Below are 57671 nucleotides of genomic sequence, written 5' to 3' on the forward strand. Positions count from 1 at the left end.
TCCGCAGCGTGATCGCGCGGTCGACCACGCGCGAGCCGGGCGCCGCGGTGGCGAGCGCCGACTCGTAGGCCGTGCAGCCGGCCGGTTCGCGCAGCCAGGCCGACACGACCAGGTTGCCCTCCCCCACGACCGCCGCCGAGAGACGGGTTTCCGGGAGGTGCGCGATCGCCGTGCCGGCCCGGTCGAGGTCCGCCGCGGGGATGTCGAGGCGGTAGCCCGCGATCACCGGCCAGCCCGCCGGGACGTGCGCGAGGTCGCAGCGGAAGTCGAGTTCGTGGTTGCGCACCATCCGCGCCAGCGCGCGCCGGACCGCCGACTCGCTCATCCGGCAGTCGCGGGCCAGCTCGGCGTAGCTGCGCCGCCCGTCCTCGCCGAGGGACTCCACGAGCGCGCGCAGGTCGCGATCGTTCCACTGCTGCGGGACGACCAGCCGGGCCTGCTCCGCGGTGTCGTCCAGCACCGCCCGCTGCTCCGGGGCCAGCGCGTTGACCAGCCACCCGCTGCCTTCGCGGTAGACGCGGGTGGCGACGGCGAACCGCACCTCCACGACGCCGGGCAGCGCGCCGATGCGGCCGGTGACCAGCGCGTCCAGCGCGTCGAGGTCACGCGCGGCCAAGGACAGGAACAGCCCGAAGCGGCTGGTCGTGCGCTCGACGCTGAACACCGCCGGCCAGCCGCAGAGCTCCTGGGTGAGCGCGCTCAGCGCGTCCGGGCGGCAGGCGACGTCGACGTAGCCGACCGTCGTGGTCGGGGCGGTGACGTACGCGGTCAGCCAGGCGAGGCCGGCCGCCTGCAGCCGGTCCCAGCGGCGGGCCGCCGTCGTGGCGTCGGTGCCCACGGCGGCGGCGATCCGGGTCCACGGCGCCCGCGGGTCGCGCTGCAGCGCCTCCACCAGCGCGAGGTCCGAACCACTCGGCCGCGCCGGTTCCGGCGGGGCCGAAGGAACGGGCATGGCGCATTGTGCCCCGATCATGATCACCTGCCAAGGGCCGCCGGTCCGGACGTCATGAACGAGTCGTTCACCGCGTCCGGCGTGGTGAACGACTCGTTCATGACGGTTGCGGGCCGTCCTACCGGCGTCGCAGCCGCGGGGCCACGACCGCGCCGGCCGCCAGCAGGAGGACACCGCCGAGCGCGAACGGGAGCACCGGCACGTCGTCGGAGTCCGTGGCCGGGACCGCTCGTTCGCGGCCGCCGTAGCCGCCGCCCGCGCCGTCGCGGTCGTAGGCCGAACCCGGCAGCTTGTCCGCGTACCGCCGGTGCAGCGCCGCCCGGTAGTCCGTCAGCGCGAGCTTCGTGCCCGCGGCCAGGCCGGTGACCGAGCCGTCGAGGACCGTCACGGCGTCGCCGTGCACCGCGTACCAGGCGTTGACCTGCGGCTCGTGCAGAAGGTAGCCGCCGGCTGCGGCCTGGGCGTACCGCTGCTCGTAGTCGCCGGACGCGACGTTCACGACGGTCCAGGCCGGGCCCTGCCGCTCGGCCCAGACCGTCGCTTCCGCACCGTCGCCGGTCCGCGCCGGGACCGCGACGTAGGCGAGCTCGGCGGGGACGTCCGACTTGCCTTCGACGAACGCCGCCGTCGGCTCGTACACCGCGACCTGGGTGCGCGGGTCGGCTTTCGCGGCGTTCACCGCGGCCGCCGCGCGGGCCCCGGGGAACTTCGTCGAGGCCAGCCGGCCGAGCGTGGCCTGGCTCCCGGTCAGCTGCCCGATCGCGGCGGTGTCCGCGGCGGTCGGGGTGCCGGTGGGGCCGTCCGCCGCACTCGCGGCCCCGGTCGTGGCGAGCATCGCGGCGCCGGCCAGCACGGCCGCGCCCATCGCTTTCCGCAGCACGCTCATCCCTCGATTCCGTACACGGTGTGGGTCCACTGGAACTGGGTGTTCGAACGGTAGGTGTCGTAGTTCATCGAGTTGTAGCGGCTGTTGTTCGGCCACGGGTCGCCGTATTCGACGCGGGTGGCGCCGCCGGAATTGTCGTAGCCGTAGAGCACGTGCATGTGGCCGCCGCCGGAACGCCAGCCGATGCGGGTGCCGATCGGCTGCCCGGCGTCGATCTGGTTCTTGATGCCGGTGAACGACAGGACCTGCCCGTTCGAGTTGTACGTGCCGGCGCTGGAGAAGCCGAGGTAGCGGAACACCCGCTGCTGGTCGGACAGGTAACCTTGGTTGTTGGCGCAGTCGCTGCCGGATTCGTTGTGCGCGATCTGGCAGAACCGGGTCTGGGTCAGGGAACTGCCCCAGTAGGCGGCGATGGTGTTGCCGCTGGCGTCCCAGCACCACTGGTCCTTCTGCTGGGCCTGCATGGAGATGCCGAGGTCGGTGCGCGCGGCGGCCGCGGTGGCCGGCGCCTGCAGCGCGACGGCCGCGGCCGTCGCGGCCGAAAGGACCGCGAGTCCACGTAGGACTCCTGGAATGGTTTTCACGGAGGGGACCTCCAGCCGGGGAGAGCGATCTGGTGGCACGGAATACTCCGCGCCCGGCCCGTGCACCCGATACCTACTAAGGGAGGAACCCGTTGGGAAGGAACGGTTTCGGGTGGATCCCGGCATTTCCCGGGTGCCGGATTCCGGCATCGGCTCACCCCCGCCGGACGGATTCCGGCGGGGGTGGCCGGGCGCCCGCGTCAGCTGACGGTCGTGGTGCCCAGGGTGGCGTCCTGGTCCGGCGGGTCGAGCGTCAGGTCGACGTCGAACTCGCCGAGGCTGCTGTCGGTGACGACGTGGGTGGCCGCCGCCGCGTCGACGCTGCTGGTGGCTTCGCCGGCCGGGGTACCGGCCGGGACGGTGAAGTCGACCTGACCCTGCGCGGTGAACTTCAGGGAGCCTTCGGCGGGCACGGGCGTTTCGGGGATCGGGAGCTCGATCGGGATCGCCACCGACTGGCCGGCGATGGCGACGTTCACCTTCGACTTGATGGCGCCGGAGACCTTCGTGGCGCCGACGAGCCGCAGGCCGTCACCGGCGGCCTGGCCGGCGTCGACGTCGAGGCTGAACGGCACCGAAACGGGCGTGCCCGCGGTGGCGGTCGCCGGGATGTCGGCCTTGACCACCACCGAGACCTGCTGGTCCCCGATCAGCGGGAACCCGCCCTTGTAGGTGAGCGTTTTCTCGGCCGCCGCGGCCGGCCCGGCGGCCACCACGGCGACCGCGCCCGCCAGCAACGCGGCCATCCCCATTCCGAGGAATCGGCGGCCGGTTTTCCGAACGAGGGTTTCCGTCATATCGGATCCTTTCATCGTCGAACGGACTTTCGGATCGTAGGTGGAAACTACCCAACCGGCCATTCTCCTTTTCCGTTGCCGGGGAATTTGTCACGCCTGTTTGGGCGCGTGGACTCGTTTTTTGTCACCACCCCGATGGCACGTGACAATTACCGGCCGGCGGGCACTCATTCGCGTCAGCACCGGCGAGAGCGGCGGTGTAGTGGCGGTGTAGCGGCCGCGCGCAGGGTTCTCCCCGACACCGGGGCACGCCGTCCCGGTCCACCGAGGGAGACACCCATGCGAACCATCTGCCAGGCGGCCGCGCTGTCGGCCGCCCTGCTCTTCGGCGGCGCCACCGTCGCTTCGGCCGCCACCGCCCCGCCGTCGGAGGTGTACTCGGAGGTCACCGCGGCCGACATCGCGGACCCGGGCGCCGTCCTCACCGACTCGGCCGCCGACCTCGCCGCGGCGCGCACCGCGAACCAGGCGATCGCGTGGTACTCGAGCCGCAACGGCAGCACGGCCTACCAGGGCTACTGTGAGAAGGCGGCCCGCCTGTCCTGGAACCGCACGACCCACCACGCGAGCGCGATCGAGCACTGGCGCTCCTCGGACGGCGCCCGCCACACGACGGGCACCCCGCCCCGCGGCGCGTTCGTGTTCTGGAACATCTCGGCGTACGGCCACGTGGGCATCGCGGACGGCAGCGGCGGCGTGTGGGCGACGAGCGTCAACGGCGCGATCGGCCACGCCCGGCAGGGGTACTTCGCGAACTACCTGGGCTGGAAGCCGGGCAACAGCAACTGATCGCGGGTCGCCGGGCGTGCCTGGGGGTTGCGCCCGGCGCCGGGTTCCGGCGGGGACGGCGAGGACCGGTGGTGCGGCTGTGGTGCCGGTCCACCACCGCCTGCCGCACGCCCTGCCACGCGAGACTCCGGCTGGGCGCGCCGGCGACCAGGCGAGCGAAGTCCGACGCCTGCCCGCCACGCCCGGGACCGGCGCGCGGCAGCACCGGTGGTCCCGGGCGCGGTGCGGGCTTACACCGGCCCTGGCGCACACGGCCACCGCACCCGATCGCGTACGGCTTCAACCCGCCGCTCCTGCCCGCCTCCAGGCGGCCGGCCGGAGGCCGCAGCCGAAGATGCCGGCTGGCTGCCGGGCGAACTGCCGGCCGCCCGGCGGGCGAACTGCCGCTCGCGGGCGGACAAGGATTGCGGCGCGCCCGCCGCACCGCGCGGGATCGCGGCCGGGCGCCGGGCGACCGTGCTGCCGTGCCACCCAACCGCCGGGCGAACGAACTGCGCTGCCCTACTCGCCGCACCGCGCGGGATCGCGGCCGGGCGCACACGGACGCCGGGCGACCGTGCTGCCGTGCCACCCGACCGCCGGGCGAGCGAACTGCGCTGCCGTGCCCGCCGCACCGCCCACCCCTGCGCGATTCCGGCCGCCGGGCGAGTGAACCGCGTTGCTGCGCCCGCCGCACACCCCACCCTGCGCGACTCCCGGCCGCCAGGCGAACGAACCGCGCTGCCCTACCCGCCGCACACCCCACCCTGCGCGACTCCCGGCCGCCAGGCGAACGAACGCGCTGCCCTACCCGCCGCCCGCCTTACCCTGCGCGACCCCAGCCACCGGGCGCGAACCGCGTTGCCCTACCCGCCGCACACCCCACCCCTGCGCGACCCCGACCACCAGGCGAACGGCTGCGGCACCGGCGCCCACCGCGCGCCGGCTCTCAAGCGCGCGTCGCGGTCGACGGGGTGCGTCGGCGCTGTGCCTGCTCCAGCAACGCCAGCCCCGTCGTCTCCCCCTGCCGGTTCCCCGTCTCCCGGAACACCCGCAGCGCCCGGTCGCACACCCCGCGGGCCTGGACCGGCTCCCCCGCCGCCAGCAGCGTCTGGCCGATGCCCAGCAACGCGTACGCGCTGCAGCGCTCGTCGTCCAGCTCCTCCAGGATGCTCAGCGCCAGCCGCAGGCACGCCAGGGAATCCGGCAACCGGCCGGCGTCCCGGTGCAGGGTGCCCAGTTCCGTCAGGACCTTCGCCTCCCGGTGCGGGTCCTCGATCTCGCGCGCCAGATCCCGTGCTCGCCGCAGCCACGTCTCGGCCTCGGTGAACTCCCCCAGCAGCGCGTACGTCGAGCCGATCGCGTTGCGCATCTGGGCGACGCCGGTGCGGTCGCCCGCCCGGTCCAACCCGGACAGTGCGCGCCGGTAACACCCGAGGGCCTCGCGGGGGCGGTCGCGGACCCGGGCGACCGTGCCGAGGCCCGCCACCGCCAGTGCTTCGCCGCGGATGTCGCCCAGCGACCGGAACAGCTCCGCCGAGCGGTCCATGTCCGCGACCGCCGCCTCGTACTCGTCGTGGTAGAGCCGGACCTGGCCGAGGCCGCGGTGCAGCACCGCCGCGCCCGCCGTGTTTCCCGCCGCTTCGACGGCCGCGAGGGCGGCCAAATGGCTTCGGCGCCATTCGTCGTACGCCCCGCGCAGGTCGTAGAACGGGACCGCCGCGGCCGTCAGCTGCCAGGCCAGTTCGTCGAGGCCCGCGTCCGCCGCGAGCTGGACCGCGCCGGCCAGGAGCTTGCGTTCGGCCGTGAACCACTCGAGCGGCGCGGCGGGCAGCTTCGGGGTCGCGGCGGGCAGTGCGGGTCCCGTCATCGCGCCGAACGCCGGGGGCAGGCCCGCGGCCGCCGTCTTCACCAGGGCCAGCAGCACCGACAGCACGCGCGACAGCGTTTCCCGCCGCGTCGACGCCGCTTCCGCCGCCAGCAGTTCCGCCGCGTAGCACCGCAGCAGGTCGTGCAGCCGGTAGCGCGGCTGGCCGCCGGCGTCGCGGCCCGCGAGCGAAACCAGGTTGGCGTCGACGAGCACGTCGAGCACCTCGTGCGTGTCCTCGCGGCCCAGCACCGCGTCGACCACCCAGCTCGGGAAGTCCTGCGCGCCCAGCACCGCCGAGCGGCAGAACGCGGTCCGCGCGCGGGCGGGCAGCTGCCGCAGGCTCAGCTCGAAGCTCGGCCGGACGCCGAGGTCGCCGACGCGCAGCTCGCTCAGCCGGCTCGACTCGTCGGCGAGCCGGTCGTGCAGCGTCCGCAGGCTCCACGCCTGCCGCCCGGCCAGCCGCGCCCCGGCGATCCGGATCGCCAGCGGCAGGTACCCGCAGCAGCGCACGATCGCCGCGGCCTCGGCCGGTTCGCCGACCACCCGGTCCGCGCCCGCGACCCCGGCCAGCAACGCGGAAGCCTCGCGCTCGGCGAACACGCCGAGCTCGACGTGCTTCGCGCCCGCCAGCTCCGGCAGCCGCCCGCGTGTCGTCACGAGCACGGCGCACCCGGCGTCGGCGGGCAGCAGCGGCCGGACCTGCGCGGCGGTGGCGGCGTCGTCGAGCACGAGCAGGAGCCGCCGTCCGGCCAGCCGCGAGCGGAACAGCGCGGCCCGCTGGCCGAGCCCGGCCGGCACGGTGTTCCCGGTGACGCCGAGTGCGTGCAGGAAGTCGGCGAGCACTTCGGCCGGGTCGCGCGGGGTGCCGGTGCCGGCCAGGTCGACGTAGAGCTGGCCGTCCGGGTACCGCTCGGCGAGGCGGTGGGCGACGTGCATGGCCAGCGCCGTCTTGCCGGTGCCGGGCGCACCGGTCAGCACCACCGGCGCCGGGCCGACGGCGGCCTCCAGGTCCCGCACGTAGTCGTCGCGGCCGGTGAAGTCCGGCAGGTCCGCCGGAAGCTGCCGCAACGGCCGCGGATCCGCCGAAGGCACCTGGAGCGGCTCACCGGAAAGGATCGCGGTTTGCAGCGCCCGCAGTTCCGGCCCCGGTTCGACGCCGAGCTCGGTGACCAGCCGCTCCCGCGCGGTCGAGTACGCCTGCAGGGCTTCCGCGCGACGTCCCGCGCCGTTGAGCGCGAGCAGGTACTGCTGCCACAGGCGTTCCCGGTACGGGTGTTCGGCCAGCAGCCCGGTCAGCTCGGCGATCGCGGGGTCGTGCCGGCCGAGCGACACCTGCAGCGCGAGCCGCTCTTCGACGGCGGCCAGCCGGTTCTCGACGAGCCGGCCGAGTTCGGCGTCCCACGCCGGCGCGGTGGGCAGGTCCGCCAGCGGATCGCCGCGCCAGAGGGCTTCCGCCTCGGCCAGCAGCGTCAACGCGACTTCGGGGCGGTCCGCCCGTTTCGCGTCGGCGACGAGCCGGGTGAACCGGTGCGCGTCGACGGCCCCGGGGTCGGCCACCAGCGAGTACCCCGGGCCGTGCGTGCGCAGGAGCGTGTCCGGCAGCAGGCGGCGCAGGCGCCAGACGTAGGTCTGCAGGTTGGCGGTGGCCGACGTCGGTGGTTCCCGCGGCCAGATGGTCTCGACGAGCTGCCCGGGCGTGACCGTCCGGTTCGCGTTGAGCAGCAGGTGGGCCAGCAGCACCCGCTGCTTCGCCCCGCCGAGCGGCACCGGGCACCCGCCGACCGTCACGGTCAGCGGTCCGAGCAGCTGAAACCGCACTTCAGGCCCCATCGTGCACCCCGTTTCCGAGGCCGCCCCCAGGCGGCCGGCACCCAGCAGCCGGACTCTAACCAGGGGGCGTGGCGCCCGTGGGCGATTCGCCGACATCCAGGACATCGCGGGCACCGCTGTCACTCGCTTGGCAGCAGCTGGACCGGACGGCCCACGACGAAAGTCGGGTCCTTGATCAACCGACTAACGGCGGGTTTCGGAGATTCACCCACAGCCGTGACGGTAGGTGTGTCCTTGACCACCCCGTCACCGCGAGGCCCCGGTCCGCGGCTGGAGGTTGATCGTAAAGTGCGTATCGCGCGAAGCGGCGTAGTCGTCTCCGGTGTTTTCCTGTCGGCGTTCGTGGCCGCGGCGCCCGCCATGGCCGCCCAGCCGGCCATCATCGACGGCAGCAACGCCGACTCGCTCCACTCCGCGGCCCGGATGTTCGCCGGCGGCCAGGAGATCTGCTCGGCGACGATCATCGCGCCGGACTGGATCCTCACCGCCCGCCACTGCACGCAGGGCGCGGACGGCCAGCCGATCAGCTTCCACGTCGGCGACCTGGACCAGACGAAGGGCACCACGGTCAACGCGACCTCGGTGCACGAGGCACCGGACGCGGACATCGCGCTGGTGCAGATCGACCAGCAGGTGCAGACGGACTACGCGCCGCTGGGCAGCGAGGGCGACGTCAAGGTGGGCGACCAGGCCGAGGTCTACGGCTGGGGCGCGACCTGCACCGACAAGCCGGAGATCGAGTGCCAGTCGCAGCTGCTGAAGGTGGCGAAGGTCAGCGTCAGCTCGATCGACTGCCCGGACGGCGCGGCGGGCGTCTCCGTCTGCGCGAACCGCGGCGACGGCATCACGGCGGGCGGCGACTCCGGCGGCCCGATGTACGCGAACGGCAAGCAGGTCGGCGTCGCTTCGACCAGTGACCGGCAGTCCTACACCGCCTACATCAACATCACGAAGTACCGCGACTGGATCTCCACCACCGCGGGCGTCTGAGCCCTCCGGACAAGCCCCCGGACCACCGGGGGCTTGCTTCGCCAACGCGAGTGAGTGTACAGTCACTCACATGACGAAACGCGGTGCGACCCTCTCCACCTCCGACGCCCGGCGGGACGTCGTCGTCGACGCCGCCATCGCCGAGTTCGCGCGGGGCGGGTTCCACGCGACGCCGATCAGCGCGGTGGCCGAGCGGGCCGACATCTCCCCCGCGTACGTCTTCAAGTTGTTCCCCGGCAAGGTTTCCCTCTTCGTCGCCGCGCTGGACCGCTGCTACGAACTCGTCACGCACGCGCTGTCGAACGGCGCCGCCCGCGCCGAGGACGACGACCCCGAAAAGCTCCTCTACGCGATGGGGGGCGCCTACGCCGAGCTGATCGCCGACCGGAACCTGCTCATGCTGCAGGTGCACGCCCAGTCAGCGGCCGACACGCCCGAGATCGCCGACGCCGTGCGGCGCGGGCTGGCCAAGGTGACCGAGTTCGCCCGGTCCCGCTCCGGCGCCGCGGACGAGCAGGTCCAGCGGTTCATCGCCTACGGCCAGCTCTGCCACCTGATCGCCACCCTCGACCTCGACGAGCACACCGGCGAGTGGGCCGCGGTCCTCTCCACCGGCATCCGCCACCCCGGCAAAAACTGACCCCTGACCAGCCGGTCCTTTTTCACGCCCATCGAGTGATTGACCAGTCACTCACATCCGGAAGGAAGCACCATGAACGTCACCGAAATCGTCCTCCCCGGCCTCGTCGAGCCGGACGGCCTGCGCGTCGAGCACCGCGAGCTGCCGCCCCTGGCCGCCGGCGAAGCCCTGGTCCGCGTCGAGGCGAGCGGGATCTCCTTCGCCGAACAGCAGATGCGGCGCGGCAAGTACTACGACCAGCCGCCGTTCCCGTTCGTGCCCGGCTACGACGTCGTCGGCACGGTGGCCGAAGCCGACGACCCCGCGCTGGTCGGCCGGCGCGTGGCCGCCATGACCAAGATCGGCGGCTGGAGCAGCCACCTCGCCGTCGCCGCCGCTGACCTCGTGCCGGTGCCCGACGGCCTGGACGCCGCCGACGCGGAGACGTTCGTGGTCAACGGCATCACGGCGTGGCAGATGCTGCACCGGCACGCGAAGGTGAAGCCGGGCGGCACGATCCTGGTCCACGGCGCGAGCGGCGGCGTCGGCACCACGCTCGTGCAGCTGGCCCGCGCGGCCGGGATCACGGTCATCGGCACGGCTTCGGCCCGCAACCTCGACGTCGTGACCGCGCTCGGCGCCACCGCGCTCGACTACCGCGGGGACGTCCCGGCCCGGGTGCGCGAGCTGGCACCAGGCGGGGTCGACGCCGTCTTCGACCACGTCGGCGGGCCCGGCATCGTCGACTCGTTCCGCCTGCTCGCGCCCGGCGGCGCGCTGATCGCGTACGGCAGCGCGTCCACGAAGGACACCGGCGGCAACCCGAAGCCCGCGGTGCTGAAGCTGGTCGCCCGGCTGGTGTGGTGGAACGTCGCCCCGAACCGGCGCCGCGCGCACTTCTACAACGTCTGGGGCGGCAAGCGGAACCTCACCCGGTTCCGCGCGCGGCTCGCCGAAGACCTCACCGCCGTCTTCGCCCTGGCGGCCAAGGGACAGCTCAAGGCGCAGGTGGCCGCGCGGATCCCGCTGGCCGACGCCGGGAAGGCGCTGGCACTGGCCGAATCCGGCACCGTCACCGGCAAGGTCGTGCTCGTCCCCTGAACGCACCGAAGGCCACCACGGTGACCGTGGTGGCCTTCGGGAACGCGGGAATCAGTCGGTGCCGAACTCCATCGCGGCGCTGTCGAGCAGCTCCACGTCGTCGGTCTTGCCGCGCGAGGCGATCACCTGGGCGCCGCCCTCCGGCATCGCGCCGATGAGGCCGGTCGACGCGGCCTGCGCGGCGCCGATCAGCTTCGGGTTCGAGCCGCCGACCATGCCGAGACTCGCGTACTGCTCCAGCTTCGCCCGCGAGTCGGCGATGTCGAGGTTGCGCATGGTCAGCTGGCCGATCCGGTCCACCGGGCCGAACGCCGAGTCCTCGGTGCGCTCCATCGACAGCTTGTCCGGGTGGTAGCTGAACGCCGGGCCGGTCGTGTCGAGGATCGAGTAGTCCTCGCCGCGGCGCAGCCGGAGCGTCACCTCGCCGGTGATCGCGGTGCCGACCCAGCGCTGCAGCGACTCGCGCAGCATCATCGCCTGCGGGTCCAGCCAGCGGCCTTCGTACATCAGGCGGCCGAGGCGGCGGCCCTCGTTGTGGTAGCTGGCGAGGGTGTCCTCGTTGTGGATGGCGTTGACGAGCCGCTCGTACGCGGCGTGCAGCAGCGCCATGCCCGGCGCTTCGTAGATGCCGCGGCTCTTGGCCTCGATGATCCGGTTCTCGATCTGGTCGGACATGCCGAGACCGTGCCGGCCGCCGATGGCGTTGGCTTCCAGCACCAGGTCGACGGCGCTGGCGAACTCCTTGCCGTTGATCGTCATCGGCCGGCCGTGCTCGAAGCCGATCGTGACGTCCTCGGCCGGGATCTCGACGGCGGGGTCCCAGAACGCCACGCCCATGATCGGCTTGACGATCTCGATGCCGGTGTCGAGGTGCTCCAGCGACTTCGCCTCGTGCGTCGCGCCCCAGATGTTGGCGTCGGTCGAGTACGCCTTCTCGGTGCTGTCGCGGTAGGGCAGGTCGTGCGCGACCAGCCACTCCGACATCTCCTTGCGGCCGCCGAGCTCGGTGACGAAGTCGGCGTCGAGCCACGGCTTGTAGATCCGCAGGGAGGGGTTGGCCAGCAGGCCGTAGCGGTAGAACCGCTCGATGTCGTTGCCCTTGTAGGTGGAGCCGTCGCCCCAGATCTGGACGTCGTCCTCGAGCATCGCGCGCACCAGCAGCGTGCCGGTGACCGCGCGGCCGAGCGGCGTGGTGTTGAAGTAGCCGCGGCCGCCGGAGCGGATGTGGAACGCGCCGCAGGTCAGCGCGGCGAGCCCCTCTTCGACGAGTGCTTCCCGGCAGTCGACCAGCCGGGCGATCTCGGCGCCGTACTGGCTCGCGCGCCCGGGCACCGAGTCGATGTCGGGCTCGTCGTACTGCCCGATGTCGGCGGTGTAGGTGCAGGGCACCGCGCCCTTGTCGCGCATCCACGCGACCGCTACGGAAGTGTCGAGGCCACCGGAGAAGGCGATACCGACACGCTCGCCGACGGGCAGGGAAGTGAGCACCTTGGACATGCGAATGATTATGCACGGCTATGCATCACCGTGCAATCCGGGGTGCCTGGTGTCACGGAACCCGCGTTGACCGGGGTGGTTCGCTGGGCCCACGGCCCGGATGCACGCCGACGAGCACCCGATCGGCACCGCCCTCGCCCGGCGGCTGGTCGGCGGCCGGTTCCCGCGGTGGGCCCGGCTGCCCCTCACTCCCTCGCGGCGCTCGGCCCGCTCCCCGTCCCCGCGCCGGCCGTCGTCGCGCGGGGCGAACCGGCCCGTGACCTGGTGGAGTTCGTCCTCGCACCGGCGGCCGGTCCGCCGGCCCACCGCGGCGGGCCACTTCCACAGTCGACAACGCGATCCTGCGGGCGATCGCGGAACTGGACGGGACCGCCGTACTGGCTGCACTCGGATCTGACGCCGAGCGACCTCCTGCTGCGCGGTGGCCGGCCTGTCCGGCGTCGGCGACCCGGCGTGCGACCTGATCCGGCGTGGAACCTGCTGCCGTACTACCGCCACCAACCGATCATCTCGGCCAACGCGCGTTACGTCCTCACCCGGCTCGGCTGCCGAACGCCGTGAAGGCCACCACGGGGAAGGACGAGTTCCTCATGGTGGCCTCGACGAACAACGGGACTCAGCTGGGCAGCAGGGCCGGCGCAGCGAGGCGGGTGGCGTTCGCCGCCTCGTCGTCCGGGGCCTCCTGGGCCGAGCGCTCGGCCGCCACCCGCGCGAGGTAGTTGGCCACCTCGCGCTCGGTGCGGTGCGCGTCCCAGCCCAGCACCGGGGCCATCAGCGCCGCGACCTCGGGGGCCGCCGTGACACCGCGGTCGCGCTCCTCGATCGAGATGCGCGTCCGGCGGGTCAGGACGTCCTCCAGGTGCAGCGCGCCTTCGTGCGAAGCCGCGTACACCGCTTCGGCACGCAGGTACTCCGAAGCGCCCGGGATCGGCGAGCCCAGCTCGGGCTCGTCGCGGATCAGGTCCAGGAGGTTCCAGATCCGCGTGCCGTAGCGCTGCAGGAGGTGCTCGACCTGCGGCACCGTGAGGCCCGCCCGCGAAGCGACACCGAAGCGGCCGTCCCACAGCTCGTGGTAGCCGTCCGCGCCGACGATCGGGAGGCGGTCGGTCCACGACGGCGGGGCCGGGCGGCCGACGTCCTCGACCACCGCGTCGACCGTGTCCGCGGCCATCACCCGGTACGTCGTGTACTTGCCGCCGGCCACGATCACCAGGCCCGGCACCGGGTGCGCCACCGCGTGTTCCCGCGACAGCTTCGTCGTCGCGGCCGCCTTCGCCGCGAGCAGCGGTCGCAGGCCCGCGTAGACGCCCTCGATGTCGTCGTGCGTCACCGGGGTCCGGAGCACCTTGTTGAGGTGCTCCAGCACGTAGTCGACGTCCGCGCGGCTCGCCGCCGGGTGCTCGCGGTCGAGGTCCCACTCGGTGTCGGTGGTGCCGACGATCCAGTGACGGCCCCACGGGATCACGAAGAGGACGCTCTTCTCGGTGCGCAGGATCAGCCCGGTGTCGAGGTCGATCTTCTCCCGCGGCACCACCAGGTGGATGCCCTTCGACGCGCGGACGGTGAACGGCGCGGGGATCCCGGCCGCCTCCGCCATGTCGTCGCTCCACACGCCCGTCGCGGCGACGACCGTGCGAGCCCGGACCTCGAACTCGACACCGCTTTCGCGGTCGACCACCTTCGCACCGACCACGCGAGGACCCTCGCGAAGCAGCGAAGTCACGCGAGCCCGCGTCAGCACCGAAGCGCCCTGCTCGGCGGCCGTCCGCGCGATCGTCATCGTGTGGCGGGCGTCGTCGACCTGGGCGTCGTAGTACTGGATGGCGCCGATCAGCGCGTCGTCGGCCAGTGCCGGCGCCGCCTTGAACGCGCCGCGCTTGGACAGGTGCCGGTGCCGCGGGAGGGCGCGAGCGCCACCGAGCGTGTCGTACAGCGTGACGCCGGCGCCGATGTACCCGCGCTCCCACACCCGGTGCTGCAGCGGCACCAGGAACTTCACCGGCCGCACCAGGTGCGGCGCGAGCTTCTGCAGCAGCAGCCCGCGTTCCTTGAGGGCCTCGCGCACCAGCTTGAAGTCGAGCTGCTCCAGGTAGCGCAGGCCACCATGGATCAGCTTCGACGACCGGCTGGACGTGCCGGCGGCGAAGTCACGGGCCTCGACCAGCGCGGTCGACAGGCCCCGCGACGCGGCGTCGAGCGCAACGCCGGCCCCGGTCACTCCCCCGCCGACGACCAGCACGTCGACCTCTTCGCGCGCCAGCTTCTTCAGCGTCTCCGCCCGGTACAGCGGGGACAGCGGCACGGCTTCCACCGAACTCCTCTTCATCGGATCCTCACTCCACATCGACCCAGTCGAGCGTGCGGCCGACGGCTTTCTGCCAGCCCGCGTAGCCCTCGGCGCGCTGCTCGTCGTTCCACGACGGCGTCCAGCGCTTGTCTTCGTTCCAGTTCTGTTCCAGCTCGTCGGTCGACCGCCAGAAGCCGACGGCCAGCCCGGCCGCGTACGCGGCACCGAGCGCGGTGGTCTCGGCGACGACCGGCTTCGACACCGGCACGCCGAGGATGTCCGCCTGCAGCTGCATGCACAGCTCGTTGGCGGTGACACCGCCGTCGACCCGCAGCACGTCGAGGGTGACGCCGGAGTCGTTCTGCATGGCCTCGACGACGTCGCGGGTCTGGTAGCAGATCGCTTCCAAGGTGGCCCGCGCCAGGTGGGCATTGGTCGTGGCCCGGGTCAGGCCGACGATCGCGCCGCGCGCGTCGGACCGCCAGTACGGCGCGAACAGCCCGGAGAACGCCGGGACGAAGTAGACGCCGCCGTTGTCCTCGACCTGGCGGGCCAGGCTCTCGCTCTGCGACGCGCCGCTGATGATGCCGAGCTGGTCGCGCAGCCACTGCACCGCGGACCCCGTGACGGCGATCGAGCCTTCCAGCGCGTAGACCGGCTTCTCGTCGCCGAACTGGTAGCACAGCGTCGTCAGCAGGCCGTGCTTCGAGCGCACCAGCTCCTGGCCGGTGTTGAGCAGCAGGAAGTTGCCGGTGCCGTAGGTGTTCTTGGCCTCGCCGGGCCGGAAGCAGACCTGGCCGACGGTCGCCGCCTGCTGGTCGCCGAGGACGCCGGTGATGGCGACCTCGCTGCCGAGCGGGCCGTCCGCCCGGGTGACCCCGAAGAAGCCCGGGTTCGACGATGGCCGGATCGCCGGCAGCATCGCGCGGGGGACGGTGAAGAACGACAGGAGCTCGTCGTCCCAGTCGAGGGTCTCCAGGTCCATCAGCATGGTGCGCGAGGCGTTGGTCGGGTCGGTGACGTGCACGCCGCCGTCCGGGCCGCCGGTCAGGTTCCAGATGAGCCACGAGTCGGTGGTGCCGAAGAGGGCGTCGCCCTTCTCCGCGTCCTCGCGCACGCCGTCGACGTTTTCGAGGATCCACTGCAGCTTGCCGCCGGAGAAGTACGTGGCGGGCGGGAGGCCGGCCTTGCGGCGGATGACCTCGCCCTTGCCTTCGCGCTCCAGTGCGGAGGCGATCCGGTCGGTGCGCGTGTCCTGCCAGACGATCGCGTTGTAGTACGGGCGGCCGGTGCGGCGGTTCCACACGACCGTGGTCTCGCGCTGGTTGGTGATGCCGAGCGCGGCCAGGTCCCCCGCCGTCAGGTTGGCCTTGTTGAGCGCGGTCGCGATGACCGAGCGGGTGCGTTCCCAGATCTCGGTGGCGTCGTGCTCGACCCAGCCCGGCTTGGGCAGGATTTGCTCGTGTTCGAGCTGGTGGCGGGCGATTTCGTTGCCGCCGTGGTCGAAGATCATGAAGCGCGTGCTCGTGGTGCCCTGGTCAACGGCGCCGACGTAGTCAGGCATGGGGGTGCTCCTCACTCAGTTGGCGGGCTCGAGGTCCTTGGCGGGCATGGCGTCCAGCGGGTCCCCGGCGGGCAGGAAACGCTCGATCAGGTACTTGTAGATCGCGCCGCCGACGAGGGCGCCGATGATCGGGCCCACGATCGGGATCCACCAGTAGGGGAAGCCGTACTGGTCGGACCACGCCGTGTCGTAGCCGGTCAGCCAGGACGCCAGGCGCGGGCCGAAGTCGCGGGCGGGGTTGATCGCGTAGCCGGCGTTGGTGCCCCAGGCCATGCCGATCGCGACGACCAGGAAGCCGACGACGACCGGGGCCAGGTTCGCGCCCGGCGAGGTGTTGCGCAGGTCGGTGATGGCGAAGAGGACGATCAGGAGGATCGCGGTGCCGATGATCTGGTCGCGGAAGGCGCCCCAGTCGCCCACCGGGAGCGTGCCGTTGCCCGGCAGGGTGGAGAAGACGCCCTGGGTCTTGATCGTGAGGCCGGGGTCCTTGGCGTTGAGCACCTCGGTGTAGTTCCAGCGCACCAGCAGGGCGGCGAGGAACGCGCCGGCGGTCTGCGCCACGGCGTACGGGGCGACCTTGCGCCACTCGAAGCCCTTGAACACCGCGAGCGCGATGGTCACGGCCGGGTTCAGGTGCGCGCCGCTGATCCGCGAAGCGACGTAGACACCGAGCGTGACGCCGAGCCCCCAGGCCCAGGCGATGCTGTCGTGGTCCCCGATGCCCGCGGCGGCGACCTGCGCCACCACCCCGCACCCGAACAGGATGAGGATCATCGTTCCCACGAACTCGGCGGCCATCTCGCCGCCGAGCCCGCGGGCCTTGAGGTTTCGCACCATTGCTTTCCTCCACAAAGGACCGTTGTTCCCCCTGGTGGGTTCCAGCCAAGCTCGCCGGTCACAGCCGGTCAACGGACGGCGGTCGGCATTGTCGAACGGCCGATGTGGATGTTCGACATTGTCGAATCAGGGCCGGTCGGGTTAGGTTGGCGGCGTGCCCGGTCCGATCCAGTCCATCGAGCGCGCCGCCGCGATCCTGCGGTTGCTGGCGCGCGGTTCGGGCCGTCTGGGCGTCGGCGAGATCGCCGAGTCGCTCGAGCTGGCCAAGGGCACGGCGCACGGGATCCTGCGCACGCTGCAGGGCGTCGGGTTCGTCGAGCAGGACCGCGACACGGGCAAGTACCAGCTCGGCGCGGCCCTGCTGCACCTGGGCACGAGCTACCTCGACGTCAACGAGCTGCGCTCCCGCGCGATCAACTGGGCGGACGCGCTGGCCGCGCGCAGCGGCGAGGCCGTCCGGATCGGCGCGCCGCTGGAGGGCCGGGTGCTGGTGGTGCACCACGTGTTCCGCCCCGACGACAGCCTGCAGAGCCTCGACGTGGGCACGCTGCTGCCGCTGCACGCGACCGCGCTCGGCAAGGTCCTGCTGGCCTACGACACGACGTTGAAGGCGGACCCGGAGTCCTACACGCGCCGGACGCTGGTCACCCAGACGGCGATCAAGCGGGCGTGTGCGAAGGTACGGGAGGCGGGCTGGGCGGCGGAGAACGGCGAGATGATCTCCGGCGAGGCGGGGATCGCGGCCCCGATCCGCGGTCACGGCGGCATCGTGGTCGGCGCGATCGGCGTGTCCGGCGCGGTGGAGCGGATCTGCGAGCCGGACGGCAGCCCGAGCCCGAGGTTGCTGGGCCACGTCCGCGACGCGGCGCGTGCGGTGTCGCGCGACCTGGGTGCGTCGCGATGGTGAAGGAGGTGCCCGGCATGGACCCGGCCTCAGCGGGACTTGGCCGGGCCCGGCCACCCGGCCCGGCCGGTACGGAGGTGAGCACGTGGTCCAGCGGTACGTGATGTCCATCGACCAGGGCACCACCTCCACCCGGTGCATCCTGTTCGACGCCCGCGGCCGGCTCGTGTCGGTCGTGCAGCGCGAGCACCAGCAGCACTTCCCGCGGCCGGGGTGGGTCGAGCACGACGCCGTCGAGATCTGGCGGAACGTGTCGCGGATCGTCCCGCAGGCGCTCGCCGACGCCGGAGCGGGCGCCGAGCAGGTGGCCGGGCTCGGGATCGCCAACCAGCGCGAGACCACCGTGCTGTGGGACCGGCGGACCGGCAACCCGGTCGGGCGCGCGATCGTCTGGCAGGACACCCGCACCGACGCCATGCTCGAACAGCTCGCCCGCGAGCCCGGCGCCGACCGCGTGCGGCAGCTGTGCGGCCTGCCGCTGGCGACGTACTTCTCGGCCCCGCGCATCCGCTGGCTGCTCGACCGCACCCCCGGCCTGCGCGAACGCGCCGAGCGCGGCGACGTCCTCTTCGGCACCATCGAGAGCTGGCTCATCTGGAACCTGACCGGCGGCGCCGAGGGCGGCGTGCACGTCACCGACGTCACCAACGCCTCGCGCACCATGCTGATGAACCTGCGCACCCTCAGCTGGGACGACGAGCTCCTGGACTTCTTCGACGTCCCGCGCGCGATGCTGCCGGAGATCCGGTCCTCGACGGAGGTCTACGGCACGACGTCGCGGGTGGTGCCCGGGATCCGCATCGCCGCGGCGCTGGGCGATCAGCAGGCCGCGCTATTCGGCCAGACGTGCTTCGCGCCCGGCGAGGCGAAGTGCACCTACGGCACCGGCAGCTTCCTGCTGCTCAACACCGGCCCGACCCCGGTGCTGTCGACCCACGGCATGCTCACCACGGTCGGCTTCAAGATCGGCGACGAGCCCGCGGTGTACGCGCTGGAAGGCTCGATCGCCGTCACCGGGTCGCTGGTGCAGTGGTTCCGCGACGGGCTGGAGCTGATCGGCAGCGCCCCGGAGATCGAGACGCTGGCCAGGACGGTCGAGGACAACGGCGGCTGCTACATCGTGCCCGCGTTCTCCGGGCTGTTCGCCCCGCACTGGCACAGCGAGGCCCGCGGGGTGATCGCCGGCCTGACGTCGTACATCACGAAGGGCCACCTCGCGCGGGCGGTGCTGGAGGCGACCGGCTGGCAGACCCGCGAGGTCGTCGACGCGATGAACGCGGACTCCGGGCTGGCGCTGTCGTCCCTGAAGGTCGACGGCGGGATGACCGCGGACAACCTGCTGATGCAGTTCATCGCCGACGTCCTCGACGTCCCGGTGGTCCGCCCGATGGTGGCGGAGACAGTGTCGCTGGGCGCGGCCTACGCGGCCGGGCTGTCGGTCGGCTACTGGCCGGACCTGGAGGGCCTGCGCCGCAACTGGCACCGCGCCGGCCAGTGGCTCCCGGCGATGGACCCGGCCCGCCGGACCTCCGAGTACGGCCACTGGCGCCAGGCGGTGGAGCTGACGTTCGGCTGGATGCGCCCCGGCCCGGCCGCGGCCCCGCCCGGCTCCGACCTGGTCGAGGTCCTGCTGGCCGACCACCGCAGGTTCGAGCAGCTGCTGCGCGACCTGCGCAACACGGAAGCGGACCGCGCGGCTTCGGTGGCGGAGCTGGCGGCTCTGCTGGTCGCCCACGCGACGGCGACCGAGCGGATCGTCCGGCCGGACTCCCCGGGTTCGCCGTTCGCCGACGACCTTCTGGCGGTGCTGGAGAGCGAGGACTTCGAGAAGGCGTTGCCGCACTTGGAGAACATCGTGGACGCGCACGTGCGGAGCGAGGAACGCGGCCTGCTGAACGACTTGCGCCGCACGATGTCCACTTCGGACCGCACCGGGCTGGGCCGGGTGTTCGTCGCGGAACGGCGCCGCCAGCTGGACCTGGACTGCGGGAACGCGGACCACATCCGCGAGCTGGGCGACCGGCTCACCCTTTGAGGCTCTTGGTCGTTCCCCAGACCTTGTGGATGGCACTCACCAGTTCCTTGGCCCCATAGGGGTTGGCCCCCAAGTAGCGTCGCGCACGGGCCAGCGTCTCGAACCCTCCGGGGCCAGGGCCTGTTCCGACGCTCATCCATTGCTCGTCGAGCCGGTTGTCGAAGATGTCCAGCAGCACGGCCAGGTACTCGGCCATCACCGACACGTCCAGCCGGATGCCTGCCACGAGTTCGGGCTCCGCATCGCCCCGGGCCCCGGCTTCGGAGACGCTCTTCGCGAACTCGCGAAGCAGTTTGCCCGTCAGCGCGTCGACGGGATGCTCGTCGAGTACCGGGATGAGCGTCGCCCCCGCTTGACGGTCCGGTGAGCGACTCAAGCGGTCCATGGCCGCCCGCGTCGTGCGGTCGAGCTGACGACGCACGAGCCGGGCTGTGACCGCGGCCAGATCGAGCTTGTCCGAGGATTTGTGGTCACTGATCGCCTCGCTGATGCGCACCAGCTCGCGCGCCAATCCGCCGGAAACGACGTATGCCAGCGCCGAAAACTGCTCAGGAAGATCGACGACGCGACGGTTGAGGAGCTGCTTCGCTTGTTCGAAGGTCAGATAGTCGACTCGCACGACGGCGTCGAACGCACTGTCCAAGACCGTTCGCATCCCCATCGCGGTCAGCTCGAAGTCAGCCAATGCGTCTTCCGAGACCGACACGAGGAAGTAGCAGTTCGGCACGTTGAAGACGGCCTTCAGCTCGTTGAGGAACAGCTGCGCGCGCTCACCGTCGCTGATCCGGTCGAGTTCGTCGATGCCGATGAGCACCTTGCCTTCGAGCTTGCGCGCTACAGCAGCGGCCACCCCGAGGAACACGCGGAACCGGTCGACCAGCTGCGGGTGGTTGAGCGGGACGTCGTCGCGCTTCACGGACGTCTTGCGTTTGAACCCGAACGTCGCACCCACCACCGGTGGCGCGCCGACGGACAGTTCCCCCTCGGTCGTACGGCTCTGCAGGACGCGCAGCTTTTCCCGCTCGTCCCGAGCAAAGCGGGCGAGTTCGGCGGCCATGATACTGCCGGGGCCCGGCCGGCGACCGCGCTCGGGCTGAACCCCGCGGAGCAGCCGGAAGGCACCGACGAGGAGGGAGTGCGACGATCCGTCCGCACCGCCCGACACCAGGTCGTTGATCACCCGGTCGTGTTCCGTAGCGTACTTCTCGACTTCGTCGCACAGCCTGCCGAACAAGTGGGTCAGGAAGTCCTTCGACTGGTACCCGAGCGGTGCGTCCACCCGTACGGTCAGATCACGGCGTGTTTCTTGCTTGCGGTCGTCGGAGCCGCGGAGCAGCCGGCCGGCGCACCACCGCTCGAGCAACGTCGACTTGCCGGCCCCGCGAGGACCGGCCAGGGCGAAGCTTCCCTTGCCGCGCTGCCCGAGCAACTGGCGAAGCTCCCGGGTCGCGTCCGTGTCGATGTCGACGACGGCCTCGGACACGATCTTGCTGTGCGACGGCAGGAGAATGCTGTACGGGGAGTCCAGTCCCCCGCTTGCCTCGGCCGCCAATGGCAGCAGCCCGGATCCGTAGAGGCGCTCCAGCCATTCATCGTAAGCAGCTTGGGCGAATACCGGGGCCGGCTTCGAGTGCCGATCCACCAGGAATTGGCCGAATCGGTACATGGCAGCGACAGTACCGGCGGCGAGGCCACCGACGACCAGTCCCGCGCCGGCGCCGTACCACACAACCCCCTGCCAAACTGCGGCGGCGGGTACCGAAAGCCCGGATACCACACTCACCAACTCAAATGAATCCAATCCGAATATTTCTATTTCGAGATAGTAGACATCGTCAAGAAACGCAAATGCTGCCCACAGGGCCGGAATGCCGACGACCAGCCCCCATCGCCAGCCACCCGACAGGCCAATGAGGTCGGTGATCAACCAAACAAGAAAAGGCATCGCGAATATCACCACGGCAATGCTCAGACCCCTGATGATCTGGCCGCAACTTCCCCAGAGTGCCCCATTGGCAGATCGATTCATCCTGGTCAGGTATTCGTTCCGCGCTCGCAGGTAGTGCTGCTCATAGGCGAATTCCCGTTCGAGCAGCACATCACCGTCGAGCCGGACTCGATCGCGCAGCCGGTTCGCGACCCGCGGCGGCAACTGCCGCCTCCGGACGACCTCGCCGAGCAGGTAGTCCAGGACGTGGTCAGGAGCATCCCGTTCCTCCTCCCACGGACGATCGATTCTCGTCTCAATGGCCGAAGTTTCGGGCATGCGCCAGCGGTCTTGCAGCCAGCTCGAAGCCTGGAAGGCATCGGGGTGATGCGGGTACTGCCTGCTGATCGCGGCAATGGTTTCGTGCGCCGCCGCATTTCGACCGAGGTCGATCTGCGCCTGCGCCAACCTCAGGCTCACCTGGAACATCCGAGGATCGATCTCCAGTACGTGCTGGTACGCATCGACGATCCGCTGAGGCGCAGCACCCGAGCCGACCAGGATCTTCGCCCGACAGGAATTGAGTTGGGGGCTCAACGGATTGCGATCCAGCGCCATCTCGACGAGTCGATTAGCTGCGTCCGCAGATTCGCCCCGCCTGCGCATGACAACTATGACCCCGGCGACCGCGCCAGGCCGGAAAGGGTCGATGGATAGCGCTTCTCCGTACAACGCAGCTGCCGCGTCGTTAATCTCGCTCTCACGGGTTACGAGCGCCTGATCGGCCAGCGTGGCGGCATGAATTTCCAGAACTGCGGCATACCGGGAAAACCGCAGCCGAAGATGCGCAGCTGCCGCGGACACCTCTGCGCTACCTCGGGCGGACCTCCGCCACAACTCAATGCGCACTAGCTCCGCATGGAGCGAACCGGGTTCACGTTCGGGAACCGAATTGAGCAACTGTACCGCAGCGGCGTAGTCATCGCACTCGCCCGCGCACAGCGCGCGTTCGACGAGCACCGCCGACGACGTCCGAACCGGCGGAGCCGCGTCGGCGAGCAGCCGCACGGCCTCGTCGATCCGCTCCGAAAGGCGTAGCGCTGTCGCCTGTCCGGCCAGCGCCTCTCCATTCGTCGGGTCCAGCCGGCACGCGGATCGGAAGGCCGCCAGCGCGCGGTCGGCGTCCCGCAACGCGGCACCGCAGTTGAAGGTCTGGTAGGCCGGGTCATCCGGCTGGCCGAGCGCGATGATCCCGCGCGCCAACTCGACGTGAACGGAACCACGCCACGCGGAGAGCTCCGCCAGCGCAGCCCGGGCTTCGTTCCAACGGCGGAGCAGCCAGAGCGCGCGCACCCGGCCGGCCAAGGCACGCGCGTCACGATCGCCGCCGTTCGCCGGCATCGTTTCGAAAGCCGCGAGTGCCGCGGCTCCGTCGAATTGCCGGAGGGCGAGTTCGGCGTTGACGAACGGATCGCTCATGACGGTAGGTACTCGGCCGGAGGCGAGCCTGTTACTCATCGGTGCCGGATTCAGCCACTCGGAGCATCATCCGGCGCGATCAGACGGTTTTCAGGCAGCGACTGCTCTCCCGCACCACCAGCTCCCCCTCCACCGTGCCCCGCGCCGGTCCCGCCACGCCGTCGATGCGGGCCGCCAGGGCCGCGAGTGTCTGGCGGCCCGCCGCCACGAAGTCCTGGCGGACCGTCGTCAGCGGCGGCGCGAAGAACGCTGCCTCCGGGACGTCGTCGAAGCCGACCACGTGGGCGTCGCGGGGAACCCGCATTCCCGCCTCGCTGAACGCCGCCAGCAGGCCCAGTGCCATGTGGTCGTTGGCCGAGAACACCGCTCGCACACCGGGTTCGGCCGCCAGGGACTGGCCCGCTCGGTAGCCGGACTTCGCGGACCAGTCGCCCCGGACCACCGGCGGGACTTCCGCGCCGTGGCGTTCCAACGTCTCTCGCCAGCCTCGCTCGCGGGCGCGGGCGGCCGGGCCGTCTTCCGGGCCGCCCAGGTGCCAGACCGTCAGGTGGCCGAGGTCCAGGAGGTGCTCCGTGGCCCGGCGGGCACCCGCGTACTGGTCGGTCGACGCCGCCGGGACGAGGGGGATCGGGGCCGGGTCCGGGACGAACCGGGCGTCGAGCACGACGATGCCCGCCACGCCCTGCAGCAGCAGGCCGGCCACCGCGGCCGGGACCGCCGCGCCGTCGCGGCCCGGGACGCTGAAGACGGTCAGCGCGTACCCCTGCTCCCGGGCGGCCGAACGGAGGCCGTTCAAGGTCGCGCCGGAGGCGGTGGAGCCGGTCGCGATCACGCCGAGCGTGCCCCGGCGGGCGGGCAAGGGGCCGTCGTCCAGGGACATGGGGCGATGTTAGCGATCACACCACCGGACGTGAACTTTGTTCGCCTTCCATAAATAACGAAACGATAACGCGCGCTTCGCCGCTTGAACCACCCCTCCGCGGGAGCCGTTTCTGCCAGTGCCGGAACCAAGTGCCCCGGACGCGGTGGCACTCCCCCGGGTTCCGCGCGTCTCCCACCGGGCACGCAGCTGTCTCCGGCGTGCCCGGAAAACCGAACGAGGTGACCATGGCCCGGAAAACCACCCGCACTCCCGCCACGGGCAGGCATCGCATCACTCGCCGCACGAAGATCGCGACCGGCGGTCTCGCCCTCGCGCTCGCCGTCGGCGGCATCGTCGTCGCGACCACCGCCGGGCGCACCGGCGAGGCCAGCGCCGACGAGGCAGACCCGTCGTTCTTCCTCGACATCGCCAAGGTTCCCAGCGGTGTTAACGTGAACAAGGCGCTGCAGCGGCAAGGCGCGCGCGGCACGTTCACCGTGGACTGCGGCCGCAACGAAAACCAGCACTTCAACCCCGACAACTTCATCGCGCAGCCCGGGATCCGCAACGGCGCGCAGCACCTCCACGACTACGTCGGCAACCTCTCCACCAACGCCGATTCGAACAACAAGAGCCTGGTGAAGGCCGGCACCACCTGCCGCAACGGCGACAAGTCCGCGTACTTCTGGCCCGTCGTCCGGATCGACACCGGCGAGGAGGAAGCGGCCAATCCGCCCGCCACCCAGCCCGACCGCGCCGGCAGCGCCAAGGACAAGGCCAGCACCCAGGTCGACTGCCCGGACGTCGCCAGCAAGCTCCCCGACGTCCCCGACCAGGCCATGGACGAGGTGAACCGCAACCTCGACCTGCTCGACAAGCAGATCGACGAGGCCAACCAGCGGATCGCGAACGGCGACCTCAAGACGCCGCAGGACGTCCAGAACGCCGTCGTCGGCCCGCTCAAGGACAAGCGGGCGGCGACCATCGACCGGATCGCCATCGCGATCGGCCGCCGCGCCGCGAAGCCGGCCGACCTCGGCGGGCTCGCGGCGTGCGCGCTCAAGCAGAACGGCCAGGGCGGCCTCGACAACGGCGGCCAGAACAGCGGTGGCGGCCAGGCGACCGAACTGCCGGGCGTCAACGACCAGAACGAGCTGGCGGGCAACGACGGCGACATCCAGCGCGTCCGCTCGGCGACGATCACGTTCACCAGCGGTGGTGCGAAGCGGGTCGTCGCGATGCCGCAGTTCCTGCGCGTCCTCTACGGCGACGCCAAGCAGAGCACCAACGGCCCGGCCAACGCCCGGCCCAGCTGGACGTGCACCGGGTTCGAAGACCGGCTGACCGACCACTACCCGATCTGCCCGCAGAACAGCCGGGTCGAGCGGATCCACGCGTTCCCGAACTGCTGGGACGGCAAGAACATCGACAGCGCCAACCACCGCACGCACATCGTGTTCGCCGACCAGCAGGGCAAGTGCCCGCAGGGCTTCAAGAACGTACCGCAGCTGGTCATCAAGCTGGTCTACGACATCCCGCACGACATCCAGGTGAAGGGCCAGTACAAAGTGGACGCCTTCCCGCAGGAGAGCCACAACCCGCGCTCGGACCACGACGACTTCGCCAACGTCATGGGCCAGCGCCTGATGAACCAGGTGGTCAACTGCATCAACACCGGCAAGCGCTGCAACCAGTAGCTCAGGACGTGGTGACGGAGTAGCTGTTCGCGGCGAAGTCCAGTCCACCGGCGGACGAGGTGATCTCGAAGCCGAACTGGACTTCGCCGAGCGTCACGTCGCCGAACCAGCCGCGGGCCCGGATCCAGTTCAGCACCGCCAGGACGTCGACCGTGCCCGCGTTGGTGTTCGACGTGCGCACGAACGAGAACACCGCGTTCGATCCGTTCGATCCCTGGTAGACGTCCCAGGTGTGGCCGCCGACCGTGGCCGTCGTCTGCTTGGTGCCGAGCGGGCCCACCGCGCCCTGCTTGTTCATCCACAGCATGGTCTCGTAGGCGTTGTTGTCTGCCCAGATGTCGTACGCGGTCTCGTATGCGCCGCTGCCCGGCCGGTTGACCGAGAAGCTGCTGGAAACCTTCCCGAGCGCGCTGAGCTTCTTGCCGACGTTCTTCGCCGAATGCGGGTACGACTTCACGCCGCCGGTGTTCGGCTGGTTAGACCAGACTCCCCAGTTCGAATACGAATTCGCCCAGATGGTCTGGGGGCCCGCCCCACCGCCCCAGACGTCGTTGCGGATCGTGTACCCGCCGTTGGACCAGGTCGCCCATTGGTCCGAAGAAGACCACGTCGCAGCCGTTGCGACACCGGCCGAGGTGGCCACGGAAGCGGCGACGGTCAAAGAAACCACGAGGGAACGCACGGCTTTGTGCATGGGATGGGGCCTCCACTGGTAAGGGATTCACCAGCACTATGACCGTCCCGTTACCGCCCGGTCAAGCAATTCGAGAACTTCGAAAAAGAAAGGGGCTTTCCCCGTGCGGGAGGCACGGGGAAAGCCCCTTTCGACGCCGTCGCTCAGGAAGCCGCGCGGCGTTTCGTCCAGATGTCGTAGGCCACCGCGGCCAGCAGCACGACGCCCTTCACGAGCATCACCCGCTCGCTCGGCGCACCGATCAGGGACATGCCGTTGTTGATGACCGCCATGATCAGGCCGCCGGTGATCGCGCCGACCACCTTGCCGACGCCGCCCTGCACCGCCGCGCCGCCAATGAACGCCGCCGCGATCGCGTCCAGCTCGAAGTTGACGCCCGCCGTCGGGCCGGCCTGGTTGAGCCGGCCCGCGAAGATGATCCCGGCCAGCGCCGCCAGCACGCCCATGTTGACGAAGATCCAGAACGTCACCGACTTGACCTTGACGCCCGAGAGCGTCGCGGCCTGCAGGTTGCCGCCGACGGCGTAGATGTGCCGCCCGAACACGGACTTCCCGGCCACCAGCGAGTAGCCGAGCACCAGCACCGCCAGCAGGATCAGCACCCACGGCAGGTTCTTGAACCGCGCCAGCTGCACGACCAGCGCGAGGACGAGCACCGCGATCCCGGCGAGCTTGAGGATGAACATCGGGAACGGGTCGACGTCCTGCCCGTAGCCCAGCCGCGCCGAACGCTTGCGCCACTGCGTGAACCCGATCCCGGCCACCGCGGCGACGCCGGCGAGCAGCGACACCAGGTCGGCGCCCCCGAGCGGCCCGAGGCCGATGTTGCCCAGGTAGCCGTCGGTGAAGCCGTTGGACAGCGTGCGGATGGCGTCCGGGAACGGCCCGATGCCCTGGTTGCCCAGCACCGTCAGGGTCAGCGCCCGGAACGCCAGCATCCCGGCGAGCGTCACGATGAACGCCGGGATCCCGAAGTAGGCGACCCAGTAGCCCTGCCACGCGCCGATCACCGCGCCGACGACGAGCGTGATCAGCACCGCCCAGAACCACGGCAGGTGCCAGTTCACCATCAGCACCGCCGAGACCGCGCCGGTCATCGCCACGACCGACCCGGCGGACAGGTCGATGTGCCCGGAGATGATCACCAGGATCATCCCGATCGCGAGGATCAGTACGTAGCTGTTCTGCACGATGATGTTGGAGATGTTCTGCGGTTCCAGCAGCGCACCGCCGGTGAGCACCTCGAACAGGACCACGATCAGCGCGAACGCGACGTAGATGCCGCTCTGGCGCGGGTTGATCGAGATCCGCCGGGCGGAGCGCTCGGCCGGGGGCGCGTCGGGCCGCGCTTCGGTCGTGGTCATTGCCGTTCCTTGGTCATGTACTGCATGAGCAGTTCCTGGGTGGCTTGTTCGCGGGTCGCCTCGCCGGTGATGCGCCCCGCCGAGAGCGCGTAGATCCGGTCGCAGAGCCCGAGCAGTTCCGGCAGCTCGGAGGAGATGACCAGGACGGCCTTCCCCTGGGCGGCCAGTTCGTTGATGATCGTGTAGATCTCGAACTTCGCGCCGACGTCGATGCCGCGGGTCGGCTCGTCGAGGATCAGCACGTCCGGGTCGGTGAAGATCCACTTGGCCAGCACGACCTTCTGCTGGTTGCCGCCGGAGAGCTTCCCGGTCACGCTGCGCACGGACGGCGCCTTGATCCGCAGGTCGCGGTGGTATCGGGCGGCCGTGTCGTGCTCGGCGTGCTCGTTCACCCACCCCCGCTTCGCCAGCTTGCCCAGCCCGGCCGCGGACACGTTGCGCTGGATGTCCTCGATCAGGTTGAGCCCGTAGCGCTTCCGGTCCTCGGTGGCGTAGGCGATGCCGTGGCGGACGGCGTCCTGCACCGACCGGACGTCGATCTCCTTCCCGTGCTTGACGATCCGCCCGGAGATGTCCTTGCCGTAGGACCGGCCGAACACGCTCATCGCGAGCTCGGTGCGGCCCGCGCCCATCAGCCCGGCCAGCCCGACGATCTCCCCGCGCCGCAGGGAAAGCGACGCGTTGTCGACGACGACGCGCCCGGCCTGGCTCGGGCTGTGCACGGTCCAGTCCTCGATCCGCAGCACCTCTTCGCCGATGTCCGGCTCCCGGGGCGGGAAGCGGTGCTCGAGGTCGCGCCCGACCATCCCGGTGATGATCCGCTCTTCGGTCAGCCCGGCCGCGTCCAGCGTCTCGATGGTGCGGCCGTCGCGCAGGATCGTGACGGTGTCGGCGATCGCGGTCACCTCGCCCAGCTTGTGCGAGATGATCACGCAGGTCACGCCCTCGTCGCGCAGCCCGCGCAGCAGGTCGAGCAGGTGGGCCGAGTCGTCGTCGTTGAGCGCCGCGGTGGGCTCGTCGAGGATGAGCAGCTTCACCTCCTTCGACAGGGCTTTGGCGATTTCGACGAGCTGCTGCTTGCCGACGCCGAGTTCCTGCACCGCCCGGGTCGCGTTTTCGGCGAGGCCGACGCGCCGCAGGAGCGCGTCGGCCTCGTGGTTGGTGCGGTTCCAGTCGATCCAGCCCCGCTTGTGCTGTTCGTTGCCGAGGAAGATGTTCTCCGCGATCGACAACTGACCGCACAGCGCGAGCTCCTGGTGGATGATCACGATCCCGCGCCGTTCGCTGTCGCGCACCGACCCGAACTCGCACCGCTGCCCGTCGAAGGTGATCTCGCCGTCGTAGGTCCCGTGGGGGTAGACGCCCGAGAGCACCTTCATCAGGGTGGACTTCCCGGCGCCGTTCTCCCCGCAGATCGCGTGGATCTCCCCGTGGCGCACGGAAAGCGTGACGTCGGACAGCGCCTTGACCCCGGGGAAGGTCTTGGTGATCCCGCGCATGCCGAGTAGTTCGGTCATTTCAGCTGACCTGCCGTGTAGTAGCCGGAGTCCACGAGCTCCTTCTGGTAGTTGGCCTTGTCCACGGTGACCGGCTGCAGCAGGAAGGACGGGACGACCTTCTTGCCGTTGTCGTAGTCGGTGGTGTTGTTGACCTCGGGCTTGCCGCCCTTGAGCACCGCGTCGGCCATCTTCACCGTGGTGTCGGCGAGGATGCGGGTGTCCTTGAAGACCGTCGAGTACTGCTCACCGGCGATGATGGACTTGACCGAGGCGACCTCGGCGTCCTGCCCGGTGACGATCGCGTACGGCTGGCCGGCGGTGCCGTAGCCGTTGCTCTTCAGCGCCGACAGGATGCCGATCGACAGGCCGTCGTACGGCGAAAGCACGCCCGCGACCTTCGCGCCGCCGGTGTAGGTCTTGGTGAGCAGGTCCTCCATGCGCCGCTGCGCGGTGGCCGGGTCCCAGCGCAGGATGGCCGCGCGGGCGAAGTCGGTCTGCCCGCTCTTGACGACCAGCTTGCCGCTGTCCATCAGCGGCTTGAGCACGGACATCGCGCCGTTGAAGAAGAACGTGGCGTTGTTGTCGTCCGGCGAGCCGGCGAACAGCTCGATGTTGAACGGTCCCGGGCCGGTGCCCAGGCCCTTGACCAGCGAGTTCGCCTGCTCGACGCCGACCTTGAAGTTGTCGAAGGTGGCGTAGTAGTCGACGTTGGGCGAGTTGCGGATCAGCCGGTCGTAGGCGATGACCGGGATCTTCTTGTCCGCCGCCTCCTGCAGCTGGGTGGTGATGGCGGTGCCGTCGATCGAGGCGACGACCAGGAGCTTCGCGCCCTTGGTGATCTGGTTCTCGATCTGGTTCACCTGGGTCGGGATGTCGTTCTCGGCGTACTGCAGGTCGACCTTGTACCCGAGCTTCTCCAGCGCCGACTTGATGTTGTCGCCGTCGTGGATCCACCGCTCCGACGACTTCGTCGGCATGGTGACGCCGACCAGCGCGCCCGCCGCGCTCGCGGTGCCGGCCGGCGCCGCCTGGTCGGCGGTCTTCTGGCTCGACCCGCACGCGGAGAGCGTCAACGCGAGTCCCGCGGCCGCGAGCGCCGCGATTCCTCTGGTGAACTTCATTGTTCCGTTTTCCTTTCTCAGAAACCCTGGGCGAGGCGGTGGTACGCCTGGTTCCAGCGGATGCGGTCGGCGAAGCCGTGCGGCGTGGTGTCTTTGTCGATCACCAGCAGCTCGACGCCGAGCAGGTTCGCGAAGTCGCGAAGGGATTCGGTGCTGACGGCCTGGGTGAGAACGGTGTGGTGCGGGCCGCCGGCGGTGATCCACGACTCCGCGGAGGTCGACAGCGACGGCGCCGGCTCCCAGACCGCCCGCGCCACCGGCAGGTTCGGCAGCGGCTCGTCCGGCGCGACGACCTCGATCTCGTTGGCCACCAGGCGGAACCGGTCGCCGAGGTCGACCAGGCCGAGCGTGACGCCGGGCCCGGGCCGGGCGTCGAAGACCAGCCGGACCGGGTCCTCGCGGCCGCCGATGCCGAGCGCGTGGATCTCGCACGACGGCTTCTCGGCGGCGATGCTCGGGCAGACCTCGAGCATGTGGGCGCCGAGGATCTTCGGCGTGCCCGGCCCGAAGTGGTAGGTGTAGTCCTCCATGAACGACGTGCCGCGGTCGGCGCCGACGCCCATCGCCTTGACCGCGGCGAGCAGCGCCGAGGTCTTCCAGTCGCCCTCGCCGCCGAAGCCGTAGCCGTCGGCCATCAGCCGCTGGACGGCCAGGCCGGGCAGCTGGCGCAGGCCGCCGAGGTCCTCGAAGTTCGTGGTGAACGCGCCGAACCCGCCGTCGGTGAGGAACTTCCGCAGCCCGGCCTCGATCTTCGCCGCGTACCGCAGCGACTCGTGCCGCGCTCCCCCGGCCGCCAAGTCGGCGACAACGTTGTAATCCTGCGCGTACTGCGCCACGAGGGAGTCCACTGTGTCCTTTTCGGACACGGCGTCCACGACCTCGACCAGGTCGTTGACGCCGTAGGTGTTCACCGAGACGCCGAACCGCAGCTCCGCCTCGACCTTGTCCCCTTCGGTGACGGCGACGTCGCGCATGTTGTCGCCGAACCGGGCCAGCCGCAGGTTCCGCAGGTGGTCGGCGCCGATCGCGGCCCGCGCCCACGCGTCGATCCGCGCGACCACGGCCGGGTCGCCGACGTGCCCGGCGACCGTCTTGCGCGGCACGCCCAGGCGCGTCTGGATGAACCCGAACTCGCGGTCGCCGTGGGCGGCCTGGTTGAGGTTCATGAAGTCCATGTCGATGGTCGACCACGGCAGGGCTTCGTTGAGCTGGGTGTGCAGGTGCAGCAGCGGCTTGCGCAGCGCGTCCAGCCCGGTGATCCACATCTTCGCGGGCGAGAACGTGTGCATCCACGCGATCACGCCGACGCAGGACGCGTCGGCGTTGGCTTCCTGCAGCACGCGCCGGATGGACGCGGACTCGGTGAGCACCGGCTTGCCGACGATCTCGGCCGGGAGCCCGCCGGAGGCGGCCAGCAGCTGCTGGATGCGCAGGGACTGGCCGGCGACCTGTTCGAGGGTCTCCTCGCCGTAGAGGGCCTGGCTCCCGGTGAGGAACCAGAGCTGGGGTTTCGACGCGCGGGTCATCGTTCTCCTTGAAATCAGTGCTGGCCGTAGACGTTCTGGTACCGGGCGTAGAGCCGGTCGACGTCCTCCGGCGGCAGGGGTTCGGGCGTGCCCAGCTCGAAGGCCTTGTGCACGGTGCGGGCCACGTCCTCGACCATCACCGCCGCCTTGACGGCGTCGCGGGCGGTGCGGCCGACGGTGAACGGGCCGTGGTTGCGCATCAGCACGGCCGGCGAGCGGCTGGCGCGAAGCGTTTCGACGATGCCGCGGCCGATGGAGTCGTCGCCGATCAGGGCAAACGGCCCGACCGGCACCTCGCCGCCGAACTCGTCGGCGATCATCGTGAGCACGCACGGGATCGGCTGGCCGCGGGCGGCCCACGCCGTGGCGTAGGTCGAGTGCGTGTGGACGACGCCGCCGATCTCGGGCATGTGCCGGTAGACGTAGGCGTGCGCGGCGGTGTCCGACGACGGCGCGAGCTCGCCGTGCACCAGCTCGCCGTGGAGGTCGGTGACGACCATGGTGTCGGCGGACAGGTCGTCGTAGGACACCCCCGAAGGCTTGATGACCATCAGCTCGCGGCCGGGCACGCGGGCCGAGACGTTGCCCGCGGTCCAGATGACCAGCGCGTTGCGGGTCAGCTCGCCGTGGAGGTTCGCCACGGTCTCCCGCAGTTCCGCGACGGTGTCGAGAACCTCGTCGGTCAGGGACATCAGGACCGTCCTTCCGCGACAGCTCGGGAAACGGCGCGGCGGCGGGCCGCGAGGCGGTGCATGACATCGTTGCCGCCGCGGCCGAAGTAGTCGTGCAGCGTCGTGTACTCGGCGTACAGCTCGTCGTAGGCGGCGACGTGGGCGGGGACCGGCTGGTACACCGCGCGGCGCACCGAACCCATCGCCTCCGCGGCCGCGCGGATGTCGGCGTGGGCGCCGGCGGCGACGGCCGCGTGCATGGCCGACCCGAGCGCGGGGCCCTGCTCGGAGCCGATCACCGACAGCGGGAGGTTGGTGACGTCGGCGTAGATCTGCATGAGCAGCGCGTTCTTGACCAGGCCGCCCGCGATGATCAGCTCGGTGACCGGGACGCCGGCCTCGCCGAACGTCTCGATGATCTTGCGGGTGCCGAACGCGGTCGCCTCGAGCAGCGCGCGGTAGACGTCTTCGGGGCGGGTGGCGAGGGTCTGGCCGACGATCACGCCGGACAGCTCGTGGTCGACGAGCACCGACCGGTTTCCGCTGTGCCAGTCGAGGGCGACCAGGCCGTGTTCGCCGATCTCCTGCTGGGCGGCCAGCCGGGTGAGCTCGTCGTGCCCCTCGCGGGCGAAGTGCCCGGTGAACCAGCCGAAGATGTCGCCCACGCCGCTCTGCCCGGCTTCGTAGCCCCAGAGCCCGGGGACGATGCCGCCTTCGACGACCCCGCACATCCCGGGGACCTCGCGCAGTTCGGCGCCGTTCATGACGTGGCAGGTCGAGGTGCCCATGATCGCGACCATCTGCCCGGGTTCGACGGCGTTCGCGGCGGGCGCGGTGACGTGGGCGTCAACGTTGCCGACGGCGACCGCGATGCCCTCCGGCAGCCCCGTCCACGCCGCCGCCTCCGCCGTCAGCGACCCCGCCCGGGAGCCCAGCTCGCCCAGCGGGTGCTCCAGCTTGTCGGCGACGAAGGACTCGAAGCCCGGCGCCAGCTCGCGGAGGAAGTCGCGGCTCGGGTACTGGCCGTCCTGGAGGATGCCCTTGTACCCGGCGGTGCAGGCGTTGCGGACGTAGACCCCGGCGAGCTGCCAGACGATCCAGTCGGCCGCTTCGACCCAGTGCCGCATGGCGCCGTAGACCTCGGGCGCCTCTTCGAACACCTGGAGTCCCTTGGCGAACTCCCATTCCGAGGAGATCAGCCCGCCGTAGCGCGGCAGCCACTTCTCGCCGCGGGTGCGGGCCAGCTCGTTGATCCGGTCCGCCTGCGGCTGGGCCGCGTGGTGCTTCCACAGCTTGACGTAGGCGTGCGGGTCGCCGGCGAACTCGGGCAGTTCGCACAGCGGCGTGCCGTCCGCGGTCGTCGGCACCATCGTGCAGGCGGTGAAGTCGGTGGCGATGCCGATGACGTCGGCCGGGTCCGCCCCTGCCGCGGTGAGCGCGGCCGGGACGGCGGTGCGGAGCACCCCGACGTAGTCCGCGGGCACCTGCAGCGCCCAGTCCGGCGGCAGCGCGCGGCCGGTGGCCGGCAGCGTCTCGTCGAGCACGCCGTGCGGGTACTCGAAGACCGCGCTGCCCAGCTCGGCCCCGTCCGCCACGCGCACGACCACCGCGCGGCCCGACAGCGTGCCGAAGTCGACGCCGACGGTTAGTGGTTCTCCCACGGTGTCCTCTCTCCTGGTGTTGTTCAGCGGCCGGTCATGACCAGGGTGGTCACGGAGTTGGCGGGCAGGGTCAGCTTCGACGTCGCCGCCAGCCCGGTGAGCTCCCTCGTCTGCGGCACGATGGCGGCCGGCGCGGCGAGGCTGTTGCGGCCCGCCGGGTCGCCGGTGAGCGTGGTGAGCGTCCCGGTGCCGTCGACCGCCGTGACGCCGGTGAGCCCCAGCCGCGCGGTCTGCACCTGGCCGGTCGGGTTGACGAGCTTGACCGTGAACGTCTTCTTCCCGCCCTTGGTGGTCACGTTGACCACCTGCCGCAGCGGGCTGCCCTGGTTGAGGCGGCTGGTCACGATCTGCTTGCCGAGCGTGCTGGAGAACATCTGCTGCACCCAGTACGACGGCGAGCCGTAGCTGGTCCCGGCGTCGAAGCCGATCAGGTTGACCGGCCAGCTGGACTGGTTCTCCTGCACCAGCACCGGCGCGTACATCGAGCCGATGACGACGTCGCTGTTGCGTTCCAGCCCGGTGAGGAACGCGGCCTCGCCGATGGCGGCGGCCAGGGTGCCGGTGGGCCGGCCGTCCTGGGCGCCGTACTCGCCGACGAGGATGTCCGGGCCGGAGCGGTCCGCGGTGTCGTAGCGGGTCGAGTTGTCGGTGAACCACTGCGGCGACTGGTAGTAGTGGTCGTCCGCGGCGTCCGGGCGCACCCCGGTCGACGTGCTCGACGCGGCTCCGCCCTGCAGGCCACCGGTGGTGGCGATGACGGTCAGCTGCGGGTACTTCGCCTTGATGGCGTTGTCCATGTCGGTGAAGCGCCAGGCGTAGCTGCCGGAGCCGTCGAACCAGTCTTCGTTGCCGACCTCGACGTAGTGCAGGTCGAACGGTGCCGGGTGCCCGTCGGCGACCCGCTTCGCGCCCCACGTCGTGGTGGCGTCGCCGATGGCGTACTCGATCTCGTCGAGGGCTTCCTGGACGTACTGCGGGTAGTCGGCCTGGCTGACGTGCTGGCCGTTGAGGGTGTAGCCGGCGAACAGGGCCAGGAGCGGCTGGGCGCCGATGTCCTCGGACAGCTTGAGGTAGTCGAGGATGCCGAAGCCGTCGGTGGACCAGTAGCCCCACGCGGTGTTCTGGTGGCCGGGCCGCTCTTCCGGCTTGCCGATGGTGTTCTTCCACGCGAACCGCGTGTCGAGGGTGTTGCCTTCGAGGTAGTTGCCGCCCGGGACGCGGAACAGGCCGAGCTTCATCGCCGCGAGCTTCTGCCCGAGGTCGAGGCGGACGCCGTGGTTCTTGAAGGTGGGCGGGAACAGCGACACCTGCTGGAACCAGGCGTCGCCGGCCAGCGCCTTCTTGGTCTTGTTCACCAGCGACACGACGATCCGGTTGTCGGTGGACGTCGTGATGGTCGAGGGTGTGGTGAAGCTGAACGTCTGCTGTCCCCAAGCCGTGCCGAGCTGGAGATCCTTGCTCGCCAGCACGGTGCCGTCCGGCTTCTCCAGGCTGACCCGGACCGCACCGGTCCAGGTGCCCTTGGCGAAGAAGCTGCCGGTGTACTTGGTGGACGGCTTCGCGGCGACGCCGTAGTAGCCGACGTTCGCCGCGGCCACGCGGCCGCCGGCCGGGACCGCGTCGGCGTGCAGCTTCAGCGATCGGTCGAGGGCGGTGTTCAGCGGCGTGGCCGTGTCGATGGCGTAGGTGCCGGTGGCGCCGGCCGACGTGACCAGCGACCAGTACGGCACCGGGGTGTCGCCCGCGCCGCTGCCGCGCTGGTAGGCCTCCTTGAAGGTGCGGTTGCGGACGAGTTCCGCGTACAGCCCGCCTTCGACGGAGTGGCTGATGTCCTCGAGGATCGAGCCGTAGGTGGTCGGGCGGGTGTTGGCGCGGACGACGTTGGCGTCCACCGCGAGCTGGTTGGCGCCCGCGAGGGTGCCGATCTGGGCGGCGGTGAGCGGGAAGCGGCGCAGCTCCAGCTCGTCGACCGCGCCGGTGAGCCCGGCGCCGACCGTCAGGGGTGCCGCCGCGGTCCCGGAGGCCGGGCACGCGGAGACGTCGAGGGTGGTGCCGGTGGGGGTGCCGCAGGTGCTCGTGACCGCGGCGGCGTCGCCGTCGGAGTAGACGGTGAGCCGCTGGGACGCGCGGTCGAGGACGACGGCGGCGTGGTGCCAGGTGCCGTCGGCCAGCCCGCCGCCGGTGGTGGTCACCCGGAGGGTGCCGACGCGGGCGGTGAGCTTGCCGCCGCTGACGCCGAGCGCGTAGCCGTCGCCGTGGTCCACCAGCGTTCCGTCCGCGGTGGTGCGGAACCACGCGGCCAGCGAGAGCGAGCCGGTGCCGGTGTCGAACGCGGGCGAGGTGCCCATGTCCACAGTGGACTTGCCGTCGAGCTGGACGGCCTTGCCCGCCGCACCGGCGGTCCAGGTCGCGCCGCGAAGCGTGCCGTCGGCCGCGTTCGCCGACGAATCACGCGCGATCGTGCCGGTGCCTTCGTCGAAGTGCCACGAGCCGCTCGCGGCCAGTGCGGCGACGGCGGACGCGGTCAGCGGCGTCGGGTACGCGCGGACGTCGTCCACTCCCCCGGCGAACCAGTCGGCCGGGGCGCCCGCCCACTTGCCGCGCCCGATGACCAGGTGCCCGGCGGCGGTCCACGGCGTGGTGAACGGGACGCTCTGCTGCAGGGTTCCGTTGACGTACAGGGAAAGCGTGCCGGCGGCGCGGTTGTAGACGCCGACGACGTGCTGCCACTGGCCGGCCTGCGCGGGCAGCGTCGACACCGCGGCGGAGGACGCCGAGTCGCCGTCGGCCGCCCGGCGGGTGAAGGCAAACCGGCCGTCGGCGGCGCGCTGGAGGTAGAAGCCGCTGATCGCCGAGCCGTCGACGCTGACCGCGGTCCGGAAGCCGGGGTCCGCGGTCGGTTTCACCCACGCGGACACCGAGAAGCTCTGCCCGGTGTCGACGACCGGGCCGGGGACGTCGACCGCGGCGCCGGTGCCGTTCAGCACCGCGCCGTGCGGGCCGACCACGCCGTCGCCCCAGCTCGCCCCGCCGGTCAGGGTGGCGGTGCGGGCGTCGAGGGAGTCGTCGGCCGCGGTGGTGCCGGTGCCCTCGTCGAGAGCCCAGTGGCCGGCGATGGCCAGGCGGCCGGCGTCGGCCGCGGTCAGCGCGCCCGAGTAGGCGCGGACGTCGTCGATCGAGCCGTCGACGTAGTCCACCGGGTTGCCGCCGTACTTGCCGCGGCCGATCACCAGGTGCCCGGTGCCGGCCCAGCCCGCAGGCGCGGAGACGGTGGCCTGGCGGGTGCCGTCGACGTACAGCGAAAGCGTCGACGCGGCCGAGTCGAAGACGCCGGTCAGCTGGTACCACTGGCCGGCGACGGGGTCGAAGTTCGCGGCCGCGACGACGCCGTCGGCGGGCGCGTCCCCGGCGAGGCGGGTGAAGGCGAACCGGCGCGAGTCGTCGCGGAACTGCAGGAAGAAGTTGCTGACCTGATTGCCGTCGATGCTGACGAACGTCTGAAAGCCCGATGTCTTGTCGAGCTTGACCCAGCTGCTGACGGAGAAGCTCTCGGTGGTGTCCAGCACAGGCGCGCCGGCGTCGGCGAACCCGCTCGTGCCGTCGGTCGTCAGGGCGCCGCCGCGGATGCCCGGGCCCCAGCCCGCGCCGGGGTTCAGGGCGGCGGGGTGCTCGCCCGCGGTGTCGGCGGCGCTCGTCCCGCTGCCGTCGTCGAACGTCCAGTGCCCGGCCAGGCCCGGCTCGGGGCCGGCCGCGGCGGTGGTGACGGGGAGGGCGCAGAACAGGGTCAGGGCCGTGAGGAGGGCCAAGGGGCGCCGGAGGGAAGGGATCATCGGTGGCTCCCCCGGGTCACGAGGCGCTGCAGGACGATGAAGACGAAGAGGAGGGCGCCGGTGATGATCGAGGTCCACCAGGAGTTCAGGGTGCCGTCGAAGGTGATCAGCGTCTGGATGATGCCCAGCACCATGATCCCGAGCACGGTGCCCAGCACGTAGCCGGAGCCGCCGGTGAGGATGGTGCCGCCGATGACGACCGCGGCGATCGCGGTCAGCTCGAGGCCGACACCGTTGAGCGGGTCGCCGGAAGACTTGTACAGCACCAGCAGCAGCCCGCCCAGCGCCGAGCAGAACCCGCTGATCGTGTACACGGCGATCTTCGTGCGGCCGGTCTTGAGGCCCATCAGCATCGCCGACTGCGCGTTGCCGCCGATCGAGTAGACCGTCCGCCCGAACCGCGTGAAGGCCAGCACGTACACCGCGACCGCGACGACGACCAGCGCGGCGACCACGCTGATCGAGATGTGCAGCTCCCCGCCGAGCGGGATCTGCGTCTGGGCGAGGGTCGCGATCGTCGCGTTGTCGATCGAGTACGCCTCGGTGCTGATCGTGTAGCAGAGCCCGCGGGCGAAGAACATCCCGATCAGCGTGGCGATGAACGGCTGGATCTCGAAGAAGTGGATGAGCGCGCCCATCCCGGCGCCGAGCAGCGCGCCGACCACCAGCACCACCGCGATCGCCGCGTACGCGGACCAGCCGTGCTTCTGCATCAGGTCGCCGGAGACCACAGTGGACAGTGCGACCACCGAGCCGACGGACAGGTCGATGCCGCCGGTGAGGATCACGAACGTCATCCCGACCGCGACCACGAGCAGGAAGGCGTTGTTGATGAACAGGTCGAGCACGACCTGCCCGGAGCCGAACGCGTCGTAGCTCGATGCGCCGAAGATGTACGCCCCGATCAGCAGCGCCATCGTCGCGAGGATCGGGAGGTGCCGCTGCTGCGGCCGGTAGCCCTTGATGCGGGTGAGCGTGGTCACGCCGTGACCTCCACCTTCTCCGGAGCGGATGTCGGGGCCGGTGCGGCCGGGCGGGCCTTGCGGCGGCGGAGCTTGCGGCGGAAGGCGGGCGACTGCAGCAGGCACACCGCCAGCACGACCACGGCCTTGAACAGCATGATCGCCTCGGGCGGGATGCCGAGGGCGTAGACGGTGGTGGTCAGCGTCTGGATGAGCAGCGCGCCGATCACCGCGCCACCGATGGAGAAGCGGCCGCCGGTCAGCTGCGTGCCGCCGACGACGACGGCGAGGATCGCGTCGAGCTCGATGAACAGCCCGGCGTGGTTGGCGTCGGCGCTGTGCACGTTCGCGCTGATCATCAGCCCGGCGATGCCCGCGCACAGCGCGCAGAAGACGTAGACGAGCCAGGTCAGCCGCGCCGAGCGGAGCCCGGCCAGCCGGCTGGCCTCGGGGTTGCCGCCGACGGCCTCCACGAGCAGCCCGAGGGCCGAGCGGCGGACCAGCAGGGACGCGAGCACGAACACCGCGAGGGCGATGAGGATCGCGCTCGGCAGCGTCAGCACGAACCCGCTGCCGATCCACTCGTAGGGCGCGGAGTTGATCGTGATGATCTGGCCGCCGGAGATCAGCTGCGCGATCCCGCGCCCGGCGACCATCAGGATGAGCGTGGCGATGATCGGCTGGATGCCGAGCGCGGCGACGAGCCAGCCGTTCCACACCCCGAGCACCAGGGAAAGCCCCAGCGCCAGCCCGACCGCGACGAGCGTGGCGCCCACGCCGCCGGGGTGGTCGGCGATCCACAGGCAGGCCAGCGAGCCGCTGATCGCGACCACCGCGCCGACCGAGAGGTCGATGCCGCGGGTGGCGATCACGAGCGTCATGCCGATCGCGATGAGGATCAGCGGGGCGCCGTTCTTCAGGATGTCGACGAGGTTGCCGTAGAGGTGGCCGTCGCGCAGTTCGATCGAGAAGAACGAGGGGCTCGCGATCAGGTCGCCCAGCAGCAGCGCGAGCAGCGCCACCACGGGCCAGAACAACCGGTGCTTGGTCATGAGACGGCTCCCTCGGCCATCGTGGCCATGATCTCGTCCGCGGTGAGTCCCTGGTTGTCCCGCTGCGCCACGACCTTCCGGTCGCGCAGCACGACGACGCGGTGGCTCAGCCGGAGCACCTCGTCGAGCTCGGCGGAGATGAACAGCACGGCCATCCCCTCGGCGGACAGCTGCGTGACGAGCCGCTGGATCTCCGTCTTGGCACCGATGTCGATGCCGCGGGTCGGCTCGTCGAGGATCAGCAGGCGGGGTTCGGTGATGAGCCAGCGGGCCAGCAGCACCTTCTGCTGGTTGCCGCCGGAGAGGTTGCCGACCAGCGCTTCGGGGTCGGCGGGGCGGATGTCGAGCGTCTTGATGTACTTCTCCGCGATTTCGTCCTGGCGGCGCCGGGACAGCGGCCGCGTCCAGCCGCGGGAGGCCTGGAGCGCGAGGACGATGTTTTCCCGGACGGTCAGTTCCTCGACCAGCCCTTCGGTCTTGCGGTTCTCCGAGCAGAACGCGATCCGGTGGTCGAGCCCGGCCCGCGGCGTGCGCAGGTTCGTGGCCTCGCCGTCGACGCGCACGGAACCGTGGTCGGCGTGGTCGGCGCCGAAGAGCAGCCGGGCGAGTTCGGTGCGCCCGGACCCGAGCAGACCGGCCAGCCCGACGACCTCGCCGGCGTGGATGTCGAGCGTGAACGGCTCGACCCCGCCCTTGCGGCCGAGGTCCTCGGCGGCCAGCAGCACCGGCGCATCGGCGACCTCGGCCCGGCTCGGCCCGGAGTCCTCCAGGTCTTCGAGGACCTGCAGCTCCTTGCCGATCATCCGGGTGACGAGCTCGACCGGCGTGATGTCGGCCGTGCGGTACTCGCCGATCAGCTTCCCGTTGCGCAGCACGGTCATCCGGTCGGCGACGGCGAAGACCTGGTCGATGAAGTGCGAGACGAACAGGATCGCCAGCCCCTGCTCGCGCAGGGACCGGACGACCTTCAGCAGCTGCTCGACTTCGCCGGCGTCCAAACTGGACGTCGGCTCGTCGAGGACGAGCACCCGCGCCTCGACGTCGAGGGCGCGGGCGATCGCCACCAGCTGCTGCACCGCGATCGAGCAGGTGCTCAGCTCGGCCGAGACGTCCACGTGGACGTCCAGCCGGGCCAGGAGCTCCTCGGCCCGCCGCCGCATCGGGCCCCACTGGATGCGGCCGAAGCGGCGGGGTTCCCGCCCGAGGCAGACGTTCTCCGCCACGGACAGGTTCGGGCAGAGGTTGACCTCCTGGTAGACCGTGCTGATGCCGGCCTGCTGAGCCTCGCCGGGACCGCCGAAGGCGACAGCGGTCCCGGCGAGCGTGATCGTGCCCGCGTCCACCCCGTACACCCCGGTCAGCACCTTGATCAGGGTGGACTTTCCGGCGCCGTTCTCCCCCATCAGCGCGTGGACCTCGCCCGGGAACAGGCGGAAGTCCACACCGTCGAGGGCGAGGACGCCGGGGAACTCCTTGCGGATCCCGGTCATGGTCAGGATTTCGGCGGGCATGCGGTGACCTCTCAGTACTGCCGCTGCGGCAGGGCGGCCTTGGCCGACGCCTGGTCGAATTCGGTTTCCTGGGTCTCGATGCGGGCGGGCACCTGCTCGCCGGCGGACACCTTCTTGACCAGATCCATCAGCTGCGGGCCGAGCAGCGGGTTGCACTCGACGACGTGGTTGATCTTGCCGTCGGCCAGTGCGGTCAGCGCGTCCTTGACGCCGTCGACCGAAACGATCTTGATGTCCTTGCCCGGAACCTTGCCCGCGGCTTCGATCGCCTCGATGGCGCCGAGGGCCATGTCGTCGTTGTGCGCGTAGAGGACGTCGATCTTGGGCTGGGACTTCAGGAAGGCCTCCATGACCTCCTTGCCCTTGGCGCGGGTGAACTCACCGGTCTGCGAGGCGACGATCTTGTACTTCGGGTCCGCCGCGATGACGTCCGCGAAGCCCTTCTTGCGGTCGTTGGCCGGCGCCGAACCCGTGGTGCCCTGCAGCTCGACGATGTTGACCTGGCCGGTGGCGCTGCCGTACTCCTTGGTCAGCCACTCCCCCGCCTTCTTGCCCTCGGCGATGAAGTCCGAGCCGAGGAAGGTCTTGTAGAGCGACTTGTCCGGCGAGTCGATCGCGCGGTCGGTGAGGATGACCGGGATGTTGGCCGTCTTGGCTTCCTTGAGCACGGTGTCCCAGCCGGACTCGACCACCGGCGAGAAGGCGATGACCTTGACCTTCTGCTGGATGTAGGAGCGGATCGCCGAGATCTGGTTCTCCTGCTTCTGCTGCGCGTCGGAGAACTTCAGCTCGATGCCCGCGGTCTTGGCCGACTCCTGGATGGACTTGGTGTTCGCCGTCCGCCACCCGCTCTCGGCGCCCACCTGCGCGAAGCCGAGCGTGATCGCCCCGCCGGAGCTTCCGGAGGAGCCCCCGCTCCCGCAGGCGGTGAGCAGCACGAGTCCGGCTGCCGCGGCCGCCGCGGCGGCCCATCGCTTCTTCAGCACGTTCACTCCTCGATCGACGGTGATCAAATCTGTTAGCGTTAACATTCGGAGCTGGTCTTCTTCGGGTTTCGCGCGTGCGCCGCTAGCGCGGGCCGGTGCTTTCGCGGACGATCAGCTCGGGGACGACCAGGGCGCGCGCGTGCTGGTCGCCTCCGTCCATCCGCTGGGTGAGCAGGCCGAACGTGCGCCGGCCGACTTCGATGAAGTCCTGGCGCACCGTGGTGAGCGGCGGCGTGAAGTACGCCGCCTCCGGCACGTCGTCGAAGCCCGCGACGCGCACGTCTCGCGGCACCGAGATGCCCGCCTCGGCGAAGGCGCGCAGCAGGCCGAGCGCCATCTGGTCGTTGCCGGCGAAGACGGCGTCCAGCTTCGGTTCCGCGGCGAGGGATCGCCCCGCCTCGTAGCCCGACCGCGAACTCCAGTCGCCGCGGATCACCCGCGGGGCCGCGACCCCGTGGCGTTCCAGGGTTTCGCGCCAGCCGAGCTCGCGGTCGCGGGCCTCCAGCCAGTCCTCCGGCCCGGCGACGTGCCAGACGGTCCGGTGGCCGAGGGCGAGCAGGTGCTCGGTGGCGCGGCGGGCGCCGTCGCGCTGGTCGACGGAGATGACCGGCACCGGCGCGGTCTCCCCGCCGCCGACGGCGACGACCGGGAAGTCCGCGGGCGCGGCTTCCAGTGCACGCCCCGCACTGACGTGCGGGGCGATGACGATGATGCCCTCGACCGCCTGGCGGCGGAGGTTCTCCACCGCGTCGGCGATCGACGACCGGCCGGGCCGGCTGACGCTGGAGATCGTGATCGCGTACCCGGCTTCGCGGGCGGCGTTCTCGATGCCGTACAGCGTGCTGGCCGGACCGTACAGATTGGACTCGAGCGCGACGACGCCGAGCGTCCCGGTCCGCCCGGTGACCAGCGCGCGGGCCGCGGAATTGGGCCGGTAGCCCAGTTCCTCGATCGCCGCGAGCACCCGGGCCCGCGTCTCGGGGCGCACCGGGCCGGTCCCGTTGATCACCCGGGACACGGTCATGTGGGACACGCCGGCCACGCCCGCGACGTCGGTCAGGCTCGGCTGCCGCGTCCCGGCCGCGGTCACCCGCACGGGTCCGCCGGAGCGGGGTCGTTCGGCCACCGGCGTCCCCTTTCCGTCCGCGCCGACTGGGTCTGCGTCACCTGTTCCGGTGACGGCGAGGAGTAGTGTTAGCGATAACACCCTCGCGGTCAACCCTGGGTCGCGTAACGGTGTGGTCACGTGCCCCGGCCGCGGCCCGGCTCGGGCTTCGGCGCCCCGGCCTGCGGAAAGCTTCGTCCGTGATTCACCAGCTGCCCGGTGACCTCGGTGTTCAGCCGCATGTTCGCGGTCTCACCCGAGCGCGATCGTGGCCGCCACGGGCAGGTGGTCGCTCCCGGTCGCGGGCAGCGTCCAGGCCGCCACCGGCCGGACCCCGCCGACGAAGATCTGGTCGATCCGCGCCAGCGGCAGCGACGCGGGCCAGCTGAACCCGAACCCGTCCCCGGCTTCGTCCTGCGCGGCCCGCAGGCGCGCGGTGATCGGCGCGAGCGCCCGATCGTCGGTGGTGCCGTTGAAATCGCCGACGAGCACGGTCTTCTTCGCGGAATCCGCGGCGACGTAGGCCGCGAGCCGCTCGACGGCCGCGTCCCGGCCGTCGGCGGTGAACCCCGCGTCGAGCCGCACCCGCACCGACGGGAGGTGCGCGACGAAGACCGCGACGGGCCCCTGCGGAGTGTCCACTGTGGTCCGGAGGGCGCGCGTCCACGGCATGATTTCGAGCGGCTGGGTGTCGCGGAGCGGGTAGGTGCTCCAGACCCCGACGGTGCCTTGGACGGTGTGGTGCGGGTACCGCGCGGCGAGGGCGTCTTCGTACTTCGGGACCTCGGACCGCTTGAGCTCCTCGAGCGCGACCACCTGCGCGTTCGAGGCGGCGAGCGCTCGCGCGGTACCGGCCGGGTCCGGGTTTTCGTCGTTGACGTTGTGCGAAACCACGGTGAAGTCCCCGCCGGTGCCGCGCTGGTCGAAGAGCCTGCCGCCGAAGGAGGCGCCCCAGCAGACGGTGGGCAGGAGGAGTACGACCAGCGCGAGGGCCGAGCGGCGGAGCAGTGCGGCGACGAGCAGAAGCAGGATCGGGACGCCGGTCCACGGGAGGAACGTTTCGAGGAGGCTGCCCGCGTTGCCCGGCCAGTTGGGGACGAGCGGGTGCGCGAGCAGGAACAGCGCGGTGAGCACGGCGAAGGCGGCGATGACGCGGCCGCGGCGCCAGACCCCCGAGCGCCGCGCCACCGGCACCACGATCGGCTCGGTCGCCTGGTCGGTGGTCGCCGTCATCGGGTGGCCGCCGCGGGGAGCTCGTGCTGGATGGCCGCGATCAAGCGCCTGCTGTTCTCCAGCGCCGCCCGCAGGCCGGACGCCGGGCTGCCGCCGGGACTCTGGTGGAGCACCACGCCCAGGATCAGCTTGCCGCCCGGAGCCTGCGCCGCCCACATCAGGGCGCCGCCCGCCGCGGTGGACGAGCCCGTCTTCAGGCCGATCACGCCGTCGCGGCCGAGGAGGGTGTTCGTGTTGACCACCTCGCCCGGGACGCCGTCGACGCGCAGGCTCGGCGTGGCTACGATCGCGCGCAGCACGGGGATCTTCATCGCCTCGCGCGCCAGCCGCAGCTGGTCGGCGGCGGTGCTCGTGGTCGAGTCCTCGACGCCGCTCGCACCGGTGTAGGTCGTGCTCGTCATGCCGAGCGCCGCGGCCTCGCGGTTCATCTTGGCGACGAACGCTTCCTGGCTCCCGGCGTCCCACCGGGCGAGCAGCCGCGCGATGTTGTTGCCCGACGGCACCAGCATCAGGGCCAGCAGGTCGCGTTCGCTGATCCGGCGTCCCGCGCGCACCTGGGCGGTCGACTCCTCCGCCGACGTCGACTCGGCGTCGGCCTGCTCGTCGACGGCGATCTGCGGGCCCGGCTCGTCCGCGTCGAGCGGGTGGTCCTTGAGGACGACGTAGGCCGTCATCACCTTGGTGACGCTGGCGATCGGCACCGGCTGCTGCTCACCCCGGCTGCCGAGCGAGCCCAGCCCGAGCACCTCGGCGCTGGACTGCCCGTCCGACGGCCACGGCAGCGCCAGGTCGATCGACGGCCGCGAGGCGCTCGCCCGCCCGGCGAGCTCCGGCGGGAAGAGCACCCAGCAGGTCACGGCGACGGCGACGGCCACCGCGGCGGCGACCCCGCCGACGGCGGGTGGGATGCGGGTACGGGACATGCTCTCCTCCGGGTGCCGTGGCACGCTCCACCGAGCGCACTCCGGCCACTCTCTCCGGGGAAGATCGCCGGCCCGTCGGGGTTGTTCGACAGGTCTGAACCAGAAGTGTCACAGGTCTGTACCAAGACGCCGCGACGAACGTCCCGGCCGCCCGCCCGCGCGCGACGTCATGAACGAGTCGTTCATGACGTCCGGCGAGGTGAAAGGGTCGTTCATGACGTCCGGCGCCAGGGCTCCGCGACGTCGCGGTGGCGGCAGGTTCGGCGACCGGCGTGCGGACACGCCCGGGCTCGCACCACCGGAGCCAGCCCGTCACACCGGCCACGCTGCCTCCGGCTGGACCTGAGCCGGCGGGCCGGCCCGCTCGTTCGCCTTGACCCGGTCCGGGACGTCATGAACGACCCTTTCACCGCGTCCGATGCGGTGAACGACCCGTTCATGCGACAACGCGAGCGCGTAGCGGTGATCCGCGCGGCCGGCGTGCCGGCGTCGGTGTCCCGACGTTGCGAACCGCCGGACCGGCCGCGCCGATCCGACTCTGCCCGGCCCCTGACCTCTGGCGAGGTGAAAGGGTCGTTCACGACGTCCCGAGCCCACCGCCGGCCAGCTCGCCGACGAGGGGAAAGAAGCGGGACCGGGCCGCTCCCCGCCGCGCACGGGGAGCGAACCGGTCCCGCCGGTCCGGGCCGCTCAGCTCACGTGGACGTAGTCGACCACCAGCTGCTGCGGGAACTGCGTGCTGCCGTCCGGGTCGCCCGGCCAGTAGCCGCCGACCGCGAGGTTCAGGATCACGAAGAACGGGTGGTTGAACGCCCACGCGTTGCCGCCGACGTCGGCCGGTGTGCGGGTCTGGTAGACGTTGCCGTCCACCGACCACACGATCTTGTCGGTCGACCAGTCCACGGCGTAGGTGTGGAAGTCGTCGGAGAAGTTCGGGCCGGTGTAGGCCGCGCCGATGCCGCCCGAACCCGAGTAGCCCGGGCCGTGGATGGTGCCGTGCACGGTGTTCGGCTCGAAGCCGACGTTCTCCATGATGTCGATCTCGCCGCAGTTCGGCCAGCCGGCGCTGCCGATGTCGGTGCCGAGCATCCAGAACGCGGGCCACATGCCCTGCCCGCGCGGCAGCTTCATCCGGGCTTCGACGTGCCCGGACGACGTGGAGAACTTGCCGGAGGTGTTCAGCCGCGCCGAGGTGTACTCGCACGCGCCGTACCAGCAGTTGTTGCCGCTGTTCTCCTTCTTCGCGGTGATCACGAGGTGGCCCTGGCCGTCGAGGGCCGCGTTGGCGGTCCCGTCGGTGTACCACTGCCGTTCGTGGTTGTTGACGTTGTCGCCGGTCTCGTGGACCCACTTCGAACCGTCGACGCCGCTGCCGGCGGCGCCGTCGAAGTCGTCGGAGAAGCTCGCGAGAACCGAAGCGGCCTGGCTCGGCGGGGCGGCCACCACGGCGCCGAGCACGAGCAGAGCGGCGGGGGCGGCCAGCAACCGGGCTGTCCGGCGCCACCGGGTGGGGATCCTGGTCGACGTCATTGTCGCCTCTTCTTCTTCCGCGGGCGACGGCTGGCGGCTCACCGGCGCCCTATTTGTTGTGGATCGCAACAAAGTATGGGCGCCCCGGTGGCGAAGAACAAGGATAACCGGTCGGACATTTTCCGACGTACCCGATGGTCCGGACCACCGGGTACTTTCGGGCAACTTCAGCGCTGGATGCAGTCGAGCCCGAGCCCGGCGGCGGTGAGGACGTACTGGCAGATGTGCGACGCGTGGGCGACATCGGTCTGGGTGCACGCCAGCGGCACGCCGAGCAGGTCGACCGAGCAGTAGGCGTAGAACTGGTTCGCGCTGCCGGGCACCGGGTCGGCCGACGCCGGGGCGGCCGCGGCCACCACCGCGGAAACCGCGAGCGCACCGGCCGCCGCCAGGGAAGCGATTCGGGTCTTCATCGTGCTCTCCTCCCGCTTTCTCCCCCGCCTGTCAGGGGCTTCGTGCTGATCAAGATTCCCCGCGCCGCGCCCGCTCAGCTTCGCGTCACCGGAAAGTGTCACGCGAGCGGACCGCGAACCGAACAGCCGATGAACACCAGAGTGCGTGATTACGTCCGAACGTAGGTACTTCCGAACACCTTCGATCATCTACCCTGGGCGCCGCTGCCCCGTCGAGGCCCCTGGAGGCTCCCGTGATGGCCGACCCGCACAAGCTCACCCGACGCGGTTTCCTCGGCGGGGTCGCCGCCGCCGGCGCCCTCGGCGCGCTGCCGCCCGGCATGGCCGAAGCCCTCGCCGAACCACGCGCCACCGGCAGCCTTTCCGACGTCCAGCACGTCGTGGTCCTGATGCAGGAGAACCGGTCCTTCGACCACTACTACGGCACGATGCGGGGTGTCCGCGGCTACGGCGACCGATCGGCGATCGTCCAGCCGAACGGCCAGGACATCTTCCACCAGCCCGATTCCGGGCGCTCCGACGGGAAGTACCTCCTGCCGTTCCGGGTGGACACGACCAAAGTGGACGGTCAGGACCTCGGCGACCTCGGCCACGGCTGGGCCGACCAGCACCAGGCGATCGCCGGCGGCGCCACCGACGCGTGGGTCCCCGCCAAGGGCGAGATGACCATGGGCTACTTCGACCAGGGCGACATCCCGTTCCACCGCGCGCTCGCCGACGCGTTCACCGTGTGCGACCACTACTTCTGCTCGGTGCAGGGCCCGACCACGCCCAACCGGCTCTACCTGTTCACCGGCACCATCGACGCCGCCGGCCAGGCCGGCGGCCCGGCGAACTACAACCCGGCCGACTACAAGCCGGTCTTCCGCTGGACGACCTACCCGGAACGCCTGCAGCAGCACGGGGTGTCGTGGAAGGTCTACGCCAACAAGGAGGTCGGCGACGCGGGCGGCTCCTTCGTCGGCGACTACGGCGACAACCCCCTGTGGCTCTTCCAGGCCTACCACCAGGACTACACGAGCGAACTGTCCCGGCGGGCCAGTGTGTTCAAGACCTGGGGCCCGGACTCGGGACGGGGCAAGGACGTCGACCACGTGCTGGCCGAGTTCAAGGCGGACTGCGCGAGCGGCTCGCTGCCGAAGGTGTCCTGGATCGTCGCGCCCTACGGCTACTGCGAGCACCCCGAGGCCCGGCCGGTCGACGGCGCCGCGTACACCCAGACCGTGCTGAACGCCTTGTGGGCCAACCCGAAGCTGTGGGAATCCACCGTGGTCCTCATCAACTACGACGAGAACGACGGCTTCTTCGACCACGTCGCCCCGCCGATCGCGCCGTCCGGCACCACCGGCGAATACATCGGCGGCCAGCCGATCGGCCTCGGCGCGCGCGTGCCGATGACGGTGATCTCGCCGTGGAGCCGCGGCGGCTGGGTCAGCTCCGAGGTCACCGATCACACCTCGGTGATCCGGTTCCTGGAGCGCTGGACCGGCGTCGCCGAGCCGAACATCAGCGCGTGGCGCCGCGCGGTCTGCGGCGACCTCATGACGTGCTTCGACTTCCGCACGCCGGCCACGCAGATCCCGCTGCTGCCGGACACCGCCGCGCTGCGCAAGCAGGCCGACGACACCCAGAAGAAGCTGCCGAAGCCGGCCCCGCCCGCAACCGGGAAGCAGCAGGTCCCGGTCCAGGAGCCGGGGACGCGGCCCGCCCGCGCGCTCCCCTACCGGCCGCTGGTCACGACGTCGCTGAGCGCCGATCGCAAGATCCTCACGACGACGTTCGCCAACCAGGGCACGGCGGCCGTCCAGCTGCTGGCCTACCGCAACGACGGCCAGACCGACGGCCCGTGGCCCTACGACGTCGCACCCGGGGCGCAGGTCAGCGACACGTGGCGGGTCCAGCTCTACGGCGGCGGCAAGTACGGCGTGGCGGTGCACGGGCCCAACCGGTTCCGCTGGGTCCTGGCCGGGGACGCGAACAGCGCCGGCGCGGGCGTCGACGTCCTCGGCAGCTACACCGCGGAGAACAAGCTGCGGCTGACCATGCGCAACAGCGGGACGACCGCGGTCAAACTGACGATCACCGCGAATCACTACCGCACCGACGGCCCGTGGACGTACGCGCTGGCCGCCGGGCAGACGGTGACGGACGACTGGAACCCGGTCGCCTACGGCTCCGGCTGGTACGACCTGTCGGCCACCCACGACGCCGACCCGAAGTTCCTGCGCCGGTTCAGCGGGCACCTCGAAACCGGCGCGCCGAGCATCACCGGGTAGACGTTCACACTCTTGACTGTTGTTCAGTCCATTGACGGGCCGGACCGGGGTCACCTATAAAGGGAACGTCCGGGTGTACGCCGCAACACCTCCGCTGTCCCCCTTTTCCGGAGGCTTCTGGTGTCCCCACGAAGTGCCGTTTTCCTCGGTACCGCAACCGTTTCCGCCGTCGCGGTCGCCCTCGCCCTGACCGGCGGGGTGACCGCGCAGGCGGCCGCGGCGAACCTCTCCGCCGCCTTCGCGCAGTCGTCGGTCTGGACCGGCGGTTACGGCGGCGGCTACACGATCGCCAACCGCGGTGACGCGCCCGCCGTCGGCTGGGCGGTCGAGTTCGACCTGCCCGCCGGCTCGGCGGTGACCAGCTCGTGGAGCTCGGTGAAGACGCAGACCGGGCAGCACTACAAGTTCACGAACGCCGGGTTCAACGGCACGATCGCCCCCGGCGCCACCGCGAGCTTCGGCTTCAACGTCTCCGGCGCGGGCCTGCCCGCCGCGTGCACGGTGAACGGCGCCGCGTGCACCGGCGGCGGCCAGGTCACCACCACGCCGACGACGACGGCCACGCGCACGAGCACCAGGCCGCCGGCCACGACCACCACTCCCCCGAGCGGTGACGTCGTGAGCGTCTCGACGGCCGCCCAGCTGCAGGCCGCGCTGGCGAACGCGGCGCCGGGCCAGGCGATCAAGCTGGCGGCCGGCACCTACCGCGGCTCCTTCGTCACGACGAAGCCCGGCACGGCCGCGAAACCGATCACCCTTTCGGGGCCGTCGAACGCCGTCCTGATCAACGACGGCCCGTCCGGTGACGCGCCCGACTGCCCGGCGCCCACCGCGGGCTGGGACTCGGGCTATGGCCTGTGGCTCTCGGGCGCGCCGTACTGGAACCTGACCGGGTTCACGGTCCAGGAGTCCAAGAAGGGCATCGTCGTCGACGACTCGCCGCACACCACCATCGACGGAGTCACCGTGCACCACGTCGACGAGGAGGCGATCCACTTCCGCCGTTCGTCGGCCGACAGCGTGCTGAAGAACTCCACGATCACCTACACCGGGCTCGTGCAGCCCGGCTACGGCGAAGGCGTCTACCTGGGCTCCGCCAACTCGAACTGGGCCTGCCACGGCAACTCCGGCGGCGTCGACCGCGGCGACCGGATCCAGGTGCTGGACAACCACATCGGGCCGTTCATCGCGGCCGAGCCGATCGACGTCAAGGAAGGCACGTTCAGCGGTGTGATCCGCGGCAACACCTTCGACGGGCGCGGGATCAGCGGCGAGAACTCGGCCGACTCCTGGATCGACGTCAAGGGCATCGGCTACACGATCGAGGACAACACGGGCACGTTCTCCGCGCCCGGCACGTTCGCCAACGGCTACGAGAACCACAACACCAGCACCAGCCCGTCGTTCGACAACGGCTGCGGGAACGTCTGGCGCGGCAACAAGTCCGACCTCGGCGGGGCCGGCGACTACGCGATCAAGATCAGCTCGGTGTCGAAGTGCTCGGCGAACCCGAACGTGGTGTACGCGTCGAACACCGTGGCGAACGCCAGGTCGGGCTTGACGAACATCCCGGTCACGCCGTAGTCCTTCCCCCTAAAGGTGCATGGCCAGCCACAGCGCCACCCACGCGGCGGCGGCGATCAGCGCGCCCGCCGCCGCCGCGAGGAGCACTCGGTGCAGGCCGCGGGCGGGTTTCGCCGGTGTCTCGATGTGGTCCATGGAGTCGATCATGAATCACGCGGGCCGATCACGACAGCCGGCGCGCTCGTCCGGGCGACCCCTGCGCGGGGTACCCCGGGCGACGCACGTCACCCCCGGAACCCGGAACACCCGCCCGCCCGGCTCGTTGTAAAGGGTGTCAGGGCGGCGATCCGCCCAGTCCCCCGAAACCCCCGTTCCCTCCCGGGGTTCCCCCGTGCTCCTGGGCGGGAACGGGCCTTACGGCACGATCGCGTCGACGTACCCGCCGTCGACGCGCACCGCCGCGCCGGTGGTGGCCGACGCGAACGGGGAACTCAAGTACACCACCAGGTGCGCGATCTCCTCGGGCTCGATCAGCCGCTGCAGCAACGACTGCGGCCGGTGCCGCTTCATGAACTCGCGCTGCGCCTCTTCCCACGGCAGGTCCTTGTCGACCAGCTCGTAGACGAAGTCCTCGACGCCGCCGGTGTGCGTCGGCCCGGCGATCACGGCGTTGACCGTGACGCCGGTGCCCGCCGCGTGCTTGGCGAACCCGCGGGAGACGCCGAGCAGCGCCGTCTTCGACACTCCATAGTGGATCATCTCGGCCGGGATCACGATCGCGGAATCGCTGGCGATGTACTGGATCCGGCCCCAGCCGCGTTCGATCATGCCGGGCAGGTAGGCGCGGGTGAGGCGCACCGCGGCCAGGACGTTGACCTCGAAGTAGCGGCGCCAGTCGGCGTCGGTGATGTCGAGGGGTTCCTGGGCGCCGAAGATGCCGAGGTTGTTGACCAGGATGTCGGCGTCCGGCACCTCTTCGACGACCTGTGCGGCGCCGGCCTCCTCGGAGACGTCGCCGGGGGCCGGGAGGAAGTCCGCGTCCGGCAGCTCTTCGCGCAGCCGCGCGATGGCCTTGAGGACGCCGGTTTCGCTCCGGCCGTTGATCGCGACGCGGGCACCCGCGGCCGCGAGGCCCGCCGCGATCGCCGAGCCGATGCCCTGGGTGGACCCGGTGACCAGTGCCGTCTTCCCGCTCAGGTCGACCCGCATCGTGAAAGCCTTCTCTCCGCTCGACGTCCCGCTGCCGGGCCGATTGAAGCACAGCCGCCGGGTGCGCACCGGCTGGAAAACCGGTTGCCCCTTTTGCCCGGTGACCACACCATCTGCGCATGACTTCCTGCCGCACGCCGCGCCTGCCGACCGCCGCGACCCCCGCGCCGGTCCAGCGGCAGCGCGGCCCCCGGAGGCCGAGCCCGCCCGCGCTGTGACCGCCGCGCTCGTGGCCGGTCTGGTGGCCGGCTACGGCATCGCGATCCCGGTCGGCGCGGTCGGCACCTACCTGGTCGCCCTCACCGCCCGCAGCACCCTCAAGACCGGCCTCGCGGCCGCGCTCGGCGTCGCCACCGCCGACGGCGTGTACGCGCTGGTGGCCGTGCTCGGCGGCGCCGCGATCGCGGGCGTGATCACGCCGATCGCCGGGCCGCTGCGGCTGGTTTCGGCGGGGATCCTCGTCGTCCTGGCGGTCCGCGGCGCGGTGCGGGCCCTGCGCTCGCACCGGGACGCCGCCGAACGGCCCGTGACGCCGCTCACGCCCGGCCGCGCGTACGCGAGTTTCCTGGGCATCACGCTCGTCAACCCGGCGACGGTGGTCTACTTCGCCGCACTGGTGGTCGGCAGCCGGGCGGGGACCGCGGTGCCGGTCCTCGACCAAGGGGTGTTCGTGCTGGCCGCGTTCGCCGCCTCGGCGAGCTGGCAGGTCCTCCTCGCGGGCGGCGGCGCGCTGCTCGGCCGGGTGCTCACCGGGCCGCGCGGCCGGCTGGTGACGGCGCTGGTGTCGAGCGCGGTGATCACCGCACTGGCCGTCCGACTTGTCCTGACTTGAGCGAAACCCGTTGTCCTGTAACGGTTTGTCCGAGCTACCGGCGCACACGGGAAGACGTTTCCCGCCCCGTGACGGCGTTAGGCTCGGCCTCGACGACAGGAGGCGGTCATGGACATGCCGATGACGGGGATGTCGGGCTGGGACACCGCGGGAGCCGTCCTGATAGTCCTCTGGGCGCTGGCCATGTGGGCCGCGGTCGGTGTCCTGGCGTACGCGAACCGCGGCCCGGTGCGGCCGTGGGTCTACCGCGGCTCGGCGGCGGTGATCGGCATCGGCGTGCTCGGGCAGCTCGGGCACGTGCAGGAGCACATCGCCCAGGTCGGGTACTGGCTCGGCCACCCGAACTCGCCCGCGTGGATGACGCCGTGGGGCACCGGCCTGGCGAACGGGCTGCAGATGGTGCTGCCGGACCGGCCGACGTTCGGGATGGAGCTGCTGCACCTGACCGGCAACTTCATCTTCCTCGCCGGCCTCGCCGGGGTCATGGTGATCACGCGGCGGGCGCTCAAGACCCGCGCCCGCCGCTGGGCGAAGATGGGCGTGTGGATGCAGGGCCTGCACGGGCTCGAGCACCTCGTCCTCACGCTGTCGGTGGCGTTCGGCTCGCGCGCGATCGGCCTGTCGACGTTCTTCGGGCTCGTCGGCCCGGGCCCGGGCCTGACCACCTACCGCGTGTGGTGGCACTTCGTCGCGAACGTCGCGGGCTCGATCATCTTCGGGCTGGCGCTCTACCACCTGGGGAAGGAACGCCGGGAGGTGCGGGCGACGTTCTTCGTGCGCCCGCTCCCCGAGGTCACCCGGCGGGCGGCGTAGCGCAGGTCAGCGTCGGCACCGCCCAGTCCGCGTGGTCGTTGCCGTTGCCGTCCCCGCCGTCGTTCACCAGCAGGTCGAGGACCTGGGCGCCGGTGACGTCGACGTCGATCGGCACCGCGGCCTGGCCGCCGCGGACGACCGGCGTCGTGACGCGGGTGGTGCCGTCCACCGACACGCTGAAGGCGACGCTGCCGCCGGTGCCGGTTTCGCCGTCGACACCCACCGAGGCCGTCAGCCGGGTGCACGTGCCCGCCAGGTAAAGCTGGACGTCGCCGGCCGCGTGGGCGCCGAGGCCCTTCGCGTACGCCACCCCGCCGATGGTCATCGGCTTGCCGTCGCCCGCGCCCGCCTCGCCGTTGCTGGTGTCGCGTTCGACCGGGCCCCAGCCGTTCGTCGCGGTCAGGAAGGGCAGCGAGCTCACCGCGACCTGGCCCGCGGGTGGCGCGGGCGGCACCGCGCCGACGATCCGTTCCCCGGTCACCGAGCCCGGGCGCCCGGCCTGCCGGTAGGCCACCGCCACCTTCAGCGCCGCGGTGTCCACTGTGGATGGCGGCGTCACGGTCCAGGTGAACGTGGCCGAGCCCCCGCCGTCGATCCGGGCGACCGAGGGCGGTGAAGCGGAACCGGCCGTCCACCCGGCCGGGAGGGTCAGCGCCGGCTTGACGTCGAACGCCGGCGGCGCGCCCGCCGGAACCCGCACGGTCGCCGACGCCGTGAACGGCTGCCCGCCCGAGGCCGTGTCCGGCGCGGTGAGCGACACGCCCGCGGTCGGCGCCGGCGGCATCCCGTACCGCACGGGGTCGTAGCCGGGCGAGGCGTTCGGCCGGACGGTCAGCGGCGAGCGGTGGCTGCCGTAGTTCGTCCAGGCGATCTTCCCGAGCCCGCCGGTGCTGCCGTCGAGGTTCCACACGGCGACGGCGATCGTGTTGTGCCCGTTGGGGTTCAGCACGCCGTTCGGGATCGGGAAGCTGTGCTGCGGCCCGAGGTGGTTGTTGTACTGGCCGAGCTGCCAGCCGTTGACGAACAGGAGCGCCCGGTACTGCCGCGCGGGGTCGTCGGTGATGGTCAGGCCGAGCGAGGTGTCCTGACCGCGCGGTAGGTCGAGGTCCGCGGTGGTCCGGTACCACGAGACGCCCGGCGTGGTGTCCTTCGCCGGCAGGGACGCGGGGGCCCAGTTCGCGTCGGGGAAGCCGGGCAGGGACCAGCCGGCGCGTTCGCCGTAGAGGCCGCCGGTGTTGAGCGGGCCGCGGACCGGGTCGAGGCCGGTCTCGCCGCCGCGGACGCCCTGCAGCCGCCAGGTGACCGACGTCAGCGGCGCGCCGGTCAGCCGGGCCGCGGTGAGGCCGCGGGCCGCCTTGTTGCCGTTGTTCGCGCCGTAGTCCTCCTCGTGGCCCATGTTCACGGTCAGCACGGAGATCTCGTTCTCGCCCGGGCGCAGGGCGCCCGCGGGGAAGGTGAACGTGTGCTGCGGGTCGGTCGAGCTGCCGAGGAAGACGCCGTTGAGCCACGCCGAGAAGGCGCCGGCCGGGCCGCCGCTCTGGCTCGAGAGGGTGATCCCGGTCTGCTTGCCGTCGCCGGTGAACCGGCCGCGGTACCAGGTGTTGCCGGTGTGGAAGCCGTAGTCGTCGGCGAAGAGCACCGGTTTCGTGCCGAGCGTGGTCGAGCTGTTGCTGGTGTCCTTGTCGGCCACCGGCCACGCCGAGTCGTCGAACCCGGGCCGGCTCTCGGGCGACTCCTGCTGGTGCTTCCACCCGGTCAGCGCGGGCAGGGTGACCGGCGCGGCGGTCGGCGCGGTGCTCGTGAGGCTGCCGCTGGACGTCGGCTTGACCGGCACCGGGGAACCGTTCCACAGCAGCGACTTCGCGGCCGTGAAGACCTCGAACGCGCCGTCGGTGCCGATGTCGCCGGTGAGGGCGAGGGTGCCGTTCCGCGTGGCCGCGGTGCGGACCAGATCGGTGCCGCGGACCAGGACCGGGCCCGCCGCGGTGTCCTGGCGCCAGAACGTGGCCGCCGTCGCCTTGTCGGCGAGCAGCAGGAGCAGCGGCCGCGAGCCGGGGGCGGTGACGAGCACGCGGGCCAGGCCGTCGTGGGTGTAGTTCAGCCGCAGGTCGCCGCGGGCGGCGTCCCAGGTGGACGTCGCGGCGCCGCCGAGGACCTGCACGGAGGGCTGCTTCGCGAACCGCAGGACGGTCTCCCCCGGCCCGCCGTGGTCGCCGTAGAGGACGGCGACGTCGCGGCCGCCGATGGCGGCGGACGTCATGACCTCGGAAGTCGAGTACTGCATCCGGGTCTGCCCGAGGTCGTAGCCGGCGACGAGGATCTTCGACTGGCGGCCGTTCAGCGTGAGCCCGGTGCCCGCCTGCTGCGGCACGACCGGGTAGTAGTCGGTGCTGCCGGAGAGCAGGTCGACGGCGTCGACCACGACGAACGGGCCGGTCGCCTTGGCGTTGCGCTGCCCGGTGACGGTGATCTTCAGCGTGTGCGCCCCGGCGGGCAGGTCGCGGACCTGGTAGCCGGTGACCTGGTTCTGCTTGGTCGCCGCGTAGAGGTCGACGGTGTCCACTTTGGACCCGTCCAGGGAGACGTCGGCGATGCCGTGGCTCGGGTCCTTCGACGTCACCCAGCGGATCCCGGTGCCGGTGAAGGGAATGCTGACGCTGTCGCCGGTGACCTCCGAAAAGGACTCCGTGTGCTGGTAATCCCCGCCGGTGTAGTTCACTTCCGGCCCGACGTGGCTCCAGGTGCCGGTGTAGCCGACCTCGGCCGCGCGGTCGTCGTAGGTGTAGCCGGCGCGCGCGGCGAGGTCGAGCGCGATGCTCGTGGTGTTCGTGGCGGTCGACGTCGAATCGGTGTGCCGCAGGGTGTGGAACTGCGTGCGGGTGTCGGGGTTGATCCGCGCGGTGTCGGTGAGCGCGGGATCGGTGAGCGGCGCGGCGGCCAGCCCGTCGGTCTTGGTCAGCGGGGCGACGGACTGCGTGAAGGAGCCGATGAGCTTGTCCTCGGCGTACTTGGGGTCGAACTGGCGGCCTTCGGTGATCGCGGCGCCGTAGTCGTAGGAGGTGTAGTTCTGCGGGATCGCGCTCCAGCCCCACGACGTGCCGCCGTGCAGCATGTAGAAGCTCTGCCCGGTCGCGCCGACGGCGATGTTCTGCTTGTAGAAGACGTTCGCGAACTGGTCGTTGATCAGCTGCGCGCACTTCTCGTAGCCGGGACCGCCCCACGGGTCGAAGGCCCCGCCCTGGAACTCGGCGGTGATGAGCGGCTTGCCGGGGACGTGGTCGTAGCTGATGTCGGGGACGCCGTTCCACCGCGTCGGGTTGGAGCAGTCGAAGCCCTGCGGGTAGGAGTCGGCGGCGTCGACGTCGAGCGCGGCTTCCCCGGCGTTGAAGGTGCCGTTGTTGTTGCCGACCAGCGGGACGGTGATCCCGTCGGCGCGGGCCTTGTCCTCGA

Annotated in this window: 41 protein-coding genes and 1 pseudogene (2 of these 42 only partly in view); 11 read left to right on the top strand and 31 right to left on the bottom strand. The window is 71.2% G+C overall.

Annotated elements, in window-relative coordinates:
* The 4 genes from MUY14_RS15235 to MUY14_RS15250 form a co-directional block, all read right to left on the bottom strand.
* Nucleotides 1–952, bottom strand: partial view of an Lrp/AsnC family transcriptional regulator gene (locus MUY14_RS15235; RefSeq protein ID WP_247023662.1) — the 5' portion only. Its footprint begins 77 nt before the window's first position; only the first 952 of its 1029 coding nucleotides appear in the window; its start codon is at nucleotides 950–952; its stop codon lies off the left edge, out of view.
* 118 nt (nucleotides 953–1070) lie between these two features.
* Nucleotides 1071–1838 (bottom strand): hypothetical protein, encoded by a 768-nt coding sequence (locus MUY14_RS15240; RefSeq protein ID WP_247023663.1) that lies wholly within the window; start codon nucleotides 1836–1838, stop codon nucleotides 1071–1073.
* Nucleotides 1835–2422 (bottom strand): papain-like cysteine protease family protein, encoded by a 588-nt coding sequence (locus tag MUY14_RS15245; RefSeq protein ID WP_247023664.1) that lies wholly within the window; start codon nucleotides 2420–2422, stop codon nucleotides 1835–1837. The genes MUY14_RS15240 and MUY14_RS15245 overlap by 4 nt, the downstream gene beginning before the upstream one ends.
* A 200-nt stretch (nucleotides 2423–2622) precedes the next feature.
* Nucleotides 2623–3219, bottom strand: coding sequence for a DUF6801 domain-containing protein (locus tag MUY14_RS15250; RefSeq protein ID WP_247023665.1), 597 nt, complete (start codon nucleotides 3217–3219; stop codon nucleotides 2623–2625).
* A 279-nt stretch (nucleotides 3220–3498) separates the two neighbouring features.
* On the opposite strand from MUY14_RS15250, the gene MUY14_RS15255 reads away from it, so the two are divergent.
* Nucleotides 3499–4008, top strand: a complete 510-nt coding sequence (locus MUY14_RS15255; RefSeq protein WP_247023666.1) for a hypothetical protein — start codon at nucleotides 3499–3501, stop codon at nucleotides 4006–4008.
* 928 nt (nucleotides 4009–4936) lie between these two features.
* Here the strand turns inward: MUY14_RS15255 and MUY14_RS15260 are convergent.
* Nucleotides 4937–7675 carry a BTAD domain-containing putative transcriptional regulator gene (locus tag MUY14_RS15260; protein ID WP_247023667.1) on the bottom strand — a complete coding sequence of 913 codons (2739 nt, stop codon included), beginning with the start codon at nucleotides 7673–7675 and terminating at the stop codon, nucleotides 4937–4939.
* A gap of 300 nt (nucleotides 7676–7975) precedes the next feature.
* On the opposite strand from MUY14_RS15260, the gene MUY14_RS15265 reads away from it, so the two are divergent.
* From MUY14_RS15265 to MUY14_RS15275, 3 genes are all read left to right on the top strand, one after another.
* Complete coding sequence (locus MUY14_RS15265; RefSeq protein WP_247023668.1) at nucleotides 7976–8677, top strand: trypsin-like serine protease; 702 nt, start codon at nucleotides 7976–7978, stop codon at nucleotides 8675–8677.
* Nucleotides 8678–8747: 70 nt separating this feature from the next.
* A complete protein-coding gene (locus MUY14_RS15270; protein WP_247023669.1) occupies nucleotides 8748–9317 on the top strand; it encodes a TetR/AcrR family transcriptional regulator in 570 nt (189 codons plus the stop codon).
* A gap of 72 nt (nucleotides 9318–9389) precedes the next feature.
* Nucleotides 9390–10397 carry a medium chain dehydrogenase/reductase family protein gene (locus MUY14_RS15275; protein ID WP_247023670.1) on the top strand — a complete coding sequence of 336 codons (1008 nt, stop codon included), beginning with the start codon at nucleotides 9390–9392 and terminating at the stop codon, nucleotides 10395–10397.
* Between the two features lie 51 nt (nucleotides 10398–10448).
* On the opposite strand, the gene argG is transcribed toward MUY14_RS15275, so the two are convergent.
* The 4 genes from argG to MUY14_RS15295 all read right to left on the bottom strand — a co-directional run bounded on the left by argG (nucleotide 10449) and on the right by MUY14_RS15295 (nucleotide 16582).
* A complete protein-coding gene (argG, locus tag MUY14_RS15280; RefSeq protein ID WP_247023671.1) occupies nucleotides 10449–11894 on the bottom strand; it encodes an argininosuccinate synthase in 1446 nt (481 codons plus the stop codon).
* 616 nt (nucleotides 11895–12510) lie between these two features.
* On the bottom strand, nucleotides 12511–14220 hold the full coding sequence (glpD, locus tag MUY14_RS15285; RefSeq protein WP_247023672.1) for a glycerol-3-phosphate dehydrogenase: 1710 nt from the start codon (nucleotides 14218–14220) through the stop codon (nucleotides 12511–12513).
* Between the two features lie 7 nt (nucleotides 14221–14227).
* Complete coding sequence (gene glpK, locus MUY14_RS15290) at nucleotides 14228–15745, bottom strand: glycerol kinase GlpK (RefSeq protein ID WP_247023673.1); 1518 nt, start codon at nucleotides 15743–15745, stop codon at nucleotides 14228–14230.
* Nucleotides 15746–15760: 15 nt separating this feature from the next.
* On the bottom strand, nucleotides 15761–16582 hold the full coding sequence (locus tag MUY14_RS15295; RefSeq protein WP_247023674.1) for an MIP/aquaporin family protein: 822 nt from the start codon (nucleotides 16580–16582) through the stop codon (nucleotides 15761–15763).
* A gap of 154 nt (nucleotides 16583–16736) precedes the next feature.
* Between MUY14_RS15295 and MUY14_RS15300 the strand changes: the two genes are divergently transcribed.
* Both MUY14_RS15300 and glpK (MUY14_RS15305) read left to right on the top strand, forming a co-directional pair.
* Nucleotides 16737–17489 (top strand): IclR family transcriptional regulator, encoded by a 753-nt coding sequence (locus MUY14_RS15300; RefSeq protein ID WP_247023675.1) that lies wholly within the window; start codon nucleotides 16737–16739, stop codon nucleotides 17487–17489.
* Between the two features lie 82 nt (nucleotides 17490–17571).
* Nucleotides 17572–19521 carry a glycerol kinase GlpK gene (glpK, locus tag MUY14_RS15305; protein ID WP_247023676.1) on the top strand — a complete coding sequence of 650 codons (1950 nt, stop codon included), beginning with the start codon at nucleotides 17572–17574 and terminating at the stop codon, nucleotides 19519–19521.
* Here the strand turns inward: glpK (MUY14_RS15305) and MUY14_RS15310 are convergent.
* Together MUY14_RS15310 and MUY14_RS15315 are read right to left on the bottom strand one after the other, a co-directional pair.
* Nucleotides 19511–22927: a tetratricopeptide repeat protein gene (locus tag MUY14_RS15310; RefSeq protein WP_247023677.1), complete on the bottom strand. Its 3417-nt coding sequence runs from the start codon at nucleotides 22925–22927 to the stop codon at nucleotides 19511–19513. The genes glpK (MUY14_RS15305) and MUY14_RS15310 overlap by 11 nt on opposite strands.
* 79 nt (nucleotides 22928–23006) lie before the next feature.
* Complete coding sequence (locus MUY14_RS15315; protein WP_247023678.1) at nucleotides 23007–23807, bottom strand: substrate-binding domain-containing protein; 801 nt, start codon at nucleotides 23805–23807, stop codon at nucleotides 23007–23009.
* A 227-nt stretch (nucleotides 23808–24034) separates the two neighbouring features.
* Between MUY14_RS15315 and MUY14_RS15320 the strand changes: the two genes are divergently transcribed.
* Nucleotides 24035–25486 (top strand): DUF1996 domain-containing protein, encoded by a 1452-nt coding sequence (locus MUY14_RS15320; protein WP_247023679.1) that lies wholly within the window; start codon nucleotides 24035–24037, stop codon nucleotides 25484–25486.
* A gap of 1 nt (nucleotide 25487) precedes the next feature.
* Here the strand turns inward: MUY14_RS15320 and MUY14_RS15325 are convergent, their stop codons facing one another.
* The 17 genes and pseudogenes from MUY14_RS15325 to MUY14_RS15405 form a co-directional block, all read right to left on the bottom strand.
* Nucleotides 25488–26180 (bottom strand): GH12 family glycosyl hydrolase domain-containing protein, encoded by a 693-nt coding sequence (locus tag MUY14_RS15325; protein ID WP_247023680.1) that lies wholly within the window; start codon nucleotides 26178–26180, stop codon nucleotides 25488–25490.
* A 143-nt stretch (nucleotides 26181–26323) separates the two neighbouring features.
* The gene (gene mmsB, locus MUY14_RS15330; RefSeq protein ID WP_247023681.1) at nucleotides 26324–27544 is read right to left on the bottom strand and encodes a multiple monosaccharide ABC transporter permease; all 1221 of its coding nucleotides are present in this window, start codon (nucleotides 27542–27544) and stop codon (nucleotides 26324–26326) included.
* Nucleotides 27541–29061 carry a multiple monosaccharide ABC transporter ATP-binding protein gene (mmsA, locus tag MUY14_RS15335; protein ID WP_247023682.1) on the bottom strand — a complete coding sequence of 507 codons (1521 nt, stop codon included), beginning with the start codon at nucleotides 29059–29061 and terminating at the stop codon, nucleotides 27541–27543. Before mmsA ends, mmsB begins: the two co-directional genes overlap by 4 nt.
* Complete coding sequence (chvE, locus tag MUY14_RS15340; RefSeq protein WP_247023683.1) at nucleotides 29058–30164, bottom strand: multiple monosaccharide ABC transporter substrate-binding protein; 1107 nt, start codon at nucleotides 30162–30164, stop codon at nucleotides 29058–29060. The genes mmsA and chvE overlap by 4 nt, the downstream gene beginning before the upstream one ends.
* A gap of 17 nt (nucleotides 30165–30181) precedes the next feature.
* Nucleotides 30182–31690: an L-arabinose isomerase gene (araA, locus tag MUY14_RS15345; protein WP_247023684.1), complete on the bottom strand. Its 1509-nt coding sequence runs from the start codon at nucleotides 31688–31690 to the stop codon at nucleotides 30182–30184.
* 14 nt (nucleotides 31691–31704) lie between these two features.
* Nucleotides 31705–32382: an L-ribulose-5-phosphate 4-epimerase gene (locus tag MUY14_RS15350; RefSeq protein WP_247023685.1), complete on the bottom strand. Its 678-nt coding sequence runs from the start codon at nucleotides 32380–32382 to the stop codon at nucleotides 31705–31707.
* A complete protein-coding gene (gene araB, locus MUY14_RS15355; protein ID WP_247023686.1) occupies nucleotides 32382–34022 on the bottom strand; it encodes a ribulokinase in 1641 nt (546 codons plus the stop codon). Before araB ends, MUY14_RS15350 begins: the two co-directional genes overlap by 1 nt.
* Nucleotides 34023–34045: 23 nt before the next feature.
* Complete coding sequence (locus MUY14_RS15360) at nucleotides 34046–37852, bottom strand: LamG-like jellyroll fold domain-containing protein (protein WP_247023687.1); 3807 nt, start codon at nucleotides 37850–37852, stop codon at nucleotides 34046–34048.
* Nucleotides 37849–38835: a galactofuranose ABC transporter, permease protein YjfF gene (yjfF, locus tag MUY14_RS15365; RefSeq protein ID WP_247023688.1), complete on the bottom strand. Its 987-nt coding sequence runs from the start codon at nucleotides 38833–38835 to the stop codon at nucleotides 37849–37851. Before yjfF ends, MUY14_RS15360 begins: the two co-directional genes overlap by 4 nt.
* Nucleotides 38832–39866: an ABC transporter permease gene (locus MUY14_RS15370; RefSeq protein WP_247023689.1), complete on the bottom strand. Its 1035-nt coding sequence runs from the start codon at nucleotides 39864–39866 to the stop codon at nucleotides 38832–38834. Before MUY14_RS15370 ends, yjfF begins: the two co-directional genes overlap by 4 nt.
* Nucleotides 39863–41377: a sugar ABC transporter ATP-binding protein gene (locus MUY14_RS15375; protein WP_247023690.1), complete on the bottom strand. Its 1515-nt coding sequence runs from the start codon at nucleotides 41375–41377 to the stop codon at nucleotides 39863–39865. Before MUY14_RS15375 ends, MUY14_RS15370 begins: the two co-directional genes overlap by 4 nt.
* A gap of 11 nt (nucleotides 41378–41388) precedes the next feature.
* Nucleotides 41389–42408, bottom strand: a complete 1020-nt coding sequence (locus MUY14_RS15380; RefSeq protein ID WP_396126806.1) for an ABC transporter substrate-binding protein — start codon at nucleotides 42406–42408, stop codon at nucleotides 41389–41391.
* 37 nt (nucleotides 42409–42445) lie between these two features.
* The gene (locus tag MUY14_RS15385; protein WP_247023692.1) at nucleotides 42446–43489 is read right to left on the bottom strand and encodes a LacI family DNA-binding transcriptional regulator; all 1044 of its coding nucleotides are present in this window, start codon (nucleotides 43487–43489) and stop codon (nucleotides 42446–42448) included.
* Between the two features lie 231 nt (nucleotides 43490–43720).
* The gene (locus tag MUY14_RS15390; RefSeq protein WP_396126851.1) at nucleotides 43721–44668 is read right to left on the bottom strand and encodes an endonuclease/exonuclease/phosphatase family protein; all 948 of its coding nucleotides are present in this window, start codon (nucleotides 44666–44668) and stop codon (nucleotides 43721–43723) included.
* A 29-nt stretch (nucleotides 44669–44697) separates the two neighbouring features.
* Nucleotides 44698–45624 (bottom strand): D-alanyl-D-alanine carboxypeptidase family protein, encoded by a 927-nt coding sequence (locus MUY14_RS15395; RefSeq protein WP_247023694.1) that lies wholly within the window; start codon nucleotides 45622–45624, stop codon nucleotides 44698–44700.
* A gap of 693 nt (nucleotides 45625–46317) precedes the next feature.
* Nucleotides 46318–47154, bottom strand: a pseudogene (locus MUY14_RS15400) (family 16 glycosylhydrolase); the annotation flags it as partial.
* Nucleotides 47155–47321: 167 nt separating this feature from the next.
* Nucleotides 47322–47567 carry a hypothetical protein gene (locus tag MUY14_RS15405; RefSeq protein ID WP_247023695.1) on the bottom strand — a complete coding sequence of 82 codons (246 nt, stop codon included), beginning with the start codon at nucleotides 47565–47567 and terminating at the stop codon, nucleotides 47322–47324.
* Nucleotides 47568–47803: 236 nt separating this feature from the next.
* Between MUY14_RS15405 and MUY14_RS15410 the strand changes: the two genes are divergently transcribed.
* A complete protein-coding gene (locus tag MUY14_RS15410; RefSeq protein ID WP_247023696.1) occupies nucleotides 47804–49843 on the top strand; it encodes a phosphocholine-specific phospholipase C in 2040 nt (679 codons plus the stop codon).
* Nucleotides 49844–49963: 120 nt separating this feature from the next.
* On the top strand, nucleotides 49964–51427 hold the full coding sequence (locus tag MUY14_RS15415) for a cellulose binding domain-containing protein (protein WP_247023697.1): 1464 nt from the start codon (nucleotides 49964–49966) through the stop codon (nucleotides 51425–51427).
* Nucleotides 51428–51436: 9 nt separating this feature from the next.
* Here MUY14_RS15415 and MUY14_RS46885 read toward each other — a convergent pair whose 3' ends face one another.
* Entirely contained in the window at nucleotides 51437–51562 is a 126-nt protein-coding gene (locus MUY14_RS46885; protein ID WP_264086318.1) for a hypothetical protein, read from the bottom strand.
* A gap of 219 nt (nucleotides 51563–51781) precedes the next feature.
* On the bottom strand, nucleotides 51782–52576 hold the full coding sequence (locus MUY14_RS15420; protein WP_247023698.1) for an SDR family NAD(P)-dependent oxidoreductase: 795 nt from the start codon (nucleotides 52574–52576) through the stop codon (nucleotides 51782–51784).
* Nucleotides 52577–52790: 214 nt separating this feature from the next.
* Here MUY14_RS15420 and MUY14_RS15425 point away from each other — a divergent pair, with 214 nt between their 5' ends.
* Both MUY14_RS15425 and MUY14_RS15430 read left to right on the top strand, forming a co-directional pair.
* A complete protein-coding gene (locus MUY14_RS15425; protein ID WP_247025140.1) occupies nucleotides 52791–53408 on the top strand; it encodes a LysE/ArgO family amino acid transporter in 618 nt (205 codons plus the stop codon).
* Nucleotides 53409–53516: 108 nt separating this feature from the next.
* A complete protein-coding gene (locus MUY14_RS15430; RefSeq protein ID WP_247023699.1) occupies nucleotides 53517–54221 on the top strand; it encodes a DUF6008 family protein in 705 nt (234 codons plus the stop codon).
* On the opposite strand, the gene MUY14_RS15435 is transcribed toward MUY14_RS15430, so the two are convergent.
* Nucleotides 54202–57671 carry the 3' portion of a beta-galactosidase gene (locus tag MUY14_RS15435; RefSeq protein ID WP_247023700.1) on the bottom strand. Its footprint extends 622 nt past the window's final position, so only the last 3470 of its 4092 coding nucleotides appear in the window; its start codon lies beyond the right edge, outside the window; it ends in the stop codon at nucleotides 54202–54204. The two genes, MUY14_RS15430 and MUY14_RS15435, sit on opposite strands and share 20 nt — an antisense overlap.

It is taken from the genome of Amycolatopsis sp. FBCC-B4732, from assembly GCF_023008405.1.
Classification (GTDB): domain Bacteria; phylum Actinomycetota; class Actinomycetes; order Mycobacteriales; family Pseudonocardiaceae; genus Amycolatopsis; species Amycolatopsis pretoriensis_A.

Coding starts and splice junctions, on each gene's coding strand:
- MUY14_RS15370 (WP_247023689.1), bottom strand. CDS start 39,866: ATGACCAAGCACCGGTTGTTCTGGCCCGTGGTGGCGCTGCTCGCGCTG.
- MUY14_RS15375 (WP_247023690.1), bottom strand. CDS start 41,377: ATGCCCGCCGAAATCCTGACCATGACCGGGATCCGCAAGGAGTTCCCC.
- mmsB (WP_247023681.1), bottom strand. CDS start 27,544: ATGACCACGACCGAAGCGCGGCCCGACGCGCCCCCGGCCGAGCGCTCC.
- MUY14_RS15250 (WP_247023665.1), bottom strand. CDS start 3,219: ATGACGGAAACCCTCGTTCGGAAAACCGGCCGCCGATTCCTCGGAATG.
- MUY14_RS15360 (WP_247023687.1), bottom strand. CDS start 37,852: ATGATCCCTTCCCTCCGGCGCCCCTTGGCCCTCCTCACGGCCCTGACC.
- MUY14_RS15420 (WP_247023698.1), bottom strand. CDS start 52,576: ATGCGGGTCGACCTGAGCGGGAAGACGGCACTGGTCACCGGGTCCACC.
- chvE (WP_247023683.1), bottom strand. CDS start 30,164: ATGAAGTTCACCAGAGGAATCGCGGCGCTCGCGGCCGCGGGACTCGCG.
- MUY14_RS15240 (WP_247023663.1), bottom strand. CDS start 1,838: ATGAGCGTGCTGCGGAAAGCGATGGGCGCGGCCGTGCTGGCCGGCGCC.
- MUY14_RS15320 (WP_247023679.1), top strand. CDS start 24,035: ATGGCCCGGAAAACCACCCGCACTCCCGCCACGGGCAGGCATCGCATC.
- MUY14_RS15315 (WP_247023678.1), bottom strand. CDS start 23,807: ATGTCCCTGGACGACGGCCCCTTGCCCGCCCGCCGGGGCACGCTCGGC.
- mmsA (WP_247023682.1), bottom strand. CDS start 29,061: ATGACCGAACTACTCGGCATGCGCGGGATCACCAAGACCTTCCCCGGG.
- MUY14_RS15395 (WP_247023694.1), bottom strand. CDS start 45,624: ATGTCCCGTACCCGCATCCCACCCGCCGTCGGCGGGGTCGCCGCCGCG.
- MUY14_RS15255 (WP_247023666.1), top strand. CDS start 3,499: ATGCGAACCATCTGCCAGGCGGCCGCGCTGTCGGCCGCCCTGCTCTTC.
- MUY14_RS15430 (WP_247023699.1), top strand. CDS start 53,517: ATGGACATGCCGATGACGGGGATGTCGGGCTGGGACACCGCGGGAGCC.
- glpD (WP_247023672.1), bottom strand. CDS start 14,220: ATGAAGAGGAGTTCGGTGGAAGCCGTGCCGCTGTCCCCGCTGTACCGG.
- MUY14_RS46885 (WP_264086318.1), bottom strand. CDS start 51,562: ATGGACCACATCGAGACACCGGCGAAACCCGCCCGCGGCCTGCACCGA.
- MUY14_RS15325 (WP_247023680.1), bottom strand. CDS start 26,180: ATGCACAAAGCCGTGCGTTCCCTCGTGGTTTCTTTGACCGTCGCCGCT.
- MUY14_RS15310 (WP_247023677.1), bottom strand. CDS start 22,927: ATGAGCGATCCGTTCGTCAACGCCGAACTCGCCCTCCGGCAATTCGAC.
- araA (WP_247023684.1), bottom strand. CDS start 31,690: ATGACCCGCGCGTCGAAACCCCAGCTCTGGTTCCTCACCGGGAGCCAG.
- MUY14_RS15270 (WP_247023669.1), top strand. CDS start 8,748: ATGACGAAACGCGGTGCGACCCTCTCCACCTCCGACGCCCGGCGGGAC.
- MUY14_RS15405 (WP_247023695.1), bottom strand. CDS start 47,567: ATGAAGACCCGAATCGCTTCCCTGGCGGCGGCCGGTGCGCTCGCGGTT.
- MUY14_RS15380 (WP_396126806.1), bottom strand. CDS start 42,408: ATGTTAACGCTAACAGATTTGATCACCGTCGATCGAGGAGTGAACGTG.
- glpK (WP_247023673.1), bottom strand. CDS start 15,745: ATGCCTGACTACGTCGGCGCCGTTGACCAGGGCACCACGAGCACGCGC.
- argG (WP_247023671.1), bottom strand. CDS start 11,894: ATGTCCAAGGTGCTCACTTCCCTGCCCGTCGGCGAGCGTGTCGGTATC.
- MUY14_RS15295 (WP_247023674.1), bottom strand. CDS start 16,582: ATGGTGCGAAACCTCAAGGCCCGCGGGCTCGGCGGCGAGATGGCCGCC.
- MUY14_RS15350 (WP_247023685.1), bottom strand. CDS start 32,382: ATGTCCCTGACCGACGAGGTTCTCGACACCGTCGCGGAACTGCGGGAG.
- MUY14_RS15275 (WP_247023670.1), top strand. CDS start 9,390: ATGAACGTCACCGAAATCGTCCTCCCCGGCCTCGTCGAGCCGGACGGC.
- MUY14_RS15410 (WP_247023696.1), top strand. CDS start 47,804: ATGGCCGACCCGCACAAGCTCACCCGACGCGGTTTCCTCGGCGGGGTC.